Below are 56775 nucleotides of genomic sequence, written 5' to 3' on the forward strand. Positions count from 1 at the left end.
CGTCAGCGCCAGCCTGACGGGCTCCCGGGACGGGGCCAGCCACCTGAGCAGCAGCAGACCCGCCATACCGCCCACGAAGGCCAGCAGCGGCAGCGCCATGACCGGCAGCGCGGGCAACAGGAGCAGCGCCCCCACCGAGGCCAGGCTGGCGGCATGGTTGACCCCCAGGATATCGGGCGACGCCAGGGGATTGCGCACTATTCCCTGGACCAGTACGCCTGCCACCGCGAGCGCTGCCCCGACAAACATCGCCAGCAGCAGTCTTGGCAGGCGGTACTCCATCAGGACGTAATAGTGCTCGCTCCCGGCGTGCCAGTCGGTGAGCAGCGCGCGCCACGGCACGGGGATAACGCCTTTCTGAAGCGACAGCAGCGCCGCGCCCACAAGCGCGACGGCAATCAACAGACTTATCGCCAGCCTCATCCGCGCCTCCTGACCAGCCAGACAAAACAGGGGGCGCCAGCCAGCGCCAGCACCGCCCCGGCGGGGAGATCTCCCGGAAAGGCCAGCGCCCGCGCCAGCATATCGGCCAGCAGCATCAGCGTGGCGCCCAACAGCATGCTCATCGGCAGAAGCCTGCGCTGATCAAACCCTGCCCAGAAGCGCGCCAGATGAGGCGTCAGCAGACCGATAAAGGCTACCGGCCCCGCTACGCTGACGCAGGCGCCCCCCAGCAGCAGTATCAGCAGGTGAAGGGTAAGGCGCAGCGCCGGGAGATTCACCCCCAGCGTCTGAGCGGTGCTGTCGCTCACGTTGAGCAGGTTAAGCGAATTTGCCAGTAGCAAAGCGACGGGCGCCGCTATCACTACCACCGGCAGCAGCTGCCAGAGATCCTGCCAGCGGGCGTGCGAGACGCCGCCCGCCAGCCAGTAAAAAATACCATAGGCGTGATCTTCTGCGAGCAGCAGGGTGATACGGGTCAGCGCCATGCACAAGGCTGACAGGGCGATCCCGGCCAGAATCAGCCGGTTTCGCGCCTGCGCAGGCTGAAAGCCGCCGCCCGCCGCCATGACCAGCATCCAGCTGACGCCGCCCCCGCAGGCGGCGATCAGCGCCGCCGGGCGACGGCGCGAGCGCGCTGGTGAGCGCCATCGCCAGCGCCGCGCCGCTGTTAATGCCGAGCAGCGACGGCGAGGCGAGCGGATTATGGGTGAGGGTCTGCAGCAGTGCCCCCGCCAGCGCCAGGCTCGCGCCGATCAGCAGGGCGACCAGGCTTCGTGGTAGTCGAAGGTTCTGCACCAGCGCCTGCGGGAGCGTTGGCGTATGGCCAGGCAGCAGGGCGTAAAGGGCATCCGTCCCGGAAACAGGAACGGCTGAGTAGCAAAACAGACTCAGCCAGAAAATAGCGATAAGCGCCACGAGGGGCAAACCCCACCGCAGCGCCGGATGTTTTAACGTCATTTCAGGTCAGCATGGGGGGAGTGAAAGATTGTTACCGTATCGCTGGCGATACGTTCTGCGGCAAAAATACCGCGCATTCGCGCCCAGGCGTTGCTCTCCACCGGGATAACGTGGTGCTGCTGCGCGGCGGTTAACATCTGCCACAGCGGGTCCTGCTGCCAGCGCTTCACGATGCTCTTTTCCCGGTAGTGGGCCACCAGCAGCCAGGCAGGATTGATCGCCAGCAGCTGTTCAAAACCGATGGAGGGCATCGGCGCGCCCGCCATCGCGGCGGGAACCTTCAGCCCCAGGGTGGCGAGTACGCTGCCGGTGTAACTCTCCTCCGTGTGCAGGTTAAACTGCTGCTCGCGGGAGGTGCCAAAGGCGACCTGTGTCCCTTTCGGCAGCTGGCTGGCCCACGCTTTCATCTTCTGCCTGTGCTGCGTGAGGCGGGCCTCCATCTGCGTTTTTTTGCCTGCCACTTCGCCGATTATCTCTGCCGAATGCAGGTTTTCCGCGTAGGTTTCATTGCGTGACTTGAGCAGTAATACCGGGGCGATCTGCTTTAGCGCCGCGTAAATCCCGGCGTGACGGCTGCTGTCGGCAATAATCAGATCGGGTTTCAGCGCGCCGATCGCCTCCAGACTTGGCTGGGCACGCGTGCCGACCGACTGCCAGGGTTTAATCTGCGCGCGTACCTCGGGCAGGATGCGATCGGGATCGTTATCGTCGGCGATGCCGACGGGGCTTACCGCCACGGCGGCCAGCGCATCGGCGAACGACAGTTCCAGCACCACAATCCGCTGTGGGATCTTATCGAGCGTAAATGTGCCCTGTTCGTCCTGAACGGTGGCGGCAAAACTCTGGCTGGTCATCAGCGTCAGCCCTGTAACAAGAAAACGGACAAATGCCCACATCGTCAATTCCTTAGAAAAGCCCGGCGAACCGGGCGTTAACTGTTTAAAACTTCAGCGACCCCTGCATATAAAGGGTGCGTGGCTGGCCCGTGTAGATGCCTTTGTTGTTATCGTCGTAGGAGCGGGTGAAGTACTCCTTGTCGAAGAGGTTCTTCACGCCAAACGCCAGGTTCAGGTCCGCCATCTGCGGGCCAAAATCATAGGCCACGCGCGCGCCCCACAGCATAAAGCCCGGGATACGTCCGGTGCTGCCGTCGGCGCTCTCCTTGACGGTATTGGCGTTATCCGCGAACTGGCTGGACTGGAAATCGCTGTTCAGGTTGAAGGTCCAGTTTCCTGGGGTGTAATCCACGCCCAGCGTCCCTTTGTGTTTCGGTGAGAAGGGCACCTGATTGCCGTAGGTATCGCCTTTTTCACGAATTTCGGCATTCACATACGCATAGCTGGCGTAGACGGAGACGTTATCCAGCGTTGGCGTCAGCGTGCCCAGGTCGTAACGCGCCTGGGTTTCCAGCCCGGTGTGGCGGGTTTTCCCGCGCGCGGTCACGGTGTCGTTAGTCTGGTTGGAGTCATACTGATTATTAAAGTTAATCAGGAACAGCCCCATTTCCGCCGTCAGCGCCCCGTCATCGTATCGGGTGCCGACTTCCCAGGTGCGCGCCTTTTCCGGCTCCACCTTGCCGCTTTGCACAGCCTTGCCAATTTGGCTGTACTGTACGGTCCCAAAGGATCCTTCGGTGTTGGCATAAAGATTCCAGCTGTGATTGAGATGATAGAGGACGTTCAGCGCCGGAAGCGGGGCGTTATAGCTCACCTCTTCGCGCGTGCCTTTAATGTTGTTGTTCTGGTATGACTCGATATGTTCAAAGCGCATACCCGGCGTGATGGTCCAGTTGCCGACGTCGATTTTGTCATCCAGATACCAGGCGTGCGCCTCGGTACCGGAGCGGGTGTCGCGATCGTAGGGGCTGGAGCCGTCCGGCAGCTGTCCGGTACGGGTGAAGGTGTAGTAGCGCATCTCATGCGTCGACTCATTCACGTAGCGGTAGCCAACGCCGACTTCATGGGCGGTCAGGCCGATCATAAAGCTCTGGCTGTAGCGTGGCTCAATGCCGCGCACCCAGTATTTGCGCGGGGAGAGGGTGATGCGTTTGCCCTGCTCCAGGTAGCCGCTGCGCAGGGTCTGGGTATAGAAGCCGAGGATATTAAATTTGTGCTGGCTGTCCGGCTGGTACTGATAGCCGAGGCTTGCCAGCTGGCGGCGTCCCCAGAAGCGGTCGTACGGGCGGGTGGACTGCCAGCGATCGGCATCATAGTCGGCCCGGGAGAGGCCGCCCGGCATATCCGCTTCGCCGTCATAATATTGCAGCAGGCTGGTAAAGGTATGGACCTCGTTCGGCGCATATTTGCTCTTTAGCATCACGTCGTCGATGCGGGTCGCGCTGTGTTCGCGCCAGTCGCTGCCGCGGGTACCGGAGTAGAGCAGGGCGGTACCGAAACCGTTATCTGCCGTGCCGCCCACCATCAGGTTGTGGGTCTCCTTCGGGTTGTTTTGCGAAGAGGTTGGGCTGAGCTGGCCTTCCACCCCCGCTTCAATACCAAAATCCTGCGGGATGGCGCGGGTGACAAAGTTCACCACGCCGCCCACGCTCTGCGGTCCGTAACGCACCGCGCCGCCGCCGCGTACCACGTCAACCGCATCCATATTGCCGAGCGATACCGGGGCGAGAGAGAGCTGCGGCTGGCCGTAAGGGGCGAACGGGACAGGGATCCCGTCCATCAGCACCGTTGAACGGCTGGCCAGCCGCGGGTTGAGGCCGCGAATGCCAAAGTTCAATGCCAGATCGTGGCTGCCGGTGCCGTTGTTCTCCGGGGCGCTGACGCCGGGGATACGGTTGAGCACCTCCCGCATGGTGGTGGCGCCGGTTCTGGCGAAATCCTCACGGCGGATCACGTCGCGCGCGCCGGCATGTTCAAAGACGTCGTTTTCACGCGCCTCTCCCAGCCAGTCGCCCACCACGGTGAGCGCCTCTTCCTGCGGTGCCGGGATCGGCTCCAGCGTCCAGCTGTTGTTGCCGAGCGCTTTAACCTGCAGGCCGCTGCCGTTCAGCAGCTGCTGCAGGCCGGTTTCCACGTCGTAGTCGCCGTGCAGACCGTGACTCTGTTTGCCGCGCGTCAGGCTGGCATCCACCGAGAGGGTGATGCCGCTGCGCGCCGCGTACTGATTGAGCGCTTTATCGAGCGAACCCGGGGCGATATCGATCTGTACCGCCGCAGCGGATAGCGATGCCAGACCCGCCAGCGGCAGCAAAGCCAGACGGATGGCGTGAACCAAAGGTGCTGTGTTAAGAAAAACGCGTACAGGCGTCATACCTTCTCCATCATCATTTTTGTTGTATTCAGTTATGAGTCGAACGGGGAGGGTAAAAGGGACAATCGAAATGAGAATTATTTTTCTTAAAGCGGTGCGATCGTCACCCAGTAACGCGTAACCGAATGAATTTTAACGGGGAGCGTCTGTGCGATAGCGACCAGAATCGCGTCGGTATCGTTCAGGGGAAAAGTACCGCTCAGGCGCAGGTTAGCTACCGCGGGATCGCAGTGCAGCACGCCGCTGCGGTAGCGCCCCAGCGTGGCGATAACCTCCCCCAGCGGCTTGTCGCTGAAGCTCAATACGCCCCGCGTCCAGCTTGCGCTCTCGTCATCCTCCGGCGTGATGGCGCTAAACGTACTGGCGCTGAACTGCAAACGCTGACGGGCAGTGACGAGACGTTTTTCCTGCGGATAGTGAGCCAGGCTGGCCTCAACCGCATCAGCCTGAACGGCCAGACGGGTAAGTCCGTCCTGCTGGCGAACGGTAAACTCCGTGCCTAACGCCGTGAGCTGGCCCTGCTCTGTCAGCACGCGAAAGGGGCGTTTTTGCGGATCTTTGGCGGTGGTAATAGCGATTTCACCGTACCAGAGGCGCACGGTGCGCTGACGGGTATCGAAACGGACATCTGCCGCGCTCTGGGTGTTGAGAGTGAGCAGCGAACCCTCCTCCAGCCGCTGACGGACAACTTCTCCTTTGGCGGTGCGATAGTCGGCCCGTAGCCCTTCGCCGGCCTCCGATTGCCAGAGCTGCCACCCGCCGCCCGCGCCAAGCAGGAGCAGCAGGCCTTTCAGCACGTGGCGACGGGTAAGATGCGAGTCGGTCAGCGCCCGGCTGGCGACATCCCCCGGTACCTGATTCAGCTGGCTGCGCAGCTGTTCTACCTGCTGCCAGGCCCACTGATGATCCTGGTCCTGCTCATACCACTGCTGCCAGCGCGCCGTCTGCCGGGGGTTAACCCCTTTTGCGCTTAAAAGCGCGTACCAGTGAGAGGCGGAGCGAAGCGCCTGGCGGCGGGAATCGGTTAACGCGTTGTTCACAGGCCGTGCTCCAGACGAAACAGCAGGCAGTGCTCTACCGCTCTGGCGACATACTTTTTCACGGAGCTGATCGAGACGCCAAGCTGACGCGCAACGACCTCGTAGGTCAGGCCCTCCAGTTGAGAGAGCAGAAACGCTTGCCGCGTTTTACCACTCAGTCCATCAAGCATGGCGTCGATAAGCTGTAGCGTTTGCAGCTGGCTTTCGCGCTCCTCAGGCGAAGGCGCAAGCGCCTCCGGTAGCCGGGCGAGCATCTCCAGATAGGCTTTTTCCAGCGCGTGACGGCGGAAGAGATCGACCATCACCCGTCTGGCGATGGTGCAGAGAAACGAGCGCGGATCGCGGATAGTGGAAAGCGTGTCGCTGCCCATCACCCGCAGAAAAGTATCCTGTGCGATATCATCGGCATCAAAGGCGGACCGGAGCTTGCGGGTCAGCCAGCTTTTCAGCCAGCCGTGATGCGCGCCGTAGAGCGATTCAAGCGTAAAAGGAGCAGCGGTGGCGGCGCGTTCGGACATGTGGAATGCTTCAAAAAGTAATCATCACGCCGCTATATTAATATGAGAATGGTTATCATTACAATGTAAAAAACCCCACAACGGGGGCTTTTTACATACCTATGAAAATAACGAATCAGGTAATCACCATCGGCCAGTCGGGCGGGGTGTGGCTCATCGCCTCAACCATCACCGTCTTGATATTTTCCCAGACGGCAGCCATCTCCACCAGGCTAATGCCCAGCAGACCGGTGGCGAACCAGCAGGCCGCACCCAGCCCCAGCAGGGTACTGATCACCGCCAGCCCGACGTAGTCAGATTTACGAAATTGAATGTTCAACGTGCTGGCTATAAACATCAGCCCCGCACTCACCAGGGGCCAGCGTAAGAGCACCATGCCGGTTGTAATGGTCACGATAACGCATCCTCAAAAGCAGATGGAGTCAAATGAAACAGTGTTTTGTATTGCACAGGATGTGTGAACTATATCACATTTGTTCTTTTAATCACCAGATCTGTTGCCGCAAAAATGCGCGTTTTTTCGCATCTCAAAACCTGTTTTTCCAGGACGAAAGATATATCTTTGCGGGGCAGCGGCCTGCGGGCGGGAAGTTTTTAAATAATTCAGAAAGATAGGGGAAATTGTGCAACTCTCGCCTGGCTGTACAATATTTACAGGCTGTTAACCATGACTTATGCTTGAATGCGTAATTAGGTCTCTACGTAATTAATTATTCAGGCTCCTGAATTTTCACTTTTTGCTCTCTGGTTATTTAGTTTGCACGCTGCGGCTCGTTTCTATGATTTATATTGCTTATCAGCGATGAGCAGCGTTCGCCTGTTCTTTTCCGGAACCTGAGTCATTCATTGCACTCGCAATGGGTATTCACTGGGCTACGAATAAAAACGATGAGAAAAAGGTGCCGCAATGTGGTGAACGACAGTCGCGAGGCCCTCCATACGCTGGCAACGCTAATGCCGCAATTAACCGCCCATCGATCCCTTCAGGAGATGCTGGAGATTGTCAGCGGTAAGCTGGGCGCCGCGCTGGCCTGGATAAGTGTGGATGATGAATCCGGCTCGCCGCAGGTCGTCAGCACCGGTGAGATCGCCTGCCATTCTTTTGAGGTGACCCATTTCCTCGCCAGTACGCTGCTGGCGCGTCATGCGCGCGCGTGGCGCGTTATCTGCTGGAAAGAGAAAGTGGGCGAAACGCTATTTATTCCCCTCCATCCGGGATATAGCCAGTTGCAGAGCGGCGTACTATGCAAAATTATCTCCCATGACGGGGCGTGCAGCGGATATTTCTTTTTAGGCTTCACCGAACGCCTTAATACCCTCTCGCCTCTCAAGCCTGTCGCCGTAATCGTTATGGATAAACTCAAGGATTATTTCGCGGAAATTATCGCCCGGGAAAGAATGGCCAGGGAGATGCAGCGCGTCGTCACGCAATATAAGATCCTCTTTGAGCGTGCGCCGGTATTAATGAACTCCTTTGATAAAGGTAACCGCTGCGTGCTCTGGAATGCAGAATGCCAGAAGGTATTTGGCTGGACGATGGCGGAAATTAATTCTCATCCCGATCCGCTGATGCTCTTTTACCCGGACGAGGAGGTTCGCCGCCGGATGCGGGCCTCGTTTAGCGACGCGCCGCTGAGTGATATGAGTGAGTGGCATCCGCTGCGCCGCGACGGTACGCCGCTGACCGTCCTCTGGTCAAATATCCTGCTGCCAGACCGCTCGGTGTTGAGCATTGGTCTGGATATCACCGAGCGCAAAAAAGCGGAACAGCAGCTCGCGCTTAAGGCGACAACCGACGATCTTACCGGCTGCCTTAACCGTTCGACCATTCTGCACGAGCTGAAACAGCGTCAGGAAGCGGGCCGACCGTTCTGCGTGCTGATGTTTGACCTCGATTACTTTAAGCAGATTAATGATGAGTGGGGCCACCAGGTGGGCGATGCGGCGCTGGTCCATTTCTGCGACCGCCTGCGTGAGCTGAGCCAGCCCCACGCGGCGCTGGGACGGGTCGGCGGGGAGGAGTTCCTGCTGCTGGTGCAGGGGGATAGCAAGACGGCGGTCGTCCTGTGTGAGACGCTGCGCGCGTCGTTGCTCGCCCGCCCTTTGCTGGTGGGGGATAATGCGCTGGTTCTCTCCTTCAGCTCGGGCGTGGTGGTGGTAGGGCGCGGCCAGCGGGATAGCTCCGCCTTGCTGATTCGCGCCGATAAAGCCTTATATGATGCCAAACGGGCCGGCAGAGGAAAGACAGTAATTTCGGACGACCATTTATAACCCGCCGCGACCCGGCGTCTGAAAAAGGAGAGTTTCCGTGCGCTTTTTTTAGCCGGTCATAAAAAAGTAATATTTTTCTGCCTTCGCAAGCCTGGCCTCAACTTCCTTAAATTATTTCCCGTTATAAAAATAGCGCGCGCACTTTTAGTTTGGCTTACGGGAAAATAATATCGGCAACACCATTTTTAGGAAATTTTATACCAAAAGTCAGTTGCTAACTTCGCATGATTCATGCAACGTAATCACCTGCTTAGCCAGGCATCCGGCCTCATGACGACAGGCACACACATTGCAGGGAAACAGGGCGGAAATGAATCGTAGCGCGCGGCGCAATATGCTGAGGGTGGTAGGGATCATCATGGTAGTACTCCTGCCGGTGATGCTTGCGCTATGGTTTGCCGAGCTAAGAGCGGTAACGGAAACCCGCAGCCAGCTTGAATCTTTCGCGCAGCTGGCTCTTGATAAGACGGAGCGGGTTATCGGGCAGGTGGAGCTGGCCCGCCAGGATGCAGAGCGCTTTTCGGGCCCGGTCTGCTCGCCGCAACACCAGCAATATATGCTGAATATTGTCAGGGGCCGTCTTTATGTCGCCGATGTCATTTACGCGCAAGGGCGGCAATTTCTCTGCTCCACCACGCTGAAGCCGGAGCATACTTATACCATCCCGGGCGCCAGTTATACCCTCACGCCTGATGTGGCTGCCTGGTATTTTCGCGATACCCCCTTTTTCCCGGGATATAAGATGACCTATATCCAGAAGGGGAATTATGTGCTGGTGATCAATCCGCTCTCCTGGAGCGAAGTGATGTCCACCGATCGTACGCTAATCTGGGGAATATATAATACGGTTAATAACGCGTTCTTTTCCTTCAGTCCGAACGCCGACGTCTCGTTATTAAGCTCGCTGGCGGGCCGTGTTAAGGATACCTTTCAGAACCAGAACCGCTTTTATACGGTAGTCCACTCGCAAAAGCGTCCCATCGCGGCGATTATTTCCACCTCCAGCGCCCGCTATTACGAGATGCTTTATCACCAGGCGACCTTAACGCTGCCGCTGGGGATGATTTGCAGCATTATTATTTTATTAGTCTGGTCGCGAACCCATCGGGAGCTTAACTCGCCCGGGCGGCGGCTGCATCGCGCGCTCAATAAACGCCAGCTCTGCGTCCATTACCAGCCCATCATGGATATCAAAACGAATCAGTGCGTGGGGGCAGAGGCGTTGCTGCGCTGGCCTGGCTTTAACGGGGCGGTGATGAGCCCGGCTGAGTTTATTCCGCTGGCGGAAAAAGAGGGGATGATCGAGCGGATCACGGACTATGTAGTAGAAGAGGTCTTTAACGATCTCGGCTATTTTCTTGGCAATCATCCGCACCTTTACGTCTCGATTAATCTCTCCGCCTCTGACTTCCATTCCTCCCGCCTGATTGCCATGATCTCGGAAAAAGCGCAGTACTATGCGGTACGCGCCCGGCAAATTAAGATTGAGGTGACGGAGCGGGGATTTATCGACGTGCCAAAAACCACCCCGGTGATCCAGGCGTTTCGTCAGGCCGGGTATGAGGTCGCCATCGATGATTTTGGTACCGGCTATTCAAACCTGCATAACCTCTACTCCCTGAACGTCGATATCCTCAAGATCGATAAATCGTTTGTGGATACCCTGACCACTAACAGCACCAGCCATCTGATTGTCGAACATATCATTGAAATGGCCCAAAGCCTGCGCCTGAAAGCCATCGCCGAAGGGGTGGAGACGGCGGAGCAGGTGGCCTGGCTCTACAAGCGCGGCGTGCAGTACTGTCAGGGCTGGTACTTTGCGAAGGCGATGCCGCCGCAGGAGCTGATTGCCTGGCTGCGGCAGCCCGAGCCGTTGAGTGTTCCGCAGGCCAGCTAGTTGAGCTGGTGGCGGTAGTCGCTGGGAGTCCGGTCGAACTCGCGGCGAAAAACGCGGGAGAAGGTTTGCTGCGAGACGTAACCCAGATCCATCGCGATATCAAAAATGGGCCGCCGGGTGGTGCGCAGCGCCTGTGCGGCCAGCAGCAGCCTGCGCTGGCGAATATACTCGCCCAGCGTCTGGTGCATCACGGTGCGGAACATTCTCTGCAAATACCATTTTGAATAGCCCGACTTTTTAGCGACGACGTCGATATTGAGCGGCTGGTCGATATGATCATCAATCCATTCGATAAGTGCCTGAATAATTTGCTGGTGCGACATAAGCTTGTCCTCTTTTGATACTACTCGCTTTGTTGCCTGTTCGTTTTCTCTGCAGGGGAGTATAATTCCTCAAGTTAACTTGAGGTAAAGAGGTTTTATGGAAAAGAGATTACCCCGAATTAAAGCGCTCCTGACGCCCGGGGAAGTGGCGAAACGAAGCGGGGTGGCGGTATCGGCTCTCCATTTCTATGAAAGCAAAGGGTTAATTAAGAGCATCCGTAACGCGGGTAATCAGCGTCGCTATACCCGTGACGTGCTGCGCTACGTGGCGATCATTAAAATCGCCCAGCGGATCGGCATTCCGCTGGCGACCATTGGCGACGCCTTTGGCGTCCTGCCGGAGGGGCACTCCCTGAGCGCCAAAGAGTGGAAACAGCTCTCCTCCCAGTGGCGGGATGAGCTGGATCGGCGCATTAATACGCTGGTGGCGCTGCGCGATGAGCTGGATGGCTGTATCGGCTGCGGCTGCCTGTCGCGCAGCGACTGCCCGCTGCGTAACCCGGGCGACAGACTCGGCGAACAGGGGACCGGCGCCCGGCTGCTGGAAGAGGAGTAAAAAACTAAAGCGCCACAAGGGCGCTTTAGTTTGTTTCCGGTCTTTGTCTTTCTCTCTATCCCGCATGTTTACAGGAGGGTTTCCCCCGACATCAGCACCCCTCAGGTCGAACGTTGCAGGAGGTTCCGGTTTGTGCTGACACTTTAATTCTATGTCAGCCTCTGGCCGTTGCCAGCGGAAAAGGCGAAAAACCAGGCGAAATTTTTTCGCCATGTTGTGCAATTTTCTATAGTTAACAGGTGCGCACTACAGGAGAACGCCATGTTAACCGTCCACCATCTTAACCAGTCCCGCTCCCAGCGGGTGATCTGGGCGCTGGAAGAGTTATCCCTGCCCTATGAGATTGTCCGCTACCAGCGTGAAAAATCTATGCTGGCTCCCAAAGCGCTGAAAAAAGTCCACCCGCTGGGGAAATCGCCGGTGGTGGAGGACAACGGTCTGGTGCTCGCCGAGTCGGGCGCAATCCTGGAGTATCTGCAGGAGACTTACGATCCCAACGGCCTGCTTAAACCGCAGGAGCCGACGCAGAAAGTGCAGTACCGCTTCTGGCTGCACTATGCCGAAGGGTCGCTGATGCCGCCGCTATTAATGAAGCTGGTGTTCTCAAGCCTCGGCAAGCCGCCGGTACCGTTTGGTTTGCGCACGCTCGGTAAGGCGCTGGGCAAAGGGGTGGAGAAGGGCTGGCTCAACCCGCAGCTTGAAACCCACGCCCGCTATATCGAATCCCACCTGGCGAGCCACAGCTGGTTTGCCGGGGAACATCTCAGCATGGCCGATATTCAGATGAGCTTTCCGGTTTTTGCCCTGCTGGCGCGCGGCGGTATCGATAATCTTCCCCATACCCAGGCGTGGAAGAAGAAGGTAGAGATGCGTCCGGCCTGGCAACGGGCGATTCAAAAGGGCGGCCCCTTCACCCTGCCGGGAGAGTAATTTTGTTGCCAAATTGCGCATCCGCGGTAACGTTTGCGCACCCTCTGGTTACTTCTTCAGCGAGATAAGCAGAATTTATCCCTAAACCGTAAAGTTCAGTTGAAAAGGGCGTGGTTTAGGCTAGATAATCGTTTGCCTTAATTTGACCACCCGTTGCGTAACCGTGGAGCTAAACGTTTGCTTTTGTTGTGACGCCCCTTTCGTCGCAAATGCTGTAGGGAATTGACGTTTAGCCAGCAGTGGAGACTTCACCACGTTTACCAGCTTTCAATAAAAACTCTCAGGGGATGTTTTCTATGTCTACGCCATCTGCGCGTACTGGCGGTACACTTGACGCCATGTTTAAAATTTCTGCCCGCGGCAGCACCGTCCGTCAGGAGATTCTGGCCGGGTTGACTACCTTCCTGGCGATGGTCTATTCCGTCATTGTGGTGCCGGGCATGCTGGGTAAAGCGGGCTTCCCGCCTGCCGCCGTCTTTGTCGCCACCTGCCTGGTCGCCGGTTTCGGCTCTATCGTAATGGGTCTGTGGGCGAACCTGCCGCTGGCGATCGGTTGCGCCATCTCGCTCACCGCCTTTACCGCCTTTAGCCTGGTGCTGGGCCAGCATATCAGCGTGCCGGTCGCGCTGGGCGCGGTCTTCCTGATGGGTGTGCTTTTCACTGTTATCTCCGCCACCGGTATCCGCAGCTGGATTTTGCGCAATCTGCCGCAGGGCGTTGCACACGGCACCGGCATCGGTATCGGCCTCTTTCTGCTGCTGATCGCCGCCAACGGCGTCGGCTTAGTTATCAAAAATCCGCTGGATGGCCTGCCGGTAGCGCTGGGTGATTTCGACACCTTCCCGGTGATCATGTCGCTGATCGGTCTGGCGGTAATTATTGGTCTGGAAAAACTGAAGGTGCCGGGCGGCATTCTGCTGACCATTATTGGTATCTCTATTGTCGGCCTGATTTTCGATCCGAACGTGCACTTCTCCGGTATCTTCGCGATGCCTTCCCTGAGCGATGACAAAGGTAACTCCCTGATTGGCAGCCTGGATATCGTCGGCGCGCTCAATCCGGTTGTCCTGCCAAGCGTGCTGGCGCTGGTTATGACCGCGGTCTTCGACGCCACCGGCACCATTCGCGCCGTGGCAGGGCAGGCGAACCTGCTGGACAAAGACGGCCAGATCATCGACGGCGGCAAAGCGCTGACCACCGACTCCTTAAGCAGCGTCTTTTCCGGCCTGGTGGGCGCGGCGCCAGCGGCGGTCTATATCGAATCTGCGGCCGGTACGGCGGCGGGCGGTAAAACCGGCCTGACGGCGATCACCGTAGGCGTACTGTTCCTGCTGATCCTGTTCCTCTCTCCGCTCTCCTACTTGGTCCCCGCCTACGCGACGGCGCCAGCGCTGATGTACGTCGGGCTGTTGATGCTGAGTAACGTGGCGAAAATCGATTTCAACGATTTCGTGGACGCCATGGCCGGGCTGATTACCGCTGTGTTCATCGTGCTGACCTGTAATATCGTGACCGGCATTATGATCGGCTTCGCGTCGCTGGTGATTGGCCGCCTGGCCTCCGGCGAGTGGCGTAAGCTGAATATCGGCACCGTGGTCATCGCCATCGCGCTGGTGGCTTTCTACGCTGGCGGCTGGGCCATCTGATTTAACCATTCCTGCTAAATGGGCGGCTCTGGCCGCCTATTTTCTTTTTTAAGCCCCCTCTCATTGTCATTTGCGTTACTCTGAAGAAGATAGACTGAAGGCACGATGCCTTCTGGCAGACAAGATCAAGACACACCGTAAACAGGGATCGCATGGAAATCTTCTTCACAATACTCATCATGACCCTTCTGGTCTCACTCTCCGGGGTGGTTACACGCGTGCTCCCCTTCCAGATACCGCTGCCGCTGATGCAGATCGCCATCGGCGCGTTGCTGGCGTGGCCAACCTTTGGCCTGCACGTGGAATTTGACCCGGAGCTGTTCCTCGTCCTCTTTATCCCGCCGCTGCTCTTCGCGGACGGCTGGAAAACTCCCACCCGCGAATTTCTGGAGCATGGGCGCGAAATTTTCGGTCTGGCGCTGGCGCTGGTGGTGGTAACCGTCGTCGGGATTGGCTTCCTGATTTACTGGATGGTGCCGGGTATTCCGCTGATACCCGCCTTTGCGCTGGCCGCCGTCCTCTCTCCCACCGACGCCGTGGCGCTCTCGGGGATTGTTGGCGAAGGCCGCATCCCGAAAAAGATCATGGGCATTCTGCAGGGCGAAGCGCTGATGAACGACGCTTCCGGCCTGGTGGCGTTAAAATTTGCCGTCGCCGTGGCGATGGGCACAATGGTCTTTACCATCGGCGGCGCGACCGTTGAATTTTTCAAAGTGGCGATTGGCGGCCTGCTGGCCGGTTTTGTGGTGAGCTGGCTCTATGGCCGCTCGCTCCGCTTCCTGAGCCGCTGGGGCGGTGACGAGCCCGCCACTCAGATCGTCCTGCTGTTCCTGCTGCCGTTTGCCTCTTACCTGATTGCCGAGCATATCGGCGTGTCGGGTATCCTGGCGGCGGTGGCGGCGGGGATGACCATTACCCGCTCCGGCGTCATGCGCCGGGCGCCGCTGGCGATGCGCCTGCGCGCCAACAGCACCTGGGCGATGCTGGAGTTTGTCTTTAACGGCATGGTCTTCCTGCTGTTGGGCCTGCAACTGCCGGGGATTATGGAATCTTCGCTGATCGCGGCAGAAGCCGATCCAAACGTTGAAGTCTGGATGCTCTTTACCGACATCGTGCTGATCTATGTGGCGCTGATGCTGGTGCGCTTCGGCTGGCTGTGGACGATGAAAAAGTTCAGCGTTCGCTTTCTGACGAAAAAGCCGATGGAGTTTGGCTCCTGGACCACGCGGGAGCTGCTGATCGCCTCCTTTGCGGGGGTACGCGGGGCGATTACCCTGGCGGGTGTACTCTCCATTCCGCTGCTGTTACCGAGCGGCGACGTCTTTCCGGCCCGCTACGAGCTGGTGTTCCTGGCGGCGGGGGTGATTCTCTTCTCCCTCTTTGTCGGGGTGGTGATGCTGCCGATCCTGCTGCAACACCTTGATGTGGGTGACCATAGCCAGCAGTTTAAAGAAGAGCGCATCGCTCGCGCGGCGACGGCGGAGGTGGCGATTGTCGCTATCGAGAAGATGGAGGAGCGCCTGGCGGCGGATACGGAAGAGAATATTGATACGCAGCTGCTGAAAGAGGTGAGTTCCCGCGTCATCGGTAACCTGCGCCGTCGCGCCGACGGGCGTAACGACGTGGAGAGCTCCCTCCAGGAGGAGAACCTGGAGCGCCGTTTCCGCCTGGCCGCTCTGCGTTCCGAGCGTGCGGAGCTCTACCACCTGCGCGCCACCCGGCAGATCAGCAATGAGACGCTGCAAAAGCTACTGCATGACCTGGATCTGCTGGAAGCGTTATTAATAGAGAATCCGTAGCGTACTTTTCCCCTCACCCCAACCCCTCTCCCCTTTGGGGAGAGGGGCTAGATCGGCTCCCTCTCCAGAGTGGAGCAGGCCAGGGTGAAGCTCGATCGGTTCCCTCTCCTCTGTGGGGAGAGGGTTAGGGTGAGGGGCTCGATCGGTTTGGGGAGAAAACCAGCGCGCGGCCCGATCGGTTCCCTCTCCCCTATGGGGAGAGGGTTAGGGTGAGGGGAGAGGGGGAACCCAAAACCCCTCGCAACATTTCAGCCACGCTTGCGCGCTATGGGAGAGATAAACCCCGTCCCGCCAAATCATCCCCAGCTGCCAGTGCAGATCGCTCTCAAGCGGGAGCCAGCGCAGCGTGTTTTTGTCCAGCCGCTCGCAGATGGGCTGCGGCAGGATAGCGATCCCCACCCCCGCTTCCACCATCGCTGCCAGAAAATCCCACTGGCCGCTGCGCACCGCGATGCGCGGCTTCACGTTGTGGTCGTTAAAAAGCCGCATCAGCTGGCGGCTCAGGGCGAAATCTTCGTTATAGATCAGCAGCGGATGTTCGGCCAGCCGTTCAGGTTTGACGGTGTCGAGGGTGAGCCAGTCGCCGGAGCGTGGCGCCAGCACGCACAGCGGATGGCTGAAGAGGGGGAGCGTCGTCAGGCCGCTCTCCTCCTCTACGGGCAGGGCGGTCATCGCCAGATCCAGTTCCCCGTTGATCACCGCCTGCTGTACGGTAAGGCCGCCAAACTCAGCAATCTTCAGCTCCACGCCGGGGTAGCGCTGGCGAAACAGGCCGATCGGCCCGGCCATCATCATGCCCACCATCGGCGGAATACCGAGGCGCAGCAGCCCCTTGTTGAGATGGTGAATATCGCCAAGCTCCGCTTCCAACTGGCGAAACTCCGCCAGAATCGCCAGCCCGCGTTCAAACACTACCCGGCCCGTATCGGTCAGCAGCAGCTTACGCCCGTCGCGGATAAGCAGGGTACAGTTCAGTTCATCCTCGAGGTTTTTCAGCATCTTGCTGATGGTCGGCTGGGTAACGAATAACTTCTCCGCTGCGCGCGTAAAGCTCTGCTGGCGCACCACCTCGACAAAATAACGCAGCGTTCTGATATCCATGACTATTCCTCGCGACTATACCTTCGATGATTTTAATTCATTTCAGTCCGTTACGTGCGCTCTCTATACTGGCGCCTCGTCTCATTTCTGAGGAAATTATCCATGGCCGTGGCGTTAAGTCGCGTTACGCCTGCCGTTGTGCAACGACTCCAGGTTCCCGTTCAGGTGCTGCTCTATGCGGGACTGTTTATTTTCGCTGAATACCTTGTCGGCTGGCTGCACCTGCCGCTGCCCGCCAACCTGGTGGGCATGGTGCTGATGCTGGCGCTGATCCTCTGTCGCATCGTGCCGCTGCGCTGGGTAAGGGAAGGGGCGCGCTGGCTGCTGGCGGAAATGTTGCTCTTTTTTGTCCCGGCGGTGGTGGCGGTGGTGAACTATGTACACCTGTTGATGGTGGACGGCTGGCGCATCTTCGCGGTTATCGCCCTGAGCACGCTGATGGTGTTGGGCGCCACCGCCTGGGTGGTGGATAAAGTCTATCGCTATGAAACCCGCGGGCAGAAGCATGTCTAACTTCCAGATAAGCGTGCTCTGTCTTGTCGCCACGCTGGTTATCTATTTTGCTAACAAGCGTCTCTACCGCCGCTTCCGCACGCTGCCCCTGATGCCGCTGGTTTTCACCCCGATTCTGCTGGTGCTGATGCTGGTGTTCTGCCATATCTCCTGGCAGAACTACATTGGCGAATCGCACTGGCTGCTCTGGCTGCTGGGGCCGGCGACCATCGCTTTTGCCGTGCCGGTCTATGACAATCTTGCCGTAATTAAACGCCACTGGATGTCGCTGAGCGCAGGGGTGATCACCGCCACGGTAGTGGCTGTCACCAGTTCCGTCTGGCTGGCGCGACTCTTTACCCTGCCGGAGACCATCCAGCGTAGCCTGGCGGTGCGCTCGGTCACCACGCCGTTCGCGCTGGCGGCGGCCAAACCGCTGGGCGGCCAGCCGGATCTGGTGGCGCTGTTTGTGGTGGTGACCGGCGTATTTGGTATGGCGGTGGGCGATATACTTTTTCTGCGCCTTTCCATTCGCGAAGGGATGGCGAAAGGGGCGGGCTTTGGCGCGGCATCGCACGGGGCGGGCACGGCGCGCTCTTATGAACTCGGTCAGCAGGAAGGGGTTGTCGCCAGCCTGGTGATGATGCTCTCCGGCGTGGTAATGGTGCTGATCGCACCCCTGGTGGCGTGGGTGATGTTTTGATACTCCCCGGCCAGACGGCCGGGGAGGGGAGGATCAATGTGCGCGGCCCTGCTCGACGCCCAGACCGGTCTGCGAGCGGATAAACTGGGCGCGGAATTTCTCACGCTCCAGATTCCCCTCCGGTGAGTTGTCGGTTGCCGAGAAGAACCAGATGCCGATAAACGCCACGGCAATGGAGAACAGCGCCGGGTATTCATACGGGAAAATAGCCGTTTCGTGGCCGAGGATCTGCACCCAGATGGTAGGGCCGAGGATCATCAGCACCACCGCAGTCAGCAGCCCCAGCCAGCCGCCAATCATTGCTCCGCGGGTGGTCAGCTTCGACCAGTACATGGAGAGCAGGATGATCGGGAAGTTACAGCTGGCGGCAATGGAGAAGGCCAGCCCCACCATAAAGGCGATATTCTGGTTCTCAAACAGAATGCCAAGCAGGATCGCCACCACCCCCAGCACCAGCACGGTGATTTTCGATACCTTCAGCTCATCGCGCTCGCTCGCCCCTTTGCGAAAGACGTTGGCGTAAAGATCGTGCGAGACCGCGGATGCCCCCGCCAGCGTTAACCCGGCCACCACCGCCAGAATGGTGGCGAAAGCGACGGCTGAGATAAAGCCGAGGAACAGGCTGCCGCCTACCGCGTCGGCCAGATGGACCGCCGCCATGTTGTTACCGCCGATAAGCGCGCCCGCCGCATCTTTAAACGCCGGATTCGCCCCCACCAGCATGATGGCGCCAAAGCCGATGATAAAGGTCAGGATGTAGAAGTAACCCATAAAACCGGTGGCGTAAAAGACGCTTTTACGCGCTTCTCGGGCATCTGACACGGTGAAGAAACGCATCAGAATATGCGGCAGACCCGCGGTGCCGAACATCAGGCCCAGCCCCAGCGAGAGCGCCGAGATGGGATCTTTCACCAGTCCGCCCGGGCTCATGATCGCTTCCCCTTTCGGGTGAACCGCCATCGCCTCGGTAAAGAGGTTATTGAAGCTAAAGCCGACATGCTTCATCACCATAAAGGCCATAAAGCTGGCGCCGAACAGCAGCAGCACCGCTTTGATAATCTGCACCCACGTCGTGGCAAGCATCCCACCGAAGAGGACATACATCACCATCAGCACGCCCACCAGCACCACCGCGACGTGATAGTTCAGGCCGAACAGCAGCTCGATAAGTTTACCCGCGCCCACCATCTGCGCAATCAGATACAGGGCCACGACCACCAGCGAACCGCAGGCGGAGAGCATGCGGATAGGCCCTTGTTTCAGACGATAGGAGGCGACGTCCGCAAAGGTATAGCGCCCGAGGTTACGCAGCCGTTCAGCGATGAGGAAGAGGATAATCGGCCAGCCGACGAGGAACCCGAGGGAGTAGATCAGGCCATCGTAGCCGGAGGTATAGACCAGCGCCGAAATGCCGAGGAACGACGCGGCGGACATAAAGTCCCCCGCTATCGCCAGTCCGTTCTGAAAGCCGGTAATGTTACCGCCCGCCGTGTAATAGTCGTTACGCGAACGCACGCGCTTTGAGGCCCAGTAGGTAATGTAGAGCGTCAACAGCACGAAAATCACGAACATAATAATCGCCTGCCAGTTGGTTGGCTGGCGTTCCACCGCGCCGGTAATGGCGTCAGCGGCGTTGGCTGCAAAGGGAAGGGTGGCGGCAAGCGCCGTCAGGATTCTCTTCATGATGCTTTTACCTCGTGCAGCACAGCCTTATTGAGGCGATCGAACTCGCCGTTAGCGCGCCAGACGTAAACGCCGGTCAGCAGGAAGGAGATGATAATCACGCCGATGCCAATCGGTATGCCGCGCGTGACGCTGGTTCCCGCATGCAGCGGCGTACCGAGCCAGCCCGGCGCGAAGGCGATGAGCAGAATAAAGCCGACGTAGATAATCAGCATGATGATGGAAAGAATAAAGGCAAACCGTTGCCGTTTATCGACGAGCTCCCTGTAGTGCGCACTATTCTCTATCTGCTGACAAATATCGTTATTCATCACAGAAATCTCCAGAAGTAAGGGTGGTTTGTTTTTAGTCCCCTCTCCCCTTTGGGGAGAGGGTTAGGGTGAGGGGAGAGGGGGAAAAATTACGATGGCATTGCGATGGCCTGCTTCTCTTCGAGCAGTTTTTCCACCACGCCAGGATCGGCGAGCGTAGAGGTATCGCCGAGGTTACTGGTGTCGCCCGCCGCAATCTTGCGCAAAATACGGCGCATGATCTTGCCGGAGCGGGTTTTCGGCAGCGAGTCGGTCCAGTGCAGCACGTCCGGCGTGGCCAGCGGACCAATCTCTTTACGCACCCAGTTACGCACCTCGGTGTAGAGCTCCGCCGACGGCTCCTCGCCGTGGTTCAGCGTCACGTAGGCGTAAATCGCCTGGCCTTTAATGTTGTGCGGAATACCGACCACCGCCGCTTCAGCGACCTTCGGATGCGCCACCAGCGCCGACTCAATCTCCGCGGTGCCCAGACGGTGGCCCGAGACGTTCAGCACATCATCCACGCGACCGGTGATCCAGTAATAGCCATCTTCGTCACGGCGTGCGCCGTCGCCGCTGAAGTACATATTTTTAAAGGTGGAGAAGTAGGTCTGCTCAAAGCGCTCGTGATCGCCAAACAGCGTCCGCGCCTGGCCCGGCCAGGAGTCGACAATCACCAGGTTGCCTTCGGTGGCCCCTTCCTGCGGGTTGCCTTCGTTGTCCACCAGCGCCGGCTGTACGCCGAAGAACGGACGGGTGGCGGAACCGGCTTTCAGCTCCGTGGCGCCCGGCAGAGGGGTGATCATGAAGCCGCCGGTTTCGGTCTGCCACCAGGTATCCATCACCGGGCACTTCTCGTTGCCGATCTTCTTCCAGTACCACTCCCAGGCTTCCGGGTTGATTGGCTCGCCCACGGAGCCAAGAATACGCAGGGAGGAGCGGTCGGTCCCCTCCGTCGCCTTATCGCCTTCCGCCATCAGCGCGCGGATCGCCGTCGGGGCGGTGTAGAGAATATTGACCTGGTGTTTATCCACCACCTGGCACATACGCGCAGGGGTCGGCCAGTTCGGCACCCCTTCAAACATCAGCGTGGTGGCACCGCAGGCGAGCGGACCATAAAGCAGATAGCTGTGACCGGTGACCCAGCCCACATCGGCGGTGCACCAGTAGATGTCGCCCGGGTGATAATCAAAGACATATTTAAAGGTGGTGGCCGCGTACACCAGATAGCCGCCGGTGGTGTGCAGCACCCCTTTGGGTTTGCCGGTGGAGCCGGATGTATAAAGGATAAAGAGCGGATCTTCGGCGTTGACCTCTACCGGCTGGTGCTGGTCGCTGGCCTTCTCAATCAGATCGTTCCACCACAGGTCGCGCCCTTCCTGCCACTCGATGTTGCCACCGGTGCGCTTAAACACGATCACGCTGTTCACGCTCTTCACGTTCGGGTTTTTCAGCGCGTCGTCGACATTTTTCTTCAGGGGAATATGGCGCCCGGCGCGCACCCCTTCGTCAGCGGTGATCACCAGCTTCGAACTGGAATCGATAATACGCCCGGCAACCGCTTCGGGGGAGAAGCCGCCAAAAATCACCGAGTGAACCGCGCCGATGCGCGCGCAGGCGAGCATTGCCACCGCCGCTTCCGGTACCATGGGCATATAGATAGCGACCACGTCGCCTTTCTGGATCCCCTGCTCCAGCAGGACGTTGGCAAAACGGCAGACGTCGCGGTGCAGCGCTTTATAGGAGATGTGTTTGCTCTGAGAAGCGTCGTCGCCTTCCCAGATAATAGCCGTTTCGTCGCCGCGTTCGGCAAGGTGACGATCCAGACAGTTGGCCGCCAGATTCAGCGTGCCATCTTCATACCATTTGATAGAAACATTGCCCGGGGCAAAAGAGGTGTTCTTTACCTTATTATAAGGTTTGATCCAGTCAAGAATTTTGCCCTGCTCGCCCCAGAAGGCGTCAGGGTCGGAGACGGATTGCTGGTATTTTTCGTCATACTGCTCCGGGTTGATCAGGCAACGGTCCGCAATAGTTGCGGGAATGGCGTGTTTGTGTATTTGGCTCATGGCTTTTTTTCTCCTTGCAGGATGTTAATAATATGTCGCAAAAACGTTAATTGTAGGGGTATGGAGAGCTTTGTTTATTATTTGGGCGACAGATCACGCATTCCCTGCACTGTGTGAAAATTCAGCAAATGAATCTTTGAAGCTAAATAATAACCACGAATAATTATTTATAATTATCGGCAAAAAAGTTTTTTCATAACAAAGAGTTATTAATGATGATTGAAACAAATTCTTATCCAGAGCCTAATTTTCAGTGAAAAGCCCTGAACTGAAAGGCTTGCACAGCATGCCGCGCAAGTGGTACTGATTACGCGCGTTAAAAAACCCCATAAGCCAACGCAACACAATTCATACCCTTTCAGTATGTGTCCATATTCATGCACTTTTGCGGAAGCGGGCGCTTCATTGAGGAAGTCTGTTTTTATGAAAAATTTGAAAGTCAGCCTGGCCTGGCAAATTTTGCTGGCCCTTGTGCTGGGTATCCTGCTGGGCAGCTATCTTCATTACCACAGTGAGAGCCGGGACTGGCTGATCGCTAATCTGCTCTCCCCGGCGGGCGATATTTTTATTCACCTGATCAAAATGATTGTGGTGCCGATTGTTATCTCGACCCTGGTGGTGGGGATTGCCGGGGTGGGCGACGCGAAGCAGCTTGGCCGCATTGGCGCGAAAACGATCCTCTATTTTGAAGTGATTACCACCATCGCGATTGTCGTGGGCATTACGCTGGCGAACGTCTTTCAGCCGGGCGCCGGGATCGACATGTCGCAGCTGGCGACGGTCGATATTTCAAAATACCAGAGCACCACGGCGGAGGTGCAGAGCCATGCGCACGGCCTGATGGGGACGATTCTGTCGCTGGTGCCGACCAATATCGTGGCGTCGATGGCGAAGGGCGACATGCTGCCTATCATCTTCTTCTCGGTGCTGTTTGGGCTGGGTCTGGCCTCGCTGCCCTCCAGTCACCGTGAGCCGCTGGTTACCGTCTTCCGCTCCATCTCGGAAACGATGTTTAAAGTGACCCATATGGTGATGCGCTATGCGCCGGTGGGGGTCTTTGCGCTCATCTCCGTCACCGTGGCGAACTTTGGCTTCGCCTCCCTGTGGCCGCTGGCGAAGCTGGTGATCCTGGTCCATTTCGCCATCCTCTTCTTCGCGCTGGTGGTACTGGGCATCGTGGCGCGTATCTGCGGACTGAGCATCTGGATTTTGATCCGCATCCTGAAGGATGAACTGATTCTGGCTTACTCCACCGCCAGCTCCGAAAGCGTGCTGCCGCGCATCATCGAGAAGATGGAAGCCTACGGCGCGCCGGCCTCGATCACCAGCTTCGTGGTGCCGACCGGCTACTCCTTTAACCTCGATGGCTCGACGCTTTACCAGAGCATCGCGGCGATCTTTATTGCCCAGCTTTACGGCATTGACCTCTCGCTGTGGCAGGAAATTGTGCTGGTGTTGACCCTGATGGTGACCTCGAAAGGGATTGCGGGCGTGCCGGGCGTCTCCTTCGTGGTGCTGCTGGCTACCCTCGGTAGCGTCGGCATTCCGCTGGAAGGGCTGGCCTTTATCGCCGGGGTGGACCGTATCCTGGATATGGCGCGTACCGCCCTGAACGTGGTGGGGAACGCGCTGGCGGTGCTGGTTATCGCCAAGTGGGAGCACAAGTTCGACCGCAAAAAAGCGCTCGCCTATGAGCGTGACGTGCTGGGACGTTTCGACAAGAGGGCTGGCCAGTAATGTAGAAAGCCGGGTAAGGCGAAGTGACCACCCGGCTCTTATGCACCCTTCGCCTGATGGCGCTTCGCTTATCAGGCCTACAGTATGGATAAGTCGAAAACGCCACCCGGCTTTGTACACTCTTCGCCTGATGGCGCTTCGCTTATCAGGCCTACAGGATGAATAAGCCGAAAACGCCACCCGGCTTTGTAGACTCTTCGCCTGATGGCGCTTCGCTTATCAGGCCTACGGGATGGATAAGCCGAAAACGCCACCCGGCTCTTGCACACTCTTCGCCTGATGGCGCTTCGCTTATCAGGCCTACGGGATGGATAAGCCGAAAACGCCACCCGGCTCTTACACACTCTTCGCCTGATGGCGCTTCGCTTATCAGGCCTACAGGATGGATAAGCCAGAAAACGTAGGCCGGGTAAGGCGAAGCCGCCACCCGGCGTTTTATTCCCCGCTCAGGGCATCAAACTCTTCACAGCCGGTATCAAACCCCTCCGTACAGCTGAGATTAAGCCAGTACATCGCCTTCTGTTTATTGGGCACGATAAAGCCTTTTTCCCCTTGCTGAAACAGCATCCCCGCCCAGTATTCTGCGTAGCCGGTCCGGGAAAGCGCCGAGCTGCGCTTAAACCAGAACGCCGCTTTGACATCATCCTGCGCCACCCCCACGCCACTGGCATAGATAAGTCCCAGGAGCTGCTGCGCATCCACCGCCGCGTCGTTCTCCGTCTCTTCCGCGGCGCTTGTCAGCAGCGCCAGGGCCTGGGGATAGTCGGTTTTTCCCGCCTCGCTATTCACCAGCAGACGCGCCAGCATCACGGCGCCCTGTTTGCTGCCCGCCACAGTCGCCTGCTGCGCCAGCGATTTTGCCCCGGCGTAGTCGGCATGCTTGTACTTAATCTGCGAAAGTAGCGCCATGGCGTCCACATCGCCGCCGCGGGCGGCCTTCTCCGCCCAGACTTCGGCCTGTCCGTCATTGCCGGAGCTATAGTAAGTTTCCGCCAGATAATACTGGGCGCGGCTGTCGCCCGCTTTGGCGCGGGCGGTATAGGCGCTGCCAATCTCTTCGGCGAAGGCATGAGAGGTAAAAAGCATCAGTAACAGGTAGAGAGGTTTCATTTGTTATTTTCACATAGGGAGATGCAGCGAAGTATAAATAAAAAAAGGGGTGAAAAGATCACCCCTTTGCAGACGCTGTGCTCGCTTACCCCAGCGCGCTTTCGCGCAGGCGCGCTTTCAGCTTATTGTACTCATCAATCACATACTGTTCGGCGGCGCGCTGATCGGCGATCGGCTCCACGCGCACGGCGCAGTACTTGTACTCCGGCGTTTTGGTTATCGGGCTCAGGTTCTCCGTCACCAGCTCGTTACAGGCGCCGATCCACCACTGGTAGGTCATATAGACCGCCCCTTTGTTCGGACGATCGCTCACCTGCGCACGAGTAATGATGCGCCCTTTACGCGAGTTGACCCACACCAGCGCTTCATCCTCGATACCAAGACGCGCGGCATCGGCGGTGTTGATCTGCGCATAGCCCGGTTCGTCCGCCAGCGCGGCCAGCGCCGCACAGTTACCGGTCATCGAACGGCAGGAGTAGTGACCGACTTCACGCACCGTGGAGAGCACCATCGGGTACTCCTCGGTGAGCTTGTCGACAGGGGCTACCCAGTCGCAGGTGAAGAACTGCGCCAGCCCGTTCGGGGTATCGAACTTCTCGGCGAAGAGATACGAAGTCCCCTGATCCGCATCTGATTCATCACGGCAAGGCCACTGGATATAGCCCAGCTCGCCCATCTTCTCGTAAGTGGCGCCGTAGAAATCGGGGCAGAGATGACGCAACTCGTCCCAGATCTCCTGGGTGTTGTTGTAGTGCATCGGGTAGCCCATGCGGGTGGCGATTTCGCTGATAATCTGCCAGTCCGTTTTCAGATCCCACTTCGGCTCCACTGCTTTAAAGAAGCGCTGGAAGCCGCGGTCCGCCGCAGTAAAGACCCCTTCATGCTCGCCCCAGGAGGTGGAGGGCAGAATCACGTCCGCCGCCGACGCGGTTTTGGTCATGAAGATATCCTGGACGATCACCAGCTCCAGATCCTCAAACGCCTTACGCACCGCCGACAGCTCGGCGTCGGTTTGCAGCGGATCTTCCCCCATGATGTAGGCGGCGCGAACTTCGCCGTGCGCCGCGCGATGCGGCAGCTCGCTGATGCGATAGCCGGTGTGTGCCGGCAGGCTCTCAACGCCCCACGCCTTCGCAAACTTCTCGCGATTTTCCGGGAACTTCACATACTGGTAGCCCGGATAGGTATCCGGCAGCGCGCCCATATCGCACGCCCCCTGCACGTTGTTCTGCCCGCGAACCGGGTTAACGCCCACGTGCGCCTTGCCGAGGTTGCCGGTGAGCATCGCCAGGCTGGTGAGCGAACGGACCGTTTCCACGCCCTGGTAGAACTGGGTCACGCCCATACCCCAGAGGATGGATGCCGTTTTCGCCCCGGCGTACATCCGCGCGGCCTGGCGGATCTCCTGGGCGCTGACGCCGGTAATGGTTTCAACCGATTCCGGCGTGTAGCCTTCGACGATTTTACAATACTCGTCAAAGCCTTCCGTACGGGTGGCGACAAAGGCCTGGTCGTAGAGCTTCTCTTCAATAATGACATGCCCCATCGCGTTCAACAGCGCGATATTCGAGCCGTTTTTCAGTGCGATGTGCATATCAGCGATGCGCGCGGTTTCAATTTTACGCGGATCGCAGACGATGATTTTCGCCCCGTTCTGTTTTGCACGAATCACATGATTCGCCACGATCGGGTGAGAATCCGCCGGGTTATAGCCGAAAATAAACACAAGATCGGTATTATCGATCTCGTTGATGGCATTACTCATTGCGCCGTTACCGACCGACTGGTGCAGACCTGCAACCGAAGGGCCGTGTCAGACGCGAGCGCAGCAGTCGACGTTATTGGTACCAATAACGGCGCGCGCGAATTTTTGCATCACATAGTTTGTTTCGTTACCCGTTCCGCGTGAGGAGCCGGTGGTCTGGATCGCGTCCGGGCCATATTTGGCCTTAATCTCGCTGAGGCGGCTGGCGACATAGTCCAGCGCTTCGTCCCAGGAGACAGACTCCAGCTTGCCGCCGCGCTCGCGTCGGATCATCGGGGTTTTCAGACGGGGGGTCAGGATCTGGGTATCGTTAATAAAATCCCAGCCATAGTAGCCTTTCAGACACAGGGTACCCTGGTTGGTTTTACCCTGTGCAGCCTCCGCCCGGACGATTTTGCCGTTATCGACCACCAGGTTGATTTTGCAACCCGATGCGCAATAGGGGCAAACCGTGACGACTTTTTTCATCGGTCTCGCTCCAGTTAAACACTTACTCGCGCCCATTATGCAGCTTTTATGCCATGTTTTTATTGTGGGTATCCCCAGACTTTACGGCCTTTTTTTCGACAAAACGCTGACGAAAAGCAGGCAATCGTCAAAATTGACGTGTCGAAGGGGCGGCGGATGTGACATTGGTTGAATTTCCGTCACGTCAGAATGGATTCTGCTGGAGGGGTTTGCAGAATGGACCAGACTAGAGTGAATCCCCTGACGGAACCCTGCGATGAAACCGGCGATACTGGTAGTGGATGATGACCCGGCAGTCTGTGCGCTGCTCCAGGATGTGCTTCATGAGCATGTCTTTGCCGTGCACGTCTGCCATAGCGGGCGGGAGGCGCTGACGCTGGCGCAGACCGAGCCCGCCATCGCGCTGGTCTTACTGGATATGGTGCTGCCGGATATGAACGGTCTGCAGGTATTACAGCAGCTACAGCAGATGCGGCCCGCGCTGCCTGTGGTGATGCTCACCGGGCTGGGCGGCGAATCGGACGTGGTGGTGGGGCTGGAGATGGGGGCCGATGACTATATCGGCAAGCCGTTTAATCCGCGGGTACTGGTGGCCCGGGTGAAGGCGGTGCTACGGCGCACCGGCGCGCTGATGGCCGAGCCGCCCCCGCGCGCGACGGGGATCGTTTTTAACGGCTGGACGCTGGACATTGCTCGCTGCGAACTGAGCGATAGCCAGCGCAACGTGGTGCCCCTCACCCAGGGCGAATATAGCCTGCTGTTGGCGCTGGCGCAGAACGCCCGGCGGGTATTGAGCCGGGAGCAGCTGCTGACGCTCACCCACAGCGAAAGCGCGGAGGTGTTCGACCGCACCATTGACGTGTTAATCATGCGCCTGAGGCGAAAAATTGAAGCCAACCCGCACCAGCCGCGGCTGATTAAAACGATCCGCGGGCTGGGCTACGTCTTTGCCGCCGACGTGCAGCAGGCGGACAGGGCGGCGTAGCGGCTACCCGCTAAAACCTGCCGAAGGAAATCATTCCGCCATCTCAGCCAGCAGCGCGTCCAGCGTTTTGGCGCCATCAATGGCATTAGCCGCCAGCAGGCTTGCCCGGGCGCAGGCATGCGCCAGACGCAGGCTTTTGGCGAGCGGCCACCGCTCATGGCTGGCGTACAAAAAGCCCGCGCAGAAGGCATCGCCCGCCCCGACGCTGCCGACAATCTCCTGCCGGGCCAGCGGTTGTGACGCCACCCAGCCGCCGGTTTCGCCCGCCGCCTCTCCCCAGGCGCCCTCCGGGCAGTGGATCACCACCCGTTTATGCACCCCCGCAGCCAGCAGTTGCGACGCGGCGGCCTGAATATGGGGAATATGCGGCGCGTCGCCGTCACGCATCGCCAGCCCGCTAAACTCGCCCGCCTCCAGTTCGTTAATTACCAGATAATCGAGATAGCGCAGGGCAGGCAGGACCAGCGGGCGGTAGCGCGGATCGCCCTTACGCGATACCAGATCGAGGGAGGTTTCATACCCTTGTTCGCGCATCTGCGCCAGCAGGCGTGCGCTGCGGGTGCCAAACTTCTCGTCCGGCTGGTCGAGACTGTCCAGCAGCAGCAGGTAGCCCAGATGGAAGATTTTCATCGTGCCGTCGAGACGGTCAAAAGCGGGCAGATCCAGCAGTCGGTTGGCGGCGGGAGCGTGAAAAAAAGTGCGCTGCCCGTCCGCGTCGGTCATCACCTGCGACATAGAGGTGGGGGCGGAAGCGGTACGCTGCACCCGCTGGCGGTTTACGTGATACTGGTCAAGCATCGCCAGAATATAGTCACCGTCGCTGTCCTCGCCGATAAGCCCCACCGCCTGCAGCGGCAGACCGGTGTGCATTTTTGCCAGCGTTAGCAGGACGTTGAGCGGCGCGCCGCCGGTGGAACGTTCGCTATGGATAATCTCCGCCAGCCAGCCGCGCTCCGGCCACTGGGCAATCTGATGCACATGATCCACCAGCATATTTCCGGCGGCGATGATCCCTTTGCGTTCCATTATGCTTGCCCCCGGCTGCCAAAAATGCGCATTTGCTCCATGACGGTATCGGTAATCGCCTCTTCGATGCCGAGCAGCAGTTCAGCAAACTCATCATAAATGGGCTGGCGGTTGGCCATCCGCTGTTCGACCGCCGCCAGCGCCGCCTGGGACATACCGGTATAAAAGTTGATTTTATGAATGCCAAGCTCGATGGCGCGACGAAAATCACCATCGCTAATGCCGGAACCACCATGCAGCACCAGCGGCAGGCCGGTCTGCTGGCGGATAGCGTCGAGGCGGGCGAAATCGAGCCTGGGCTCGCCTTTATATTTGCCGTGGGCATTGCCAATCGCCACCGCCAGCGCGTCGATATGGGTGCGATCGACAAAGTCCCGCGCCAGGGCCGGGTCGGTGAAAAAGGCCTCGTCCGCATGGCCGTAGAGCGCGCCGCCTTCATCGCCGCCGACCGCCCCCAGCTCCGCCTCGACCGAGACGCCGACCGCGTGACACATCTTCACCACTTCCCGCGTCTGGCGAATATTCTCTTCATAATCGAGCGTTGAGCCGTCGAACATCACCGAGCTAAAGCCCAGCCTGAGCGCGCGTACCACCGCTTCAAAATGGAGACCATGATCAAGGTTGAGCACTACCGGAATATCGTGGCGGGCGGCTTCGAATTTCACTGCCTCCACCAGCGAGTCGAGGGAGAGATATTTAAAGTGCACCTCGGCGATGTTGATAATAAACGGCGAGCGCTCCCGTTGAGCCGCCGCAAACAGGGCACGCAGGAAATGGGAGTCGAGCACGTTAAAGGCGCCGAGGGCATAGCGGTGCTGACGGGCATGCTCCAGCCCGGCGGCAAGAGAGATGAGCGGCATAATTCACTCCTTATTGGCGAAAGAGGGGTACTCGTTACAGAGCAGCAGCACCGCCGGTTCGTCCTCTTCAATGCTGTTATAGCGATCGAGCGGCTGCAGGAAATGGTTGTCGTGGTCATCATCGTTAACGGAGGAGACTTCCCCCACCAGCACGTCGCCAAAACCGCGCTCGCCCCAGAAGCTGTGGTAGAGGCCGGGCGTCAGACAGATGCTCTCCCCGGGGGAGAGGCGAAGCTGGCTACCCGCCGCGTGGGTCTGCAGACAGCCATCGACCACGACGTTCACCGTGCTGTTGTCGGTCTCTTCCCGCGCATTGCTGTTCCAGAGTTCGATAATCAGGTTGCCGCCGCCGCGGTTGATGATGTCCTCGCGCTTGCGCCAGTGAAAATGCATCGGCGTCATTTGTCCGTCGCGCACGTGCATGATCTTTTCGGCGTAGCACTTCTCATAGGGCGCGCCGCCGGGAGAGCCGTTGCGCAGGGTGAAGAGCGTTAAGCCCTGGCTGGCGAAGCTATCCCCGCCGAAGGCGGTGACATCCCAGCCGAGCTTCAGGTCGAATATTTTGCGCCAGCTGTCATCCGCCTGTCGCCACCGGGCAGGGGTAAAGCTGGCGAACGGCGGCAGGTGGACGTTCTGCATGGAGAAGAACTGCCGCGTGTGGCCGAGGATATCGTTGATTTCGGAGCGTTTCATAAGAACTCCTTTGGGTTTGTGCTGGGTTTCCCCTCACCCTAACCCTCTCCCCAGAGGGGAGAGGGGATAGTCCGGTGCGTTTACTTAACCCGTAGTTCCCCTCTCCCTTCCGGGGAGGGGCCAGCGCGAGCCTTTCCCCCTCTCCTCTCTGGGGAGGAGCCAGCGCGAGCCTTTCTCCCTCTCCCCTCTGGGGTGTACAGTCCGGGGACATAGTGAACACTTGTTCGGAGACATGGTAGACACTTACAACTGAGGCATAAGAACCCGTTTATGGAGCCGCTTATGCCCTGGGATGCGAGAGATACCATGTCATTACGTACTGAGTTTGTTTTGTTCGCCTCGCAGGACGGGGCGAACATCCGTTCACTCTGCCGCCACTACGGCATTTCACCGGCCACCGGCTACAAGTGGCTTCGCCGCTGGGCTGAAGACGGCGCAGCCGGGCTTCAGGACCGGCCGCGCACGCCGCATCACTCCCCGAACCGTTCACCGGACGGCATCACTGACCTGCTGCGTATGGCCCATGCCCGCCATGAACGCTGGGGCGCGCGCAAGATTAAGCGCTGGCTGGAGGACCGCGGGCATCCCATGCCCGCCTTCAGCACCGTTCACAGCCTGATGGCCCGTCACGGCCTGCTGCCCGGTATGCCTCCCGGCATACCGGCTACCGGCCGCTTCGAACACTCCGCCCCGAACCGGCTCTGGCAGATGGATTTCAAGGGCCATTTTCCCTTTGGCGGCGGCCGCTGCCATCCGCTCACCCTGCTGGACGACCACTCCCGGTTCTCCCTGTGTCTGGCGCACTGCGGGGATGAACGGCGTGAGACCGTACAGCGGCAGCTCGTCAGGGTCTTTGAACACTACGGTCTGCCGGACCGGATGACCATGGACAACGGCGCGCCGTGGGGCGACACCACCGGCAGCTGGACGGGGCCGGAGCTGTGGCTGATGCGTCTGGGTATCCGTGTCGGTCACTCCCGGCCTTATCATCCACAGACCCAGGGCAAGCTGGAGCGTTTTCACCGCAGCCTGAAGGCGGAACTCCTGCAGGGAAGATGGTTCGCCGACAGCAGCGGGCTGCAGCGGGCGTTCGACCAGTGGCGGGCTGTCTATAACCTTGAGCGTCCGCACGAGGCGCTGGGTATGGCGGTGCCGGCCTCGCGCTATCAGCCGTCCGCCCGTCAGTACAGCGCCACCGTCATGCCGCCGGAATATGACGAAGGGGTGATGGTGAGGAAGGTGGATATCAGCGGGAAGCTGAGCATAAAGGGTCTCAGTCTGAACGCAGGCAAGGCCTTCAGGGGAGAGCGTGTGGGGCTGAAGGAAACGCAGGAGGACGGCTGTTATGAAGTCTGGTGGTACAGCACGAAAGTGGGGGTGATCGACCTGAAGAAAAAGTCGATCACCATGGGTAAGGGATGTTAAAAAGTGTTCACCATGTCCCCGAACATCTGTCTACCATGTCCCCGGACTGTACATGGGGAGAGGGCCGGGGTGAGGGGCGTTACCGGGCTTATTTCACCGTCCAACCCTTATAGGTCCCGACATTCTTCTTATCGATCATTGTCACCGGGATCAGTACCGGCTCTTTTGGCGCGGGTTTACCCTGCAGGATGTCATAGCCAATCTCCACCGCCTTCGCCGCCATCACCTGCGGGTCTTGCGCCGGGGTTGCCACAAACAGGGAGTTTTCCCGCTTCAGCGCCTCTTCGCCGTCCGGAGAGCCGTCCACGCCAACGATAAAGAACTCGTTACGCTGCGCCTGTTTCGCTGCCAGATCCGCGCCGATCGCCGTCGGATCGTTAATGGCAAACACGCCGTCGATCTTCGGATTGGCCGCCAGCAGGGAGGTCATCACCTCCAGCCCGCCTTCGCGGCTGCCTTTGGCATTCTGGTTGTATGACAACACCTTGATCTCCGGGTGGCGTTTGAACTCGGTCTGGCAGCCCTCTACGCGGTTTTGCACTGCGGAGACCGGCGGCCCGTTGATGATCACCACGTTGCCTTTGCCGTTCAGCCGGTCGGTGATGTATTTACAGGCCATCTCGCCCGCCTGGGTGTTATCGGAGGTGATGGTCGCGTCGGCGCCTTCCGCCGCTACGTCAACCGCCACGACCACGATCCCCGCCTCCTTCGCGCGTTTTACCGCCGGACCGATCCCTTTGGAGTCCGCCGCGTTAAGGATAATCATGTCCACTTTCGCGGCGATAAAGTTGTCGATCTGCGTCACCTGCTGGCCCAGATCGTAGCCGCTGGAGACGAGCGTCACCTTCACGTTGTCGCCCGCCAGCTTGCGGGCCTCCAGCTCTGCCCCTTTGGTAATCTGTACAAAGAACGGGTTAGCTAAATCCCCCACCGTCACGCCGATGGATTTCAGATCTTTCGCCTGCGCAAACGGCGCTGCGGCGAGCAGGGCCCCGGCGCAGAGCGCGGTCACTAAGGGTTTTACTCTCATATTCTCTTCCTCGAAGTAAGATGTTGTTGTTATGCGCTTTGATGGTGTCGGGTGCGATATTTGTCGATCAGCACTGCAATGATGATCACCGCCCCTTTGATCACCAGTTGCCAGAAGTAGGAGACGCCCATTAGCGTCATGCCGTTATTAAGGGTGGCGATGATCAGCGCCCCCACCAGCGTGCCGGTGATCGTGCCGATCCCGCCGACAAAACTGGTGCCGCCGAGGATCACTGCGGCGATGGCGTCGAGCTCATAGCCCACCCCCAGGTTGCCGTTGGCGCTGTAGAGTCGCGAGGCGCTCATTACTCCGCCTAAGCCCGAGAGCAGGCCGCTCATACCGTAGACGAACAGTAATACCAGCCAGACTTTGATGCCGGTTAAGCGCGCCGCCTGCATATTGCCACCCACCGCGTAAATGTGGACGCCAAGCGTGGTGCGCCGCAGGATAAACCAGCAGATAACGATCACCGCCAGCGCAATCACCACCAGCCACGGAATGGGGCCGAGGTAGTTATTGCCGATCCACTCGAAGCCAATATCGGAGTTGATGACCGTCGTGCCGTCCGCCAGCAGGTAGGCGGCGCCGCGTAGCGCCGTATAAGTGCCGAGTGTCACGATAAAGGGCGGCAGACCGGCAAAGGCCACCAGCGCGCCGTTGAACAGCCCGAGCACCATACCGAGCATCAGCGCCGCCGGAATGGAGAGCATGGCGAACTCCGGCATCAGCGAGACCACCATCGCCGCCACCGCCGTGGTGCCAAGGATCGACCCTACCGAGAGGTCGATCCCGCCGGTTAAAATAATGAAGGTCATTCCCGCCGCCAGCACGATATTGATCGACGCCTGCCGGGTAATATTGAGCAGATTGTTTTCGGTAAAAAAGTTAGGCGCGATAAAGCCAAATACCGCCACAATCAGGATAAGAATCGGCAAAATACCGACTGTTTGCATCAGATCGCTCATCAGCATTTTTTTGGCGGAGGCCGATTTTGCCGCCCGCTGCGGAGTGGTAGAAGTTGTCATGGGTGTACCGCCTGTTGGTGAGAGTCGTTCACGCCCGTTGCCAGCGTCATAATGTTCTCCTGGGTAATAGCCGATCCCTGTAGCTCGCCCGCGATGCTGCCTTCGCGCATGATGTAGACACGATCGCTCATCCCCACCACCTCCGGTAGCTCGCTGGAGATCATCAGGATCGCAACGCCCTGGCGCGCCATCTGGTTCATGATGCGGTAGATCTCGCTTTTGGCGCCGACGTCTACGCCGCGCGTGGGTTCATCCAGGATCAGGATGCGGGGGTTAATCGCTACCCAGCGGGAGATGAGCAATTTTTGCTGATTGCCGCCAGAAAGACCGCCCGCCCGCACCTGGGCGTGCGGCACGCGGATATTGAGCAATGCGATAGCATCATCAGAGATCGACTGCGCTTTTTTGCGGTTAAGCATGCCGAAGCTCGCGTCGCGCTCCAGCGTCGCCATGGTGATGTTCTCCTGGGCGGCCAGTTCCAGAAACAGCCCCTGCTCCTTGCGGTTCTCGGTCAAAAAACCGATGCCGTAGTCGATGGCGGCGCGCGGGGAGTGGATCACCACCGGCTCGCCATCGACTTCAATCATGCCACCGGTGGCCTTGCGCACGCCGAAAATGAGCTGCGCCAGCTCGGAACGGCCCGCGCCCACCAGGCCCGCCAGGCCGACGATTTCGCCGGAGCGGACCTGCAGGCTACAGGGCTGCACTTTTGCCCCGTCGGTAAGGTGATGAACGTTGAGGCGCGGGCCGCCGAGCGGGATATCGCGCTCTTTATTGAAGAGGTCGCTTAACGGGCGGCCCACCATCATGCGCACCAGCTCCGCGGCGTTGAGTCTGTCGCGGGTCAGGCTACCCACATATTGCCCGTCACGCAGCACGCTGACGCGATCGGAAAGTTCATACACCTCCGCCATGCGGTGGCTGATATAGATAATCGCCATCCCCTCATCGCGCAGGCGCAAAATCAGTTCAAACAGACGGTGGGTCTCCCGCGAGGAGAGGGCGGCGGTAGGTTCATCCATTACCAGAATACGGCTGTTGCGGTGCAGCGCGCGGGCAATCTCTACCTGCTGCTGCTCGGCGATGGTCAGCTTCATCACCCGATCGGTGGCGCTGAACTGTGCGCCGAGGCGGTCAATGACTGCCTGCGCCTGCGCGGCCATCTCTTTGCGCTGCACCAGCCCGCCGCGCGACAGCTCGCTGCCGAGGAAAATATTCTCGGCGACGGTGAGGTTGGGCGCGAGCTGCATCTCCTGATAGATAAGCGTAATGCCTGCGGCGAGGGCATCTTTCGGCCCCTTGATGTGAAAAGGCTGGCCGTCGATCAGGATCTCGCCGCTGCTTGCCGTGTAGGCGCCTGCGAGGATCTTCATCAGCGTACTTTTTCCCGCGCCGTTCTCCCCCATCAGGGCGTGGATCTCACCGGGATATACCGTCAGATCCACCCCTTTAAGCGCGTGAAAATGGCCAAACGTTTTGGCGATGTTGCGCATCTCTAACACGGGCGTTCTGCTCATGGTGGCGCTCCTCTGAAGGTCGATATACCGCACTTCACCACGCCCAAATAAACGCAACATGTCAGACGCTGTTCATATTTGTCATAGTTATGAATAGTTAACATGCGTCACAAATCGGCGACGTTTTTGCCGCTTTTTGCGGGAAACGGGGCAGGGTGGAAGCTATCGCCTCGTACAGGAGCTTTCGGATATGCCTTCACGCCGCATCCCTTTCTTTGCCAGCGCTCGCGGCCGCCTGTTGATCTTCAACCTGCTGGTGGTTGCCGTTACGCTGATGGTCAGCGGCGTGGCGGTGCTGGGCTTTCGCCACGCCAGCCAGATGCAGGAACAGGTGCAGCAGCAAACGCTGGATGACATGACCGGCAGCATGAATCTGGCGCGTGACACGGCCAACGTGGCGACGGCGGCGGTGCGGCTCTCGCAGGTGGTGGGTGCGCTGGAGTATAAGAGCGAGGCGGAACGGTTGCGGCAGATGCAAGCGGCGCTACGCCAGTCGCTACAGCAGCTGGCCCTGGCGCCGCTGGCGCGGCAGGAGCCTGAACTGGTGGCGCGTATCATTCAGCGCAGCAATGAATTACAGCAGAGCGTGAATGGGATGCTGGAACGCGGCCAGCGCCGCCATCTGGAGCGCAACGCGCTGCTCAGTTCGCTCTATCAGAACCAGAGCTATCTGCGTCACCTGCAGGCGATACAGCGGCGGACCGGGGATAGCGTACCGGACGCGCAGCGGCTTGCCGAGATGGATCGGCTGATTGTCGCCGCGATAGATACCCCCTCGCCGCGGGCAACTATCCTGCAGATGGGGATAATTGCAGGCCGTCTGCCATCCGCTGCCGTCCAGCCGACAATCAACGCCGTCCTGCAGGACTTCAACGCAGAGCTGCGTAAGCTGTCACCGCTGTCAGCCGCGCTGGCGCAGAGCGATCTCGCCATTAGCTGGTATATGTTTCACATCAAAGCGCTGGTGGCCATCTTAAACAGCGATATCAATCAGTACGTTGCGCAGGTGGCGCTGGCGTCGGCGCAGCGAACCGCGCAGAGCCACCAGGAGCTGCGGTCCGGCATCGTCTTTATCAGCGCTTTTGCCCTGCTGGCGCTGATCATCACCGGTTTCGCCGGATGGTATATCTATCGCAACCTCGGTTCTAACCTGACGGCCATCGCCCGGGCTATGTCGCGCCTCGCCCACGGCGAACAGGATGTCTCTGTTCCGGCGCTTCAGCGGCGGGACGAGCTGGGGGATTTGGCGCGCGCCTTCAGCATCTTTGCCCGCAATACCGCGTCGCTGGCGCGCACCTCCCGGCTGCTTAAGGAAAAAACCACCCAGCTTGAAATTGATCGCACTGAACGTCAGGGGCTGGAAGAGGCGCTGCTGCACAGCCAGAAGCTGAAGGCGGTAGGGCAACTGACTGGCGGGTTAGCACACGATTTTAACAACCTGCTGGCGGTGGTCATTGGCAGCCTGGAGCTGGCGGACCCGCATTCGCCAGATGCGCCGCGCATCAGCCGGGCGCTGAAGGCCGCGGAGCGCGGCGCGCTGCTAACCCAGCGCCTGCTCGCCTTCTCGCGTAAGCAGTCGCTCCATCCCCATGCGGTTGAGATGATGCCCTTGCTGCAGAACCTCGGGGAGCTGATGCGCCATTCGCTTCCCGCCACCATCGCGCTGGAGATAGAGGCGCAGCAACCGGCCTGGCCCGCCTGGATCGATGTCAGCCAGCTGGAGAATGCCATTATTAATCTGGTGATGAACGCCCGCGATGCCATGGAGGGGCAAAGCGGAGTAATTAAAATCCGCACATGGAACCAGCGCGTTACCCGTAGCGACGGACGGAGGCAGGATATGGTGGCGCTGGAGGTGATCGATCGCGGTTGCGGGATGTCGCAGGCGGTGAAAGCTCAGGTTTTCGAGCCGTTTTTTACCACCAAGCAGACCGGTAGCGGCAGCGGGCTGGGGCTGTCGATGGTGTATGGCTTTGTTCGTCAATCCGGCGGGCGGGTGGAAATAGAGAGCGCGCCAGGGCAGGGGACAACCGTGCGGCTGCAGCTACCACGCTCCACGCTGGCCGTCACAAGCCATAATGATGCCCCCGTGGCCACCGAAGCCTCGCAGGAGGATCAGCTGGTGCTGGTGCTGGAGGATGAAGCCGACGTGCGCCAGACCCTGTGCGAACAGCTGCACCTGCTGGGCTATATGACTCTGGAGGCGGAAACGGGCGAGCAGGCGCTACAGATGCTGGCGACAACGACGGAAGTGGAGCTGCTGATAAGCGATCTTATGCTGCCCGGCAGCTTAAGCGGAGCGGAAGTGGTTAACCAGGCGCGCACTCTCTGGCCCGCCTTGCCGGTGCTGCTGATCAGCGGTCAGGATTTGCGCCCGGCGCATAACCCGCAGCTGCCGGACGTTCAGTTACTGCGAAAACCGTTTACTCGCGCACAGCTGGCACAGGCGCTACGCAAAATCAGGCGAAATTGAGATTCCTCCACTACAGCGATTTTTAACGATTGATTAACGTTAAGCCAGTTTATTGCTGCGCGAGACGCCAAGATGAAACGTTACTCTACCGCCCTGTTTGCTGTGCTGGCCTTAACCGGCCCGGTCGCTCATGCGGATGTTATCGACGACGCCATCGGCAACATTCAACAGGCGATTAACGACGCCTACAACCCCAACAACAGTCGCGACAGCAGCGACGACCGGTATGATGGTCGCTACGAAGAGAGCCGCCGCAGCGATGACGATCGGCGTAACTATGACGACAGGCGCAGGCAGATGGATGAGCGCCGCCGCCAGCTTGACGAGCGCCAGCGCCAGCTCGATGACGACAGGCGTCGTTTAGAGGACGACGAGCGCCGGCTGGAAGAGGATTATTAACGTTATGCCACAGCGCGATGGTTCCATTCATCGGTATAGATAATGTTGCCATCGCAATGTTTCCAGGTGATTTTCTCATAGCGCATCAGCACGCTTTCGAGGTGGGTTCCCGTGGCCGCACCCGGGTAAAGATCGGGCGTAATGGAGACCAGCTTGACGTTCTCCAGGATAATATTGAAATACTCCGCCTCAAGCCCTGCTTCATTAATCGAATACATCTTTATTACGGCCGACCTGAGGGTGGTGTTGGTACTCAGCGCTTTGTATAAAAGTGGCGTGACCCTGTCGAACTCTTTCTGAAACATAATGGGTGCATGAATACGGGTGCCGGTTAGCTTCCCGGTATTAGCATCGGCAGGGATACTCACATTATGTGTGAAGGATTTAAGCTCAATGGCCCCGACTCTGCCAGAAACTAAAGACGCTCCCTTCATAGGGGAGTCATTTGCATCGGTGAGCCAAAGATAAGCGGGATTGGACATGATAAACTCCTTGCAGAAAGTATTCAGATTTATAAAGATTACTAATTGTATTTGTCATATTTATTGAACATCTTTGGGAAAAGCCAAATGAGGGCGAAAACGCATAATACGGTCAAAGGAAACCAATACTCAGGAAAAAGATAAAAAAGGATGCCTGCACAGCCAAGGATGCAAATCGGGAAGAGTATCTCTGAAATGAGTAGCGATAAAAGACTCTTAAACATGAAACATCCTTTTTTATTTCATATATTAACGCATTAGTATCAGTGAAAAAACCAGCATTCGTTTTGATTATGATTTCATTCAGTACCGGCTCAACGAAGTAATAGAGCATCTCCAGTTTTGCGTTATACAAAATCCAGTAATAGCGAGGATCGAGCGCTTTTAATCTTCGCGCGGCCATTGCCGCTTTTTGTTCAAGTCCGAAAAGCTGTAAAGCTGCCGTAAAAACTGGCGTTATGCCCGCAATTTTTTTGACTACCGCTCCTGACAGAAATTCTGAATGTGCAAGCAATAAAGAAATGGTTTCTGCAATCGCAAGTCGGGTTTCCTTTGCGACAGCTAAATTTGCCGCGAAATGAGTAACGCCTTTAGTTAGATTTCGTACCTGTCCATCAGAATTACCGTTATCAATATCCGCTAAAACCGTTTTAAAATAGAGATAAAGCATATGCTGGAGAACATCCCGGTGCTGAAAGACAGACGCTATAGAATAGAACATCCGGGTTTCTTCCCTCGCCAGTTCATGGCAGACCTCATGATATTGCGGAATCAGACAGGATGTGTACCAGCTTGCCCGCTCTATCCCCGCATAAATATCCGAAGCGACCCCTTTTGCCGTTTGTATGACACCCCTGAAGCCGTTTTGTACAGACATTGCCAGATGCCTGTCGCTTTGTATTTTCATTCTTAAATAGTCAGACGCGTGCATCACCACTCCCTGTAAACCGTTCGCTGCGCAGCATCTTATTACGATTATTTTTCAGGTAGTGTGATGGGAAACGGCCAGACTTTTTTTTAAGAAATATGCCTGAAAACGTTTTTTATTTCGTCAGCACCTTTACTCCAGCGTCAATATCATCCCGTCGTACCCCGCTTCGAACCCTTCCGGCAGCGAGTTATCCATCATCCATACATCAAATTCGTGGCTGATATGGGTCAGAATCACCCGCGGGCAGCCAATGATTTCATTCAGCGCGATGACGGTATTCAGATCGCAGTGGTTGCGCGGTGTTTCCGGGCGCGGAGGATGGCTGCAGTCAATTACCATCGCCCGGGGGCGATTGTTGAGCAGGAATTTCGCCGTTTTATCCGGCAGCCCGGCGGTATCAGAGAGCCATGCCACGCGGCTGTGGGCGCTCTCCAGCAGGTAGCCGTAGGTCAGTTTCGAGTGGTTAAGCGGCAGCGGCGTGACCCGCAGCCCCTGCAGCTCAAAGGTGACAAACGGCTCGACCGTGTGGCTGAAATCGAGAATACCGGGGTGTTTAAACAGGTCGTCGCAGCCCGCTTCGTCCGGCGGGCCGTAAACCGGGATGGTCGCCCCCACGCCCCAGCGCAACGGAAACAGCCCCTGGACGTGATCCATATGGTAGTGGGTCAGCAAAAATTGCTGAAAACTTCCCGCAGGCCATTCATCCATCAGATGCGGTATGCCCGCATCAAGCAGCGTTACCGCCTCGTTGAATTTGACCGTCGCGCTGCAGGGGCGACGGCGATACTGCGCGTCAGCACGCGCCCGGCGGCACGCCGCGCAGTCGCAGCCAAAGACCGGCACCAGCTGTGCGCCACCGGTTCCCGTTAAGGTCAGGGTCAAACTCATCAACACCTCTACAGCGGTTTGGTAAAGCGAAAGTGGCTCTGCGTATAACCTTCGCGCAGATAAAAACGGTGGGCGTCCACGCGCTTGACGCTGGTGGAGAGCTCGGTCATCTCCGCGCCCGCCTTGCGCGCCTCCTCTTCTGCCCAGGCCAGCAGCTGGCTACCCACCTTTTGGCCGCGCGCCTGCGGCAGCACCACCAGCTCCTGGATCTCGCCGATCCAGTTGGCATGATGCAGATGGAACTGCATATGCAGGCCGATCATCCCCACCACGCTGTCGTCGAGCAGCGCCAGCTGATAGCGCATATTGTGATCCTGCAGATTGGCGGCAAACCCGGCGTGAAAGGCGGCGCGATCCAGCTCCGCCTGTTTCAGTTCACAGATCAGGCCGTAGACGATTTCGACATCTTCAGCGGCGGCGGGACGAAGTTTACAGGCAGGCATGGTTGGGCTCCTTTTGGCGGATAAGCGCTAACAGATTCTCGACTGACTGTAGCAAACTTCCGTCATTATTGAGCAGATGACACTCCGCCGGGGTATAGCGGGCGGCGCGCGCCAGGCGTGCCTCTATCTCCTGGGAGCTTTCCCGCCCCCGGCTTTGCAGACGGGCGCGCAGCACCCCCGGGGACACCTGAAGGCAGACCGGCAGCAGCGCCCGTTCATAGCGCGCCAGAGCCTGCGGGAGATGGGCGCGCGAGCCGTTGACCAGCACATCGAAGCCCGCATGCAGCCAGAGATCAATCTCAATGCCCACGCCGTAATAGAGGCCGTTAGCGTGCCAGCTCAGCGCCAGCAGGTTTTGCCCGGCGCGGGTAAAAAATTCCTGCTCGCTTAGCGCGATATGGTTCTCGCTGCCCGCGCTGGCGGGACGGGTAATGTAACGGTGCGCCACCAGCAGACGCGCAGGCTCCTGCTGGCGCAACGCGCTCAGCAGGCTATCTTTCCCGGAGCCGGATGGCCCCATCAGCCAGATCAGTTTTCCCATCAGAACACCCGTTTTCCCTGCCGCCAGACATGGTCGATATGGATATGCTCGCCCTTGCGGTGGGCCAGCACCAGATCCGCTCGTTTACCTTCGCCAATGACGCCGCGATCGTGCAGGTTCAGCGCCTGCGCCGGGTTTTTCGTCACCAGGCGGATCGCCTGCGCCAGGGTGAAGGCGTTGGACTCATCGTCCGCCACGCGAAACGCCGCATCCAGCAGGCTGGCCGGATAGTAATCGGAAGAGAGAATATCCAGCAGGCCGAGGGAGGCCAGTTTGCTTGCCGCCACGTTGCCGGAGTGCGAGCCGCCGCGCACGATATTCGGCGCGCCCATCAGCACGTTCATACCGTGGCTGCGCGAGGCCTGGGCCGCTTCAAACGTGGTGGGAAACTCGGCGATAACGCTGCCAAGCTGATGGGATTCCGCCACATGCTCATGCGTGGCGTCATCGTGGCTCGCCAGCGCGATGTTGCGCTCGCGGCACAGCGCGGCAATCGCCTGGCGATTCGGCTGCGACCATTGTGCGGCGAGGGCGAGCTGCTCTTCTTCGTAGCGCGCCATCTGCTCATCACTGAGCGAGTACTTGCCCTGATAATATTCACGGTATTTTTCAATAATGGCGAACTGACGCTGCCCTGGCGAGTGATCCATTAACGAGACCAGGGTCACCGGCTCGCGGGTGACCAGTTTTTCGAACAGCGGCAGGGTCGTGTGGTGCGGCAGTTCGCAGCGCAGATGCAGGCGGTGCTCGGCCCGGTTAACGCCGCGCTTTTGCGTCTCTTCCACGGCGTTAATCATCTTCTCCAGATTCTCCAGCCGATCGCCGCCGTCGCGCACGTCGCCAATCGCCACCGCATCCAGCACCGTGGTAATCCCGCTCGCCACCATCAGTGCGTCGTGGCTGCTCATCGCCGAGTGGGCGGGCCAGTCCACCTTCGGACGCGGGGTGAAAAATTTATCCAGGTTATCGGTGTGCAGCTCAATCAGCCCCGGCAGCAGCCAGCCGCCTTCGCCATCCATCGCTTCCGGCGCGCGGCTCTGCGTTTCAGCAAAGGCACGAATGACACCGTCCCGCACCTCTACGGAGCCGCCCACTACCTCGTTTTCCAGTACCAGTCTGACGTTGTTGATGATCATACGCGTGTCCCCATCGGGTGCAGCCTGTCCGCTACGCGATCGCGCACCGCCTCGTCGTGAAAGATCCCGACGATGGCTGCGCCCCGTGCTTTGGCCTCTTCAATCAGTTCAATAACGGCGGCGCTGTTTTTGGCATCCAGCGAGGCCGTTGGCTCATCGAGCAATAAAATCGGGTAATCGACGATAAAGCCGCGGGCGATATTCACCCGCTGCTGTTCGCCGCCGGAAAAGGTGGAGGGGGCGAGATGCCACAGATGCTCCGGCACGTTCAGGCGCGTGAGCAGGCGCGCGGCTTTGGCGGCGCAGGTGTCACGCGGGACGCCAAGATCCAGCAGCGGCTGCATTACCACATCGAGCGCGCTGATGCGCGGGATCACCCGCAAAAACTGGCTCACCCAGCCGATGGTGGCGCGACGTACTTCCAGCACCTTGCGCGCCGGAGCCTGCACCAGATCGACCCATTCATCGTTATGGCGAATGTGAATGTGGCCTTCGTCCGGCAGATAGTTGGCGTAGAGGGAGCGCAACAGGGTGGATTTCCCGCTGCCGGAGTGGCCGTGCAGTACCACGCATTCGCCCTGGCTGACCTCTAACGAGGCGTTTTGCAGCACCGGCAGGCGCACGCCGTTTTGCTGGTGGAGTACAAAGGTCTTGCTGACATTTTCAACGTGAATCATTTTTGCCTCGCGATTCGTTTTGCCGGGTGGCGGCTTCGCCTTACCCGGCCTACGGTGCGGTGTTCGCTTTGCCGGGTGGCGGCTTCGCCTTACCGGGCCTACGGTGCGGTGTTCGTTTTGCCGGGTGGCGGCTTCGCCTTACCCGGCCTACGGTGCGGTGTTCACAGTCCGGGTGAGCGCAGCGCCTCCCGGCGACAGCGCCCTCAGTTCTGCAACACGGACGACACCAGCAGCTGGGTATAGGGATGATGCGGATCGTCCAGTACGCGGTCGGTCAGCCCACTTTCCACCACCTGACCCTGTTTCATCACCAGCAAACGGTCCGCCAGCAGGCGCGCCACGCCCAAATCGTGGGTGACAATCACCACCGCCAGGTTCAGCTCCACCACCAGGCTGCGCAGCAGATCCAGCAGGCGCGCCTGGACGGAGACGTCCAGCCCGCCGGTCGGTTCATCCATAAAAACCAGCTTCGGGTGGGTAACCAGGTTACGGGCGATTTGCAGACGCTGCTGCATCCCGCCGGAGAAGGTGGTCGGCAGGTCGTCAATGCGCGAGGCGGGGATCTCCACGTCGGTGAGCCACTTCTGCGCGGTGGCGCGGATCTCGCCGTAGTGACGCGCGCCGGTCGCCATCAGCCGTTCGCCGATATTGCCCCCCGCAGAGACGTGGCGGCGCAGGCCATCCATTGGATGCTGATGCACCACGCCCCACTCGGTGCGCAGCAGGCGGCGGCGCTCCGCCTCGCTCATCGCGTAAAGCGAGCGCGCCTGGTAGCGGATCTCTCCCTGCTGTGGGGTAAGGCGTGCAGAGAGGGATTTCAGCAGTGTGGTTTTGCCGGAGCCGGACTCGCCGACGATACCGAGCACTTCCCCCGGCCACAGGTCGAACGATACCGCCTCAAAGCCTTTTCCCGGCGCGTAGAGGTGAGTCAGGTTATTAACCGAAAGCAGCGGATTCATGAACGTTGTGCCTCGCTCTGTTGGCGGCAGTAATCGGTGTCGGAGCAGACAAACATCCGTTTGCCCGTGTCATCCAGCACCACTTCATCAAGGTAGCTGTGGGTGGAGCCGCAGATAGCGCACGGCTCGTCCCACGCCTGCACCGTAAAGGGATGATCGTCAAAATCGAGACTCTCCACCCGCGTGTAGGGCGGTACGGCATAGATGCGCTTTTCGCGCCCGGCGCCAAACAGCTGCAGCGCGGGCATCATGTCCATTTTAGGGTTATCGAATTTCGGGATTGGCGACGGGTCCATCACGTAGCGCCCGTTCACCTTCACCGGGTAGGCGTAGGTGGTGGCGATGTGGCCGAAGCGGGCGATATCTTCATACAGTTTCACCTGCATCACGCCGTACTCCTCCAGCGCGTGCATGGTGCGGGTTTCGGTTTCGCGCGGCTCGATAAAGCGCAGCGGCTCCGGGATCGGCACCTGGAAAATCAAAATCTGATCTTCCACCAGCGGCGTCTCCGGGATGCGGTGCCGCGTCTGGATCAGCGTCGCGTCTTCGGTTTTCTCGGTGGTCGCCACGCCGGTGACGCGCTTAAAGAAACTGCGGATCGAGACGGCGTTGGTGGTGTCGTCTGCCCCCTGGTCAATCACCTTCAGCACATCCGGCTCGCCGATAATGCTGGCGGTGATCTGAATACCGCCGGTCCCCCAGCCGTAGGGCATCGGCATTTCACGGCCGCCGAACGGCACCTGATAGCCCGGGATCGCCACCGCTTTTAAGATGGCGCGGCGGATCATGCGTTTGGTCTGTTCATCCAGATAAGCAAAGTTGTAGCCGCTTAAGTTAGCCATGTTCGCGCTCCCGTTGCAGGCGTTTCAGCAGTTCCAGTTCGGCCTGGAAATCGACGTAGTGGGGCAGTTTGAGGTGGGAGACGAAGCCTGCCGCCTCCACGTTATCCGCATGGGACAACACAAACTCCTCGTCCTGGGCGGGGCCGGCTACCTGTTCGTCATAGTCCGGGGCTTGCAGGGCGCGGTCGACCAGCGCCATCGCCATCGCTTTACGTTCGCTCATACCGAAGGTCAGCCCATAGCCGCGGGTAAAGTGGGGCGCCTCATCCTGCGGGGCGACGAAACCGTTGACCATTTCGCATTCTGTCATCAGCAATTCGCCGACGTTCACCGCAAATCCCAGCTCTTCCGGCACGATTGAGACGCTGATATAGCCGCTGCGGATCTCCCCCGCGAAGGGGTGGTTGCGCCCGTAGCCGCGCTGGGTGGAGTAGGCCAGCGCCAGCAGATAACCTTCATCGCCGCGCATCAGCTGCTGCAGGCGCGAGGAGCGCGAACATGGGTAGACCGGGGGCGTGCGGGTGATATCGTCCGGCTCCGCGCCGTTATCCTCTTCCGCTTTCGCCAGCCCCTGGTTCGCCAGCAGGCTAAAGAGGTGCGGCGCGGCCTCCTGCTGCGGCTCCGCCGTTTTCAGAGGGGGAGTTTCGCCGTTCGCCAGCAGGGTAAAGTCGAGCAGGCGATGGGTATAGTCATAGGTGGGTCCCAGCAGCTGGCCGCCGGGAATGTCTTTATAGACGGCGGAGATACGGCGCTCCAGGCGCATCTCTGCCGTGTTGAGCGGTTCGCTCACCGCCAGCTTCGCCAGCGTAGTGCGGTAGGCGCGCAGCAGAAAGATGGCTTCCACGTTATCGCCGCTCGCCTGTTTTAAGGCCGGCGCCGCCAGCTCCCGGTCGGCGATGCCGCCTTCGGTCATCACCCGGTCGACGGCCAGGTTCAACTGCTGTTCAATCTGGGCGACGCTCAGCTCCGCGACGGAAGGGGCACCCCGTCGCCTGTGCTCCTGCAGTTGATGCGCGGCGGCGATCGCCTTCTCGCCCCCTTTAACGGCAACGTACATCAGCATACCTCCACATGGGTGGTTCGCGGGATCGCCAGCAGACGCTCGCCGCAGGTCAGGATCAGGTCGATACCGAGCGGGAAAGGGTGCGGGCGCTCGGTCAGCTCATGAATAAGGCACTCCGGCAGCTGCGGGGCGACCATGCGCTCGTCGGCGATGCCCGCGCCGGTAAGACGCAGCATCCGGCCACCGCTGAGGCTCGTGACCTGCACTATCAGGGTAGCGCTGGTTTCCGGCGCCACGGCGGTGCCTGCCGACAGGACGTTAAGCTGCTCGTGGCTAATCTGATCGTCGGCTACGGCGAAAACCGCCTGCTGCGGCTGCTCTACCAGCGGCGCGCCGGTGTGAAAACGCAGGTTAGAGCTGACGATATCGTTATTGATTGCGCCGGAGATCCAGACCGGCGTGTCGTTATCCGCCAGCGTCAGCAACAGGCTGGTCGTGGCGAGGTTGAGCGGCTGCCAGCCATGTTTTATCTGGTGCAAAGCGACAATGACCCCTGGCTCGCTCATCGCTTTCAGCAGGCGGCGAAAGCTCTGCTGGGCATCGTGGACGGGCAGGGTAAAGGCGGTGTGTAGGGTCATGCGTTGTCTCCGCGAACGAGCGTAAAGAAGTCGACCCGGCTGGCGTTCACTTCCGCCTGGCGCGCGGCGATACGCGCGGCGCGGTCGGCTTCCAGCGAGGCAATCAGGGTTTCCATCAGATTCTGAAAATGGGCTGGCTCCTGCAGCAGTGCGTCGAGGGCGGCGCAGCGCTCGGCGTGCTCTTTGTCGCGCCCCAGCACGTAGCCGTAGCCGAGCGTACCGCTCGTCAGGCGCACCACGGCGCGGGTGAGCGTGGCGTCGCCTGCGAAGAAACGTTCGCCGGTCGCGCCCATGCGAGCCTGAAGCTGCACCAGCCCGGTTTCCGGGGCGCGGATCGGTTCATACTGCGGATCGAGGCTAAGGGCCTTCATCCTGGCGGCCAGCGTCGCAGGCTGGCTGTGGGCAAGCGCGGCCATCCAGCGCTGGCGGGTGGCGGTGTCGAAGTGCATTTAGTGCTCCATCGTCAGTTCGATCATGTCGGCGCGGGTCAGGCTGACGGAGTACTCCGCCGCATTCACCTCGCCGTCACGGTGGTTAAGGGTGCGCACGCAGAGCAGCGGCGCCATGTTGGGTATTTCCAGCACCTTGCTCTCTTTGGCCTGCGCGCGGCGGGCGCTGATGCGCGTCTGGGTGCGTCTGAGCACCAGGCCGGTCGCCGTAAAGAGAAAGTCGTGCAGCGAGCCGCTGGCGAAGCGTTGCAGCACCGGCCAGAGAGTCAGGTCGGAAAAGTAGTGATCGATCTGGCAGAGGGCGACGCCGTTGACCCGGCGCAGGGTACGCAGGTGAACCACGTTCTCCCCTTCGGCAATGCCCAGCGCGTCGGCGATATGATTTGAGGCCGGGCGCAGCACCGAGAGCAGTTTTTCGCTGGTGGGGTGGCTGCCCTGATCCAGCAGGTTCTGGCTGAAGCGCGCCTGAGCGTTAAGCGGGTAATCGAACGGGCGCATCAGCACCAGCACGCCTACTCCCTGGCGGCGCTGCACCCAGCCGCGCTCCACCAGCTGGTCGATGGCGCGACGCAGGGTGTGGCGGTTGACCTCGTAGCGGTCGGCAAGCTGCTGCTCGGCGGGAAGATAGTCGCCGCAGCGGTAGTGGTTACGTAGTTCGACCTCCAGCCTGGCGGCAATCTCCTGCCAGCGGGTGGGGTAACTGGTCGGATGTCTGGATAAGTGCATAGAAAACAACGCCTCGCTTATCAGATAAAGTGCTTACGCAGCCGTTGAGAGAGAAAATCCAGCAGGCTGACCGTGACGATAATGAGCACCATCAGGGCGCAGGTTTGCTGGAACTGGAAACCGCGAATCGCTTCCCACAGCGTGACGCCAATCCCGCCCGCGCCCACCATGCCGACCACCGTCGCGGAGCGAACGTTAGATTCAAAGCGGTAGAGGGAGTAGGAGATAAGCAGCGGCATCACCTGCGGCAGCACGCCGTAGAGGATCTCTTGGAGTTTGTTGGCGCCGGTGGCGCGGATGCCTTCAACCGGGCCCGGCTCAATCGCTTCCACCGCTTCCGAGAGCAGCTTGGAGAGCACGCCGGTGGTGTGGATAAAGAGCGCCAGCACGCCGGCAAAAGGACCAAGACCGACGGCGACCACGAACAGCATGGCGAAAACCATTTCGTTGATGGCCCGGCAGGCGTCCATCAGTCGGCGAACCGGCTGGTAGATCCACCACGGGACGATGTTGTCGGCGCTCATCAGGCCAAAGGGAATCGACAGAATGACCGCGAGGGCGGTACCCCAGACGGCGATTTGCAGCGTGACGGCCATTTCCCCGAGATAATCCTGCCACTGGCTGAAATCGGGCGGGAAGAAATCTGCGGCGAAGGTCGCCATATTGCCGGCATCGTTGAAGAGGGTGAGCGGCGCCATTTCGGCGCCCTGCCAGGAGATAACGAGTACCGCCAGCAGAATGGCCCAGCTGAAGAGCGAGAACCAGTTGCGTTTGGGTGGTGGAACGGTGATGGTGTGCATAGTGGCTCCGTTGGTTGGTGTATTCCCCTCACCCCGACCCTCTCCCCAAAGGGGAGAGGGGGGAAGGGCGCCGTGCCTTCGTTTACTCGTGGTCACGGGGAAAGGGCGCCGTGCCTTCGTTTACCCGTGGGCACGGGGAAAGGGCGCCGTGCCTTCGTTTACTCGTGGACACGGGGAAGGGCGCCGTGCCTTCGTTTACTCGTGATCGCGGGGGAAAAGGCCCCACCGTACAATCCCCTCTCCCCTCCGGGGAGAGGGTTAGGGTGAGGGGCACTCTTTTTACTGCACCGCTTTATTCACGCTGGTCATCGCGCCCAGCGCCGCGGTCAAACGATCCAGATCTTCAAGCTGCGCCTGAATTGCCGACACTTTGCTGGTCTTCTCTTCAGCGTTCAGCCCTTTGTTGTCCTTCACGCTCTGCATCTCTTTAAACAGCGCCAGCTGGCGAATCGGCACCAGTTGCAGGTCGCTGGAGGCGCGGAACGGCGCCCAGCCGAGGCGTTCCAGCACCGCTTTCTCTTCCGGCGTCTTGCCATAATTCATAAAGAAGTCATACACCTTGTCCTTGGTGACTTCGGAGAGGTTTTTACGCCAGACGATGGGATCGCCCGGGATCAGCGGCGACTTCCAGATCACCTTCAGCGCTTTCAGTTTGTCCGGCGCGGAGGTTTTGAGCTTGTCGAGGTTTTCGGTGTTGTTAGTGGCGACATCAACCTGCTTATTGGCTACCGCCAGCGCGTTGGTTTCGTGGCTGGCGTTCACGGTGCGCTTAAAGTCGCTGGCGGAGATGTTGTTCTTCGCGAAGACGTAATAGCCGGGCACCAGGAAGCCGGAGGTAGAGTTAGGATCGCCGTTGCCGAAGGTGAGATCTTTACGTTTGGCGATCAGATCGTTGAGGTTATTGATCGGGCTCTCTTTGTTGACGATCAATACGCTCCAGTAGCCCGGCGATCCGTCTGCCGCTACCGTCTGGGCAAAGACCTGACCGTTGGCGCGATCCACCGCTTCCATCGCTGAGAGGTTGCCGTACCAGGCGATGTCGACCTTGTTAAAACGCATCCCCTGGATGATGCCCGCGTAGTCCGGGGCGAAGAAGGCGTTCACTTTGATGCCCAGATTTTTCTCCATATCCTTCAGGAACGGTTCCCACTGGGGCTTCAGGTTTTGCTGTGACTCAGTTGAAATGATGCCGAAATTCAGCGCTTTTTCCTGTTCTTCGGCGTGCGCCGGGCTTAACAGGGTGCTCAGGCTGAAGATGCTGGTAAATGCCAGCGCAGCAACGGTTTTATAACTCATTTCCATTCCTCATGGTGGGGATGTCAGGCAGCCTGCGCGTTCTCATCGACGCGGTTGATGCTGCGGTAGAGATGATCAAAACGGTCGTTATCAAAGGCGTGGCTTGCGCCATCAAAAAAGAGGTGACCCTGACGCAGCGCGACGATGCGCTCGCAGTAGCGCAGGGCGTAATCGACCTGGTGCAGGGTGACGACGACGGTGATGCCGTCCTTCTGGTTGATGTCGCGCAAGATCTCCATCACGATGCGGGCCGATTCCGGATCCAGCGAGGCGATAGGTTCGTCCGCCAGAATGATCTTCGCCTGCTGCATCAGCGCCCTGGCGATCGCCACGCGCTGCTGCTGCCCGCCGGAGAGGGTAGAGACGCGCTGGCTGGCGAAGTGGGCCATGCCGACGCGGGTCAGCGCCTGAAGCGCACGCTGCTTCTGCTCGTGGCTGAACCAGCGCAGGCAGCTGCGCCAGAAAGGGGTACTGCCGAGGGCGCCGATCAGCACGTTCTCCAGTACCGTCAGGCGGTTAACGAGGTTGAATTGCTGAAAGATGCAGCCGGTCTGCGCGCGGCTTTTGCGGATATCGCGTGCCAGGCGTCCGGCGCGCTGTACGGTATTGCCCAGCAGTTCGACGCGGCTTTCCGGGGTATTATCGCCGGTCGTCAGGCCGCTTAAGTGGCGTAGCAGGGTCGATTTCCCCGAACCGGATGGGCCGAGTAGCGCCACCATTTCGCCCTGCTCTACGGTCAGATCAACGGCGTGCAGCGCCCGATTGTGGTGAAAGGTTTTGCTGAGTTTCTCGACGCGAATGACGGTATGCATGAGCAGAGCCTCCAGAATAAGGTGGCCTCATGCTGGCGGATGAACATGACAGTTGGGTTAAGTGTTGATTGCGGGAATTTGAAATATTGAGGGGAAAATGATGACAGGCGGGCCGAAGCCCGCCTGGAGATTAGCTTTTTTTCACAAATTCAGATTTAAGCTTCATCGGGCCAAAGCCGTCGATTTTGCAGTCGATATTATGATCGCCTTCCACCAGACGGATATTTTTCACTTTGGTGCCGATCTTCAGCATGGAGGAGCTGCCTTTTACCTTCAGATCTTTAACAACGGTTACGCTGTCGCCGTCCGCCAGCAGGTTGCCGTTGGCATCCTTAACAATCAGCTCATCGCTCTCCTGTTCGGCCTGGGCGTCGTTCCATTCGTGAGCGCACTCCGGGCAGATATACATCCCGTTATCTTCATAGGTGTATTCGGAGTGGCATTTCGGGCAGTTTGGCAGTGACATGGGGTATCCTCAAAAGGGGCTAAGGGGGCTGGAAAAGCCAGCCGAAAAACGGCGCGCTGCCGTAAAAACGGTAAGTATACCGGAAAACCCTACGGTTGTCGGGGATAGTCTTTTTTTAAGACTTTTTAAAATTGCTGTCGCGCTGGCAGTAAATGAACCATAGTCGCGCAATACTCCGCAGGTTTTTGCAGCCTTAATCGCATAACGCGGTTATATCGAATATTTTATGGCGGCAAATTGCCAGCTATCATCATTTCAGATAAGGTGAGAACCAGGTTGTAATTTAACTGCAACAGCCGTTTCGCTTTACTCTGGTGAGCGGGCACACCTCTCATTTTGGGTAGGTAAACCGGGATGTTTAACGCCGGAATTTGATTAAAAATAGCCTACGTTCTTTCCTTCAGCTTTTCCTGCTGCGAGGGGCGTTGCGGCACGTCTGCTGAGGAAAATAATTAATTCTCTAATCTCTTCAGGCGGTTATATCGATGCACATATTTTCCACACGTAATCATAAAAGCCGAAATTTTAATATTAAAACGATACGGCGTAATAAAAGTAATTAATTTGCGTTAAGGAAAGGCTTTTTATCATGCACACACAAACAATATTTGAATTAAGCCAGGAGGCGGAGCGGCTATTGCAGCTCGCCTTACAAAATCTGGGTTCGTTAAAATCTATTCCGGTCGCCATGCTGGATAACACCACCGCAGCGATAACGGGCGAGACGAATAACGTTTTACCTCTCCATTTTAGCGCCCGCAGCCTGGAGACTCAGCAGGCAATGCTGAACAACGAGCTGAGGAAAATTACCCGTCTTGAGATGGTGCTGGCGATTGTGGGCACCATGAAGGCGGGAAAATCGACCACCATCAACGCTATCGTCGGCACCGAGGTGCTGCCCAACCGCAACCGTCCGATGACCGCGCTGCCGACGCTGATTCGCCATACGCCGGGGCAGAAAGAGCCGGTGCTCCACTTCGCCCACGTTTCGCCCATCGATGCGCTAATCAAACAGCTGCAGCAAAAATTAAGCAATTACGATCGCGGCAAGCTGACGCGGCGGCTGGAGATTGATAAAGATATGAATACCCTGCTTGGCCGTATTGAGCAGGGCGAAGCCTTTGAAAAACATTACCTTGGCGCGCAGCCCATTTTTCAGTGCCTGAAAAGTCTTAACGATCTGGTGCGGCTGTCGCGAGCGCTGAGGGTCGATTTTCCATTTTCCGACTATGCGGCTATCGAACATATTCCGGTAATAGAGGTGGAGTTTGTTCATCTCGCCGGGCTGAATGCGTATCCCGGACAGCTGACGCTGCTGGATACCCCCGGCCCGAACGAGGCCGGGCAGCCCCATCTGCAGCGTATGCTCAGCGAGCAGCTCGCCCGCGCCTCGGCGGTGCTGGCGGTGATGGATTACACCCAGCTTAAGTCGGTATCGGATGAGGAGGTACGGCAGGCTATTTCGGCGGTGGGCAAATCGGTGCCGCTCTTTGCGCTGGTGAATAAGTTCGATCAGAAAGATCGCAACAGCGATGATGAAGAGCAGGTGCGGGCGATGATCTCCGGTACCCTGATGAAAGGGCATATCTCGCCCGGGCAAATTTTTCCCGTCTCCTCCATGTGGGCCTATCTGGCGAACCGCGCCCGCTCTGAAATCACCAGCCGGGGCGTACTGCCGGATCCCCGGGAGCAGCGCTGGGTGCAGGATTTTGCCGAAGCGGCGCTGGGAAGACGCTGGCGAACAGCGGATCTTGCTGACGCAGAGCACATCCGGCACGCCGCCGATCTGCTGTGGGAGGACTCCCTCTTTGAGCAGCCGATCCGCAAGCTTATCTACGCCGCCTACGCTAACGCCTCGCTCTATGCCTTGCGTTCGGCGTCACATAAATTGCTCAACTATGCGAATAACACCCGGGAATATCTCGATTTCCGCTATCAGGGGCTGACGGTGGCCTTTGACGAGCTGCAGCGTAATATCGCGCGGCTGGAGGAGGATATGATCTTGCTGCAGGGGCGGCAGGAGCGGGCACGCGACGAGGTTGATCACGAAGTCTCGCAGGCGCTGGCGGCGGCGGATCGGTTTATCTCCCTGCAGCAAACCCAGCTTCAGCAGGCGATCGGCGCGATTTTTGACGCGGAGAATCTGCTGGAGCTGGCAGGCGTTCGCCCGGAAAGCGGTCCGACCGCGGCGCCGGAACGGCTGGTGCTGGAAGATGAGGGGCAGGCGCAGGTGGTGCTAAATAAAGTCAGCGCCGCCTGCGAAATGGTGATGCTGGATGCGCAGAACAAAATCAGCCGCGAGCTGGCGCTGCGCTTCGATCTGCTGGAGTCGACGCTGGCCCGCGCCCTGAACGAGGCGATGCGGCCCATTGAAACGCGGATTAAAGAGGAACTCAGCCATGCCGGTTTTCGCGCGCGGATTAGCTTTCCCGCTTTCCAGGCCAGCCAGCTTAACTTTAATACCCGCGGGCTGTTTAACGACGCCATCGCCCGGGAGCATCGCCCGGCAGGCGTCGCCTCCGGGACAAGCAGCGTGCGTGAGACGCTTTCACGCTGGCTCAATAATCCGGGCTGGGGGTGGGAAGATTACGTGATGACGCGCACGCACTACGTCATTGATATAGCTCAGCTTTATTCCCGATTCATGGAGCATGTGACGCAGTTTTGTGAACAAATCCGTAAAGCTTTGAGCGCGCAGGTCGATGTCTCTGTTACAGCGGGAATGGCGACCTTTTTTGCAGAGTTTTCGTTATGTCTCGCCAGCTTACAGGAAAGTTTGCGTGACAGCCTCGCAGTGCGGCAACAGAATGAGCACGCCACCCGGGCGCTTGGCCAACTGCTGCAACAAGGCATTTCCACTGCGACGTGGATTCAGGAAGATACCCGACTGTTACGCGATGACATTCAAACCCTATTCGCGGCAGAACAACTATGACAACACAGCTACTGGATGGCCCCGGGCGGATGCTGGAGTCGATTTACCCGAAATTTATGGTGGATCTGGTATCGGGGGCGGAGGCGGGGCGCCATACCGCGCCTGCGCATCAGCAGCAGCAATTTCGTGAACGTTTAACGCAGGAGATCCTCGCCCGGACGAAGCTCCGACCCTGGGCCATGAGCGGAATGTTCAGCGAAAATGCTGCGCTGCGCCTGGGGCTGGCGGAAAAGCTGGCGGGGATGTACGACCCGGGACATCTGGCGCTCTGCCTTATGAGCGATAAGCTGACACGACTGCGTCAGCAGGCGAACCGCCGGGGGGCGATCCCGCCCGGGCTGCAGCAGCAATATGAGGCGCTGTCGGGCCACTTTATGCAGCGGGCCGCTTATAAAGAGAAAGCGTTATCCCAGCGCGGGTTAACGGTGCAGGCGGGGGAGCATAGCGAGCAGATTTTTACCCGCTGGCGCGCCGGGGAGTATGACGGCTGGTCGCTGGCGGGGCGCTGCTATATTGCACTGGAGGAGCTGCGCTGGGGGCCGTTCGGCGACGCCTGTCGGCTGGCGAACCCGGACGTGGCCGCCATGCTGAAGGATAACGTCAGGAGTATTGCGGCGAACCATCTCGCGCAGGGGATTAACGCGTCGGTCGCCACCCGTCATTTTTATCATCAATGGCTGACCACTCCGGTAACGCCGCATTTGATGGAGCACAAAGAGATGCTGGGCTGGCTGGGAGAGGGGTACCAGGCGGAACGCCATCCGGTGAACTGGTCTGTCAGCCAGACCTGGCAGACGGTTGCGCTGGGTATGCCGCGGCTCTGCTCGGCGAAACGGCTGGCGGATGCGATGGTGGAGGAGATTTTCGCAGAACGGTGAGAGGACGCTTTGCCCCTCACCCTAACCCTCTCCCCAAAGGGGAGAGGGAACCGATCACACTTAACGTTAGTGGTTTTCCCCCTCTCCCCAAAGGGGAGAGGAAACCGATCACGCTTAACGTTAGTGGTTTTCCCCCTCTCCCCAAAGGGGAGAGGGAACCGATCACGCTTAACGTTAGTGGTTTTCCCCCTCTCCCCTTTGGGAGAGGGCCGGGGTGAGGGGAAAGGCGCGATCAATGTACCTGCGGATCCGCCGGAGAGGCGTTATTACGGATCTCAGCGATATCCATCGAATTGAACACATAATGCGTCCCGCAGTAGTCGCAATGCATGTCAATTTCGCCCTCTTCGGCGATGATGCTGTCGATCTCTTCATCTGGCAGGGTTTTCAGCGCGCCGGCGCAGCGCTCGCGTGAGCAGGTGCACTTGAACTCGACGTCCTGCGGATCGTACAGGGTCACCTCTTCTTCATGATAGAGACGCCACAACACTTCGTTTGCCGGCAGGGTCAGCAGCTCTTCCGCCTTGATGGTTTCCGTCAGCGTCGCCAGATGCTCAAAGTCATCGCCCTGGGCGTTCTGCGCGGGCAGAACCTGTAACAGCATGCCGCCTGCCGCAGGCTGGCCGTCCACTTCGCCGGTGCGAATAAACAGGCGCGTTGGCAGCTGTTCGGAGCGCAGGAAGTAATCTTCCAGGCAAGCGGCGAGGGTATCCCCTTCCAGACCGACCACGCCCTGATAACGTTCGCCCTCTTCTGGCGTAATGGTGATCACCAGGTAGCCGTTGCCCACCAGCGTTTTCAGGTCTGCGCCTTCCGGCACCTCACCCTGCACGCGCGCGACGCCGCGCATCTGCTGCTGGTTGTTGCCGTTAATGACCGCCAGCGTCATCGGCCCGTCGCCCTGAAGCTGCACGGTAATATCGCCGGCAAACTTCAGCGTGGCGGTCAGCAGGCTGGTCGCTACCAGTAACTCACCGAGCAGGGTCTTAACCGGCTGCGGATAGCTGTGATTCTCCAGGATCTGTTTCCAGGTTTCGGAGACGGTCACCAGCTCGCCGCGAACGGCAAATTTTTCAAACAGGTAGCGATGTAATTGGTCGTGTTGGGACATAATTTTCTCTCGTTCAGGCCAGAATCACTCGTTCTCGCCATATTTAAATTTCATCAGATCGCGGCGCTCTTTTTTATCCGGTCGCCGGTCCGGGTGCGGCATGGTCAGGGCGTTCATTTTACGCGCCAGCGCCGTTTTCTCACGCTTCTCGATGCTTTCCGCCGTCTCTTCATACATCAAAACGGCCTCGGCTGCCGGGCGGCGCTGTTCGGATATCGCCCTGACGATCACGGTGCGTTCGTCGTTTCCCTGGCGTAGCGTCA

53 protein-coding genes and 1 pseudogene (2 of these 54 running past the window's edge) are annotated in these 56775 nt (G+C 58.9%); 15 read left to right on the top strand and 39 right to left on the bottom strand.

Going from position 1 to position 56775, the window contains the following annotated elements; all coding sequences use genetic code 11:
• From fecD to BN3796_RS02635, 7 genes and pseudogenes are all read right to left on the bottom strand, one after another.
• Window positions 1-423, bottom strand: the beginning of a protein-coding gene (gene fecD / locus BN3796_RS20520; RefSeq protein WP_061706874.1) for a Fe(3+) dicitrate ABC transporter permease subunit FecD. It extends 534 nt beyond the left edge of the window; the window shows 423 of its 957 coding nt (coding positions 1-423); its start codon is at window positions 421-423; the stop codon falls past the left edge of the window.
• A pseudogene (gene fecC, locus BN3796_RS02610) lies at window positions 420-1401 on the bottom strand (iron-dicitrate ABC transporter permease FecC). The gene fecD and the pseudogene fecC overlap by 4 nt, the downstream one beginning before the upstream one ends.
• Window positions 1398-2297 (bottom strand): Fe(3+) dicitrate ABC transporter substrate-binding protein FecB, encoded by a 900-nt coding sequence (locus BN3796_RS02615; RefSeq protein WP_061706875.1) that lies wholly within the window; start codon window positions 2295-2297, stop codon window positions 1398-1400. Before BN3796_RS02615 ends, fecC begins: the two are co-directional and overlap by 4 nt.
• Window positions 2298-2340: 43 nt before the next feature.
• Window positions 2341-4668 (bottom strand): TonB-dependent Fe(3+) dicitrate receptor FecA, encoded by a 2328-nt coding sequence (gene fecA / locus BN3796_RS02620; RefSeq protein ID WP_061706876.1) that lies wholly within the window; start codon window positions 4666-4668, stop codon window positions 2341-2343.
• An 86-nt stretch (window positions 4669-4754) separates the two neighbouring features.
• On the bottom strand, window positions 4755-5708 hold the full coding sequence (gene fecR / locus BN3796_RS02625; protein ID WP_061706877.1) for a ferric citrate uptake sigma factor regulator FecR: 954 nt from the start codon (window positions 5706-5708) through the stop codon (window positions 4755-4757).
• Complete coding sequence (fecI, locus tag BN3796_RS02630) at window positions 5705-6226, bottom strand: ferric citrate uptake sigma factor FecI (RefSeq protein WP_061706878.1); 522 nt, start codon at window positions 6224-6226, stop codon at window positions 5705-5707. Before fecI ends, fecR begins: the two co-directional genes overlap by 4 nt.
• A 115-nt stretch (window positions 6227-6341) precedes the next feature.
• Entirely contained in the window at window positions 6342-6623 is a 282-nt protein-coding gene (locus tag BN3796_RS02635; RefSeq protein ID WP_061706879.1) for a YjcB family protein, read from the bottom strand.
• Between the two features lie 491 nt (window positions 6624-7114).
• On the opposite strand from BN3796_RS02635, the gene BN3796_RS02640 reads away from it, so the two are divergent.
• Window positions 7115-8497: a GGDEF domain-containing protein gene (locus tag BN3796_RS02640; protein WP_061706880.1), complete on the top strand. Its 1383-nt coding sequence runs from the start codon at window positions 7115-7117 to the stop codon at window positions 8495-8497.
• Between the two features lie 310 nt (window positions 8498-8807).
• The gene (locus BN3796_RS02645; protein WP_061706881.1) at window positions 8808-10394 is read left to right on the top strand and encodes an EAL domain-containing protein; all 1587 of its coding nucleotides are present in this window, start codon (window positions 8808-8810) and stop codon (window positions 10392-10394) included.
• On the opposite strand, the gene soxS is transcribed toward BN3796_RS02645, so the two are convergent.
• Window positions 10391-10717 carry a superoxide response transcriptional regulator SoxS gene (soxS, locus tag BN3796_RS02650; RefSeq protein ID WP_061706882.1) on the bottom strand — a complete coding sequence of 109 codons (327 nt, stop codon included), beginning with the start codon at window positions 10715-10717 and terminating at the stop codon, window positions 10391-10393. The two genes, BN3796_RS02645 and soxS, sit on opposite strands and share 4 nt — an antisense overlap.
• A gap of 97 nt (window positions 10718-10814) precedes the next feature.
• Here soxS and soxR point away from each other — a divergent pair, with 97 nt between their 5' ends.
• The 4 genes from soxR to BN3796_RS02670 all read left to right on the top strand — a co-directional run bounded on the left by soxR (window position 10815) and on the right by BN3796_RS02670 (window position 15648).
• The gene (gene soxR / locus BN3796_RS02655) at window positions 10815-11273 is read left to right on the top strand and encodes a redox-sensitive transcriptional activator SoxR (RefSeq protein WP_061706883.1); all 459 of its coding nucleotides are present in this window, start codon (window positions 10815-10817) and stop codon (window positions 11271-11273) included.
• A 261-nt stretch (window positions 11274-11534) separates the two neighbouring features.
• Entirely contained in the window at window positions 11535-12203 is a 669-nt protein-coding gene (locus tag BN3796_RS02660; RefSeq protein WP_061706884.1) for a glutathione S-transferase family protein, read from the top strand.
• A gap of 296 nt (window positions 12204-12499) precedes the next feature.
• A complete protein-coding gene (gene ghxP, locus BN3796_RS02665; RefSeq protein WP_061706885.1) occupies window positions 12500-13849 on the top strand; it encodes a guanine/hypoxanthine transporter GhxP in 1350 nt (449 codons plus the stop codon).
• 152 nt (window positions 13850-14001) lie between these two features.
• On the top strand, window positions 14002-15648 hold the full coding sequence (locus BN3796_RS02670) for a Na+/H+ antiporter (RefSeq protein WP_061706886.1): 1647 nt from the start codon (window positions 14002-14004) through the stop codon (window positions 15646-15648).
• A gap of 204 nt (window positions 15649-15852) precedes the next feature.
• Here BN3796_RS02670 and BN3796_RS02675 read toward each other — a convergent pair whose 3' ends face one another.
• The gene (locus tag BN3796_RS02675; protein WP_061706887.1) at window positions 15853-16749 is read right to left on the bottom strand and encodes a LysR family transcriptional regulator; all 897 of its coding nucleotides are present in this window, start codon (window positions 16747-16749) and stop codon (window positions 15853-15855) included.
• Between the two features lie 102 nt (window positions 16750-16851).
• On the opposite strand from BN3796_RS02675, the gene BN3796_RS02680 reads away from it, so the two are divergent.
• Window positions 16852-17262, top strand: coding sequence for a CidA/LrgA family protein (locus BN3796_RS02680; protein ID WP_061706888.1), 411 nt, complete (start codon window positions 16852-16854; stop codon window positions 17260-17262).
• Window positions 17255-17944, top strand: coding sequence for an LrgB family protein (locus tag BN3796_RS02685; protein ID WP_061706889.1), 690 nt, complete (start codon window positions 17255-17257; stop codon window positions 17942-17944). Before BN3796_RS02680 ends, BN3796_RS02685 begins: the two co-directional genes overlap by 8 nt.
• Before the next feature lie 33 nt (window positions 17945-17977).
• On the opposite strand, the gene actP is transcribed toward BN3796_RS02685, so the two are convergent.
• From actP to acs, 3 genes are all read right to left on the bottom strand, one after another.
• Window positions 17978-19627, bottom strand: a complete 1650-nt coding sequence (gene actP, locus BN3796_RS02690) for a cation/acetate symporter ActP (protein WP_061706890.1) — start codon at window positions 19625-19627, stop codon at window positions 17978-17980.
• Complete coding sequence (locus tag BN3796_RS02695) at window positions 19624-19938, bottom strand: DUF485 domain-containing protein (protein ID WP_061706891.1); 315 nt, start codon at window positions 19936-19938, stop codon at window positions 19624-19626. Before BN3796_RS02695 ends, actP begins: the two co-directional genes overlap by 4 nt.
• A gap of 89 nt (window positions 19939-20027) precedes the next feature.
• Complete coding sequence (gene acs / locus BN3796_RS02700) at window positions 20028-21986, bottom strand: acetate--CoA ligase (protein ID WP_061706892.1); 1959 nt, start codon at window positions 21984-21986, stop codon at window positions 20028-20030.
• A gap of 423 nt (window positions 21987-22409) precedes the next feature.
• On the opposite strand from acs, the gene gltP reads away from it, so the two are divergent.
• Window positions 22410-23723: a glutamate/aspartate:proton symporter GltP gene (gene gltP / locus BN3796_RS02705; protein ID WP_061706893.1), complete on the top strand. Its 1314-nt coding sequence runs from the start codon at window positions 22410-22412 to the stop codon at window positions 23721-23723.
• A 435-nt stretch (window positions 23724-24158) separates the two neighbouring features.
• Here gltP and BN3796_RS02710 read toward each other — a convergent pair whose 3' ends face one another.
• On the bottom strand, window positions 24159-24833 hold the full coding sequence (locus BN3796_RS02710; protein ID WP_061706894.1) for a tetratricopeptide repeat protein: 675 nt from the start codon (window positions 24831-24833) through the stop codon (window positions 24159-24161).
• Window positions 24834-24918: 85 nt separating this feature from the next.
• Window positions 24919-27066, bottom strand: coding sequence for a formate dehydrogenase subunit alpha (gene fdhF, locus BN3796_RS02715; RefSeq protein WP_081430631.1), 2148 nt, complete (start codon window positions 27064-27066; stop codon window positions 24919-24921).
• Window positions 27067-27322: 256 nt separating this feature from the next.
• Between fdhF and BN3796_RS02725 the strand changes: the two genes are divergently transcribed.
• Window positions 27323-28051 (top strand): response regulator, encoded by a 729-nt coding sequence (locus BN3796_RS02725; RefSeq protein WP_061706897.1) that lies wholly within the window; start codon window positions 27323-27325, stop codon window positions 28049-28051.
• Between the two features lie 30 nt (window positions 28052-28081).
• On the opposite strand, the gene BN3796_RS02730 is transcribed toward BN3796_RS02725, so the two are convergent.
• The 3 genes from BN3796_RS02730 to BN3796_RS02740 are packed head-to-tail and all read right to left on the bottom strand — an operon-like array spanning window position 28082 to window position 30630.
• Window positions 28082-29077: a carbohydrate kinase family protein gene (locus tag BN3796_RS02730; protein WP_061706898.1), complete on the bottom strand. Its 996-nt coding sequence runs from the start codon at window positions 29075-29077 to the stop codon at window positions 28082-28084.
• Window positions 29077-29937, bottom strand: a complete 861-nt coding sequence (locus BN3796_RS02735) for a ketose 1,6-bisphosphate aldolase (RefSeq protein WP_061706899.1) — start codon at window positions 29935-29937, stop codon at window positions 29077-29079. The genes BN3796_RS02730 and BN3796_RS02735 overlap by 1 nt, the downstream gene beginning before the upstream one ends.
• Window positions 29938-29940: 3 nt before the next feature.
• Entirely contained in the window at window positions 29941-30630 is a 690-nt protein-coding gene (locus tag BN3796_RS02740) for a D-lyxose/D-mannose isomerase (RefSeq protein WP_061706900.1), read from the bottom strand.
• A gap of 282 nt (window positions 30631-30912) precedes the next feature.
• On the opposite strand from BN3796_RS02740, the gene BN3796_RS02745 reads away from it, so the two are divergent.
• Window positions 30913-32055, top strand: coding sequence for an IS481 family transposase (locus BN3796_RS02745; protein ID WP_061706824.1), 1143 nt, complete (start codon window positions 30913-30915; stop codon window positions 32053-32055).
• A gap of 88 nt (window positions 32056-32143) precedes the next feature.
• On the opposite strand, the gene BN3796_RS02750 is transcribed toward BN3796_RS02745, so the two are convergent.
• The 3 genes from BN3796_RS02750 to BN3796_RS02760 are packed head-to-tail and all read right to left on the bottom strand — an operon-like array spanning window position 32144 to window position 35627.
• Window positions 32144-33085: an ABC transporter substrate-binding protein gene (locus BN3796_RS02750; protein ID WP_061706901.1), complete on the bottom strand. Its 942-nt coding sequence runs from the start codon at window positions 33083-33085 to the stop codon at window positions 32144-32146.
• A 29-nt stretch (window positions 33086-33114) separates the two neighbouring features.
• Window positions 33115-34110, bottom strand: coding sequence for an ABC transporter permease subunit (locus tag BN3796_RS02755; protein ID WP_061706902.1), 996 nt, complete (start codon window positions 34108-34110; stop codon window positions 33115-33117).
• Window positions 34107-35627, bottom strand: a complete 1521-nt coding sequence (locus BN3796_RS02760) for a sugar ABC transporter ATP-binding protein (RefSeq protein WP_061706903.1) — start codon at window positions 35625-35627, stop codon at window positions 34107-34109. Before BN3796_RS02760 ends, BN3796_RS02755 begins: the two co-directional genes overlap by 4 nt.
• A 190-nt stretch (window positions 35628-35817) precedes the next feature.
• Between BN3796_RS02760 and BN3796_RS02765 the strand changes: the two genes are divergently transcribed.
• Window positions 35818-38100: an ATP-binding protein gene (locus tag BN3796_RS02765; protein WP_061706904.1), complete on the top strand. Its 2283-nt coding sequence runs from the start codon at window positions 35818-35820 to the stop codon at window positions 38098-38100.
• 72 nt (window positions 38101-38172) lie between these two features.
• Entirely contained in the window at window positions 38173-38499 is a 327-nt protein-coding gene (gene yjdP / locus BN3796_RS02770; protein ID WP_061706905.1) for a DDRRRQL repeat protein YjdP, read from the top strand.
• A 2-nt stretch (window positions 38500-38501) separates the two neighbouring features.
• Here yjdP and BN3796_RS02775 read toward each other — a convergent pair whose 3' ends face one another.
• The 17 genes from BN3796_RS02775 to BN3796_RS02860 all read right to left on the bottom strand — a co-directional run bounded on the left by BN3796_RS02775 (window position 38502) and on the right by BN3796_RS02860 (window position 51588).
• On the bottom strand, window positions 38502-38981 hold the full coding sequence (locus BN3796_RS02775; protein ID WP_061706906.1) for an Hcp family type VI secretion system effector: 480 nt from the start codon (window positions 38979-38981) through the stop codon (window positions 38502-38504).
• A 112-nt stretch (window positions 38982-39093) separates the two neighbouring features.
• Window positions 39094-39912, bottom strand: a complete 819-nt coding sequence (locus BN3796_RS20525; protein WP_238379215.1) for a hypothetical protein — start codon at window positions 39910-39912, stop codon at window positions 39094-39096.
• A gap of 129 nt (window positions 39913-40041) precedes the next feature.
• Window positions 40042-40800 (bottom strand): phosphonate metabolism protein PhnP, encoded by a 759-nt coding sequence (gene phnP / locus BN3796_RS02790; RefSeq protein ID WP_061706908.1) that lies wholly within the window; start codon window positions 40798-40800, stop codon window positions 40042-40044.
• Window positions 40801-40808: 8 nt separating this feature from the next.
• On the bottom strand, window positions 40809-41243 hold the full coding sequence (gene phnO / locus BN3796_RS02795) for an aminoalkylphosphonate N-acetyltransferase (RefSeq protein ID WP_061706909.1): 435 nt from the start codon (window positions 41241-41243) through the stop codon (window positions 40809-40811).
• The gene (phnN, locus tag BN3796_RS02800) at window positions 41230-41787 is read right to left on the bottom strand and encodes a ribose 1,5-bisphosphokinase (protein WP_148381750.1); all 558 of its coding nucleotides are present in this window, start codon (window positions 41785-41787) and stop codon (window positions 41230-41232) included. Before phnN ends, phnO begins: the two co-directional genes overlap by 14 nt.
• Window positions 41784-42920: an alpha-D-ribose 1-methylphosphonate 5-triphosphate diphosphatase gene (phnM, locus tag BN3796_RS02805; protein WP_061706911.1), complete on the bottom strand. Its 1137-nt coding sequence runs from the start codon at window positions 42918-42920 to the stop codon at window positions 41784-41786. The genes phnN and phnM overlap by 4 nt, the downstream gene beginning before the upstream one ends.
• Complete coding sequence (gene phnL, locus BN3796_RS02810; RefSeq protein WP_061706912.1) at window positions 42917-43597, bottom strand: phosphonate C-P lyase system protein PhnL; 681 nt, start codon at window positions 43595-43597, stop codon at window positions 42917-42919. Before phnL ends, phnM begins: the two co-directional genes overlap by 4 nt.
• Before the next feature lie 203 nt (window positions 43598-43800).
• Complete coding sequence (gene phnK / locus BN3796_RS02815) at window positions 43801-44556, bottom strand: phosphonate C-P lyase system protein PhnK (RefSeq protein WP_061706913.1); 756 nt, start codon at window positions 44554-44556, stop codon at window positions 43801-43803.
• Complete coding sequence (phnJ, locus tag BN3796_RS02820; protein ID WP_061706914.1) at window positions 44553-45398, bottom strand: alpha-D-ribose 1-methylphosphonate 5-phosphate C-P-lyase PhnJ; 846 nt, start codon at window positions 45396-45398, stop codon at window positions 44553-44555. Before phnJ ends, phnK begins: the two co-directional genes overlap by 4 nt.
• Window positions 45391-46455: a carbon-phosphorus lyase complex subunit PhnI gene (locus BN3796_RS02825; protein WP_061706915.1), complete on the bottom strand. Its 1065-nt coding sequence runs from the start codon at window positions 46453-46455 to the stop codon at window positions 45391-45393. The genes phnJ and BN3796_RS02825 overlap by 8 nt, the downstream gene beginning before the upstream one ends.
• Window positions 46455-47039, bottom strand: coding sequence for a phosphonate C-P lyase system protein PhnH (gene phnH / locus BN3796_RS02830; protein ID WP_061706916.1), 585 nt, complete (start codon window positions 47037-47039; stop codon window positions 46455-46457). Before phnH ends, BN3796_RS02825 begins: the two co-directional genes overlap by 1 nt.
• Window positions 47036-47488 (bottom strand): phosphonate C-P lyase system protein PhnG, encoded by a 453-nt coding sequence (gene phnG, locus BN3796_RS02835; RefSeq protein ID WP_061706917.1) that lies wholly within the window; start codon window positions 47486-47488, stop codon window positions 47036-47038. Before phnG ends, phnH begins: the two co-directional genes overlap by 4 nt.
• Window positions 47489-48214, bottom strand: coding sequence for a phosphonate metabolism transcriptional regulator PhnF (gene phnF / locus BN3796_RS02840; RefSeq protein ID WP_061706918.1), 726 nt, complete (start codon window positions 48212-48214; stop codon window positions 47489-47491).
• 20 nt (window positions 48215-48234) lie between these two features.
• A complete protein-coding gene (phnE, locus tag BN3796_RS02845) occupies window positions 48235-49014 on the bottom strand; it encodes a phosphonate ABC transporter, permease protein PhnE (RefSeq protein ID WP_061706919.1) in 780 nt (259 codons plus the stop codon).
• A 279-nt stretch (window positions 49015-49293) separates the two neighbouring features.
• On the bottom strand, window positions 49294-50310 hold the full coding sequence (gene phnD, locus BN3796_RS02850; protein WP_061706920.1) for a phosphonate ABC transporter substrate-binding protein: 1017 nt from the start codon (window positions 50308-50310) through the stop codon (window positions 49294-49296).
• Window positions 50311-50333: 23 nt separating this feature from the next.
• A complete protein-coding gene (phnC, locus tag BN3796_RS02855) occupies window positions 50334-51122 on the bottom strand; it encodes a phosphonate ABC transporter ATP-binding protein (protein WP_061706921.1) in 789 nt (262 codons plus the stop codon).
• A 130-nt stretch (window positions 51123-51252) separates the two neighbouring features.
• Complete coding sequence (locus tag BN3796_RS02860; protein WP_061706922.1) at window positions 51253-51588, bottom strand: zinc ribbon domain-containing protein YjdM; 336 nt, start codon at window positions 51586-51588, stop codon at window positions 51253-51255.
• 589 nt (window positions 51589-52177) lie between these two features.
• Between BN3796_RS02860 and crfC the strand changes: the two genes are divergently transcribed.
• Together crfC and BN3796_RS02870 are read left to right on the top strand one after the other, a co-directional pair.
• Window positions 52178-54523 (top strand): clamp-binding protein CrfC, encoded by a 2346-nt coding sequence (gene crfC, locus BN3796_RS02865; protein ID WP_061706923.1) that lies wholly within the window; start codon window positions 52178-52180, stop codon window positions 54521-54523.
• Window positions 54520-55401, top strand: coding sequence for a diguanylate cyclase regulator RdcB family protein (locus BN3796_RS02870; protein WP_061706924.1), 882 nt, complete (start codon window positions 54520-54522; stop codon window positions 55399-55401). The genes crfC and BN3796_RS02870 overlap by 4 nt, the downstream gene beginning before the upstream one ends.
• A 232-nt stretch (window positions 55402-55633) precedes the next feature.
• On the opposite strand, the gene hslO is transcribed toward BN3796_RS02870, so the two are convergent.
• Both hslO and hslR read right to left on the bottom strand, forming a co-directional pair.
• The gene (gene hslO, locus BN3796_RS02875) at window positions 55634-56512 is read right to left on the bottom strand and encodes an Hsp33 family molecular chaperone HslO (protein ID WP_061706925.1); all 879 of its coding nucleotides are present in this window, start codon (window positions 56510-56512) and stop codon (window positions 55634-55636) included.
• 24 nt (window positions 56513-56536) lie between these two features.
• Window positions 56537-56775, bottom strand: partial view of a ribosome-associated heat shock protein Hsp15 gene (gene hslR / locus BN3796_RS02880; RefSeq protein ID WP_061706926.1) — the 3' portion only. It continues 163 nt past the right edge of the window; 239 of the gene's 402 nt are visible here — the last part of the coding sequence; the start codon falls outside the window, past its right edge; it ends in the stop codon at window positions 56537-56539.

The sequence above is a fragment of the Pseudenterobacter timonensis genome (assembly GCF_900021175.1).
In the GTDB taxonomy this organism is placed as follows: domain Bacteria; phylum Pseudomonadota; class Gammaproteobacteria; order Enterobacterales; family Enterobacteriaceae; genus Enterobacter; species Enterobacter timonensis.

Coding starts and splice junctions, on each gene's coding strand:
- BN3796_RS02615 (WP_061706875.1), bottom strand. CDS start 2,297: ATGTGGGCATTTGTCCGTTTTCTTGTTACAGGGCTGACGCTGATGACC.
- fecA (WP_061706876.1), bottom strand. CDS start 4,668: ATGACGCCTGTACGCGTTTTTCTTAACACAGCACCTTTGGTTCACGCC.
- fecI (WP_061706878.1), bottom strand. CDS start 6,226: ATGTCCGAACGCGCCGCCACCGCTGCTCCTTTTACGCTTGAATCGCTC.
- BN3796_RS02640 (WP_061706880.1), top strand. CDS start 7,115: ATGAGAAAAAGGTGCCGCAATGTGGTGAACGACAGTCGCGAGGCCCTC.
- BN3796_RS02645 (WP_061706881.1), top strand. CDS start 8,808: ATGAATCGTAGCGCGCGGCGCAATATGCTGAGGGTGGTAGGGATCATC.
- soxS (WP_061706882.1), bottom strand. CDS start 10,717: ATGTCGCACCAGCAAATTATTCAGGCACTTATCGAATGGATTGATGAT.
- soxR (WP_061706883.1), top strand. CDS start 10,815: ATGGAAAAGAGATTACCCCGAATTAAAGCGCTCCTGACGCCCGGGGAA.
- BN3796_RS02660 (WP_061706884.1), top strand. CDS start 11,535: ATGTTAACCGTCCACCATCTTAACCAGTCCCGCTCCCAGCGGGTGATC.
- ghxP (WP_061706885.1), top strand. CDS start 12,500: ATGTCTACGCCATCTGCGCGTACTGGCGGTACACTTGACGCCATGTTT.
- BN3796_RS02670 (WP_061706886.1), top strand. CDS start 14,002: ATGGAAATCTTCTTCACAATACTCATCATGACCCTTCTGGTCTCACTC.
- BN3796_RS02675 (WP_061706887.1), bottom strand. CDS start 16,749: ATGGATATCAGAACGCTGCGTTATTTTGTCGAGGTGGTGCGCCAGCAG.
- BN3796_RS02680 (WP_061706888.1), top strand. CDS start 16,852: ATGGCCGTGGCGTTAAGTCGCGTTACGCCTGCCGTTGTGCAACGACTC.
- BN3796_RS02685 (WP_061706889.1), top strand. CDS start 17,255: ATGTCTAACTTCCAGATAAGCGTGCTCTGTCTTGTCGCCACGCTGGTT.
- actP (WP_061706890.1), bottom strand. CDS start 19,627: ATGAAGAGAATCCTGACGGCGCTTGCCGCCACCCTTCCCTTTGCAGCC.
- BN3796_RS02695 (WP_061706891.1), bottom strand. CDS start 19,938: ATGAATAACGATATTTGTCAGCAGATAGAGAATAGTGCGCACTACAGG.
- acs (WP_061706892.1), bottom strand. CDS start 21,986: ATGAGCCAAATACACAAACACGCCATTCCCGCAACTATTGCGGACCGT.
- gltP (WP_061706893.1), top strand. CDS start 22,410: ATGAAAAATTTGAAAGTCAGCCTGGCCTGGCAAATTTTGCTGGCCCTT.
- BN3796_RS02710 (WP_061706894.1), bottom strand. CDS start 24,833: ATGAAACCTCTCTACCTGTTACTGATGCTTTTTACCTCTCATGCCTTC.
- BN3796_RS02725 (WP_061706897.1), top strand. CDS start 27,323: ATGAAACCGGCGATACTGGTAGTGGATGATGACCCGGCAGTCTGTGCG.
- BN3796_RS02730 (WP_061706898.1), bottom strand. CDS start 29,077: ATGGAACGCAAAGGGATCATCGCCGCCGGAAATATGCTGGTGGATCAT.
- BN3796_RS02735 (WP_061706899.1), bottom strand. CDS start 29,937: ATGCCGCTCATCTCTCTTGCCGCCGGGCTGGAGCATGCCCGTCAGCAC.
- BN3796_RS02740 (WP_061706900.1), bottom strand. CDS start 30,630: ATGAAACGCTCCGAAATCAACGATATCCTCGGCCACACGCGGCAGTTC.
- BN3796_RS02745 (WP_061706824.1), top strand. CDS start 30,913: ATGCCCTGGGATGCGAGAGATACCATGTCATTACGTACTGAGTTTGTT.
- BN3796_RS02750 (WP_061706901.1), bottom strand. CDS start 33,085: ATGAGAGTAAAACCCTTAGTGACCGCGCTCTGCGCCGGGGCCCTGCTC.
- BN3796_RS02755 (WP_061706902.1), bottom strand. CDS start 34,110: ATGACAACTTCTACCACTCCGCAGCGGGCGGCAAAATCGGCCTCCGCC.
- BN3796_RS02760 (WP_061706903.1), bottom strand. CDS start 35,627: ATGAGCAGAACGCCCGTGTTAGAGATGCGCAACATCGCCAAAACGTTT.
- BN3796_RS02765 (WP_061706904.1), top strand. CDS start 35,818: ATGCCTTCACGCCGCATCCCTTTCTTTGCCAGCGCTCGCGGCCGCCTG.
- yjdP (WP_061706905.1), top strand. CDS start 38,173: ATGAAACGTTACTCTACCGCCCTGTTTGCTGTGCTGGCCTTAACCGGC.
- BN3796_RS02775 (WP_061706906.1), bottom strand. CDS start 38,981: ATGTCCAATCCCGCTTATCTTTGGCTCACCGATGCAAATGACTCCCCT.
- BN3796_RS20525 (WP_238379215.1), bottom strand. CDS start 39,912: ATGCACGCGTCTGACTATTTAAGAATGAAAATACAAAGCGACAGGCAT.
- phnP (WP_061706908.1), bottom strand. CDS start 40,800: ATGAGTTTGACCCTGACCTTAACGGGAACCGGTGGCGCACAGCTGGTG.
- phnO (WP_061706909.1), bottom strand. CDS start 41,243: ATGCCTGCCTGTAAACTTCGTCCCGCCGCCGCTGAAGATGTCGAAATC.
- phnM (WP_061706911.1), bottom strand. CDS start 42,920: ATGATCATCAACAACGTCAGACTGGTACTGGAAAACGAGGTAGTGGGC.
- phnL (WP_061706912.1), bottom strand. CDS start 43,597: ATGATTCACGTTGAAAATGTCAGCAAGACCTTTGTACTCCACCAGCAA.
- phnK (WP_061706913.1), bottom strand. CDS start 44,556: ATGAATCCGCTGCTTTCGGTTAATAACCTGACTCACCTCTACGCGCCG.
- phnJ (WP_061706914.1), bottom strand. CDS start 45,398: ATGGCTAACTTAAGCGGCTACAACTTTGCTTATCTGGATGAACAGACC.
- BN3796_RS02825 (WP_061706915.1), bottom strand. CDS start 46,455: ATGTACGTTGCCGTTAAAGGGGGCGAGAAGGCGATCGCCGCCGCGCAT.
- phnH (WP_061706916.1), bottom strand. CDS start 47,039: ATGACCCTACACACCGCCTTTACCCTGCCCGTCCACGATGCCCAGCAG.
- phnG (WP_061706917.1), bottom strand. CDS start 47,488: ATGCACTTCGACACCGCCACCCGCCAGCGCTGGATGGCCGCGCTTGCC.
- phnF (WP_061706918.1), bottom strand. CDS start 48,214: ATGCACTTATCCAGACATCCGACCAGTTACCCCACCCGCTGGCAGGAG.
- phnE (WP_061706919.1), bottom strand. CDS start 49,014: ATGCACACCATCACCGTTCCACCACCCAAACGCAACTGGTTCTCGCTC.
- phnD (WP_061706920.1), bottom strand. CDS start 50,310: ATGAGTTATAAAACCGTTGCTGCGCTGGCATTTACCAGCATCTTCAGC.
- phnC (WP_061706921.1), bottom strand. CDS start 51,122: ATGCATACCGTCATTCGCGTCGAGAAACTCAGCAAAACCTTTCACCAC.
- BN3796_RS02860 (WP_061706922.1), bottom strand. CDS start 51,588: ATGTCACTGCCAAACTGCCCGAAATGCCACTCCGAATACACCTATGAA.
- crfC (WP_061706923.1), top strand. CDS start 52,178: ATGCACACACAAACAATATTTGAATTAAGCCAGGAGGCGGAGCGGCTA.
- BN3796_RS02870 (WP_061706924.1), top strand. CDS start 54,520: ATGACAACACAGCTACTGGATGGCCCCGGGCGGATGCTGGAGTCGATT.
- hslO (WP_061706925.1), bottom strand. CDS start 56,512: ATGTCCCAACACGACCAATTACATCGCTACCTGTTTGAAAAATTTGCC.